The sequence below is a fragment of the Streptomyces sp. EDA2-14 genome, assembly GCF_054963755.1.
Genome location: NZ_JBUEGE010000001.1, coordinates 1,080,118 through 1,136,001, shown reverse-complemented (window position 1 = coordinate 1,136,001; position 55,884 = coordinate 1,080,118). Strand labels below are relative to the sequence as shown.

53 protein-coding genes and 1 tRNA gene (2 of these 54 cut by a window edge) are annotated in these 55,884 nt (G+C 71.1%); 22 read left to right on the top strand and 32 right to left on the bottom strand.

Going from position 1 to position 55,884, the window contains the following annotated elements:
• Positions 1-852, bottom strand: the start of a protein-coding gene (locus tag ACY34M_RS05070; protein WP_462718708.1) for a Xaa-Pro dipeptidyl-peptidase. 1,077 nt of this gene lie to the left of the window's left edge; only the first 852 of its 1,929 coding nucleotides appear in the window; the start codon lies at positions 850-852; its stop codon lies beyond the left edge, outside the window.
• Positions 853-1,009: 157 nt separating this feature from the next.
• Between ACY34M_RS05070 and ACY34M_RS05065 the strand changes: the two genes are divergently transcribed.
• From ACY34M_RS05065 to ACY34M_RS05040, 6 genes are all read left to right on the top strand, one after another.
• A complete protein-coding gene (locus ACY34M_RS05065; RefSeq protein WP_462718707.1) occupies positions 1,010-1,621 on the top strand; it encodes a hypothetical protein in 612 nt (203 codons plus the stop codon).
• A 345-nt stretch (positions 1,622-1,966) separates the two neighbouring features.
• Entirely contained in the window at positions 1,967-3,205 is a 1,239-nt protein-coding gene (locus ACY34M_RS05060) for a branched-chain amino acid ABC transporter substrate-binding protein (RefSeq protein WP_462718706.1), read from the top strand.
• 116 nt (positions 3,206-3,321) lie between these two features.
• Positions 3,322-4,251 carry a branched-chain amino acid ABC transporter permease gene (locus ACY34M_RS05055; protein WP_462718705.1) on the top strand — a complete coding sequence of 310 codons (930 nt, stop codon included), beginning with the start codon at positions 3,322-3,324 and terminating at the stop codon, positions 4,249-4,251.
• A 5-nt stretch (positions 4,252-4,256) separates the two neighbouring features.
• The gene (locus ACY34M_RS05050; RefSeq protein WP_462718704.1) at positions 4,257-6,041 is read left to right on the top strand and encodes a branched-chain amino acid ABC transporter permease; all 1,785 of its coding nucleotides are present in this window, start codon (positions 4,257-4,259) and stop codon (positions 6,039-6,041) included.
• 5 nt (positions 6,042-6,046) lie between these two features.
• The gene (locus tag ACY34M_RS05045; protein WP_462718703.1) at positions 6,047-6,895 is read left to right on the top strand and encodes an ABC transporter ATP-binding protein; all 849 of its coding nucleotides are present in this window, start codon (positions 6,047-6,049) and stop codon (positions 6,893-6,895) included.
• Positions 6,892-7,608, top strand: coding sequence for an ABC transporter ATP-binding protein (locus tag ACY34M_RS05040; protein WP_462718702.1), 717 nt, complete (start codon positions 6,892-6,894; stop codon positions 7,606-7,608). The genes ACY34M_RS05045 and ACY34M_RS05040 overlap by 4 nt, the downstream gene beginning before the upstream one ends.
• A 72-nt stretch (positions 7,609-7,680) precedes the next feature.
• Here the strand turns inward: ACY34M_RS05040 and ACY34M_RS05035 are convergent, their stop codons facing one another.
• Positions 7,681-8,337: an ANTAR domain-containing response regulator gene (locus tag ACY34M_RS05035; protein WP_462718701.1), complete on the bottom strand. Its 657-nt coding sequence runs from the start codon at positions 8,335-8,337 to the stop codon at positions 7,681-7,683.
• 98 nt (positions 8,338-8,435) lie between these two features.
• Here ACY34M_RS05035 and ACY34M_RS05030 point away from each other — a divergent pair.
• Together ACY34M_RS05030 and ACY34M_RS05025 are read left to right on the top strand one after the other, a co-directional pair.
• Positions 8,436-8,518, top strand: a tRNA-Leu gene (locus ACY34M_RS05030).
• Positions 8,519-8,601: 83 nt separating this feature from the next.
• Positions 8,602-9,390 (top strand): RNA polymerase sigma factor sigma-70 region 4 domain-containing protein, encoded by a 789-nt coding sequence (locus tag ACY34M_RS05025; RefSeq protein WP_462718700.1) that lies wholly within the window; start codon positions 8,602-8,604, stop codon positions 9,388-9,390.
• 1 nt (position 9,391) lies between these two features.
• Here ACY34M_RS05025 and pyk read toward each other — a convergent pair whose 3' ends face one another.
• Both pyk and ACY34M_RS05015 read right to left on the bottom strand, forming a co-directional pair.
• On the bottom strand, positions 9,392-10,828 hold the full coding sequence (pyk, locus tag ACY34M_RS05020) for a pyruvate kinase (protein WP_462718699.1): 1,437 nt from the start codon (positions 10,826-10,828) through the stop codon (positions 9,392-9,394).
• 156 nt (positions 10,829-10,984) lie between these two features.
• On the bottom strand, positions 10,985-11,683 hold the full coding sequence (locus tag ACY34M_RS05015) for an SIMPL domain-containing protein (RefSeq protein ID WP_462718698.1): 699 nt from the start codon (positions 11,681-11,683) through the stop codon (positions 10,985-10,987).
• A gap of 113 nt (positions 11,684-11,796) precedes the next feature.
• On the opposite strand from ACY34M_RS05015, the gene ACY34M_RS05010 reads away from it, so the two are divergent.
• The gene (locus ACY34M_RS05010) at positions 11,797-13,602 is read left to right on the top strand and encodes a bifunctional metallophosphatase/5'-nucleotidase (RefSeq protein WP_462718697.1); all 1,806 of its coding nucleotides are present in this window, start codon (positions 11,797-11,799) and stop codon (positions 13,600-13,602) included.
• 19 nt (positions 13,603-13,621) lie between these two features.
• On the opposite strand, the gene ACY34M_RS05005 is transcribed toward ACY34M_RS05010, so the two are convergent.
• The 4 genes from ACY34M_RS05005 to ACY34M_RS04990 form a co-directional block, all read right to left on the bottom strand.
• Positions 13,622-15,067, bottom strand: a complete 1,446-nt coding sequence (locus tag ACY34M_RS05005; RefSeq protein WP_462718696.1) for a lysine N(6)-hydroxylase/L-ornithine N(5)-oxygenase family protein — start codon at positions 15,065-15,067, stop codon at positions 13,622-13,624.
• Complete coding sequence (locus tag ACY34M_RS05000; RefSeq protein WP_462718695.1) at positions 15,064-16,464, bottom strand: pyridoxal phosphate-dependent decarboxylase family protein; 1,401 nt, start codon at positions 16,462-16,464, stop codon at positions 15,064-15,066. The genes ACY34M_RS05005 and ACY34M_RS05000 overlap by 4 nt, the downstream gene beginning before the upstream one ends.
• 205 nt (positions 16,465-16,669) lie before the next feature.
• Positions 16,670-19,186, bottom strand: a complete 2,517-nt coding sequence (gene pepN, locus ACY34M_RS04995) for an aminopeptidase N (protein WP_462718694.1) — start codon at positions 19,184-19,186, stop codon at positions 16,670-16,672.
• Between the two features lie 122 nt (positions 19,187-19,308).
• Entirely contained in the window at positions 19,309-19,647 is a 339-nt protein-coding gene (locus ACY34M_RS04990; protein ID WP_462718693.1) for a chorismate mutase, read from the bottom strand.
• Between the two features lie 132 nt (positions 19,648-19,779).
• Here ACY34M_RS04990 and ACY34M_RS04985 point away from each other — a divergent pair, with 132 nt between their 5' ends.
• Positions 19,780-20,691, top strand: a complete 912-nt coding sequence (locus tag ACY34M_RS04985; RefSeq protein WP_462718692.1) for a hypothetical protein — start codon at positions 19,780-19,782, stop codon at positions 20,689-20,691.
• 24 nt (positions 20,692-20,715) lie between these two features.
• On the opposite strand, the gene ACY34M_RS04980 is transcribed toward ACY34M_RS04985, so the two are convergent.
• Both ACY34M_RS04980 and ACY34M_RS04975 read right to left on the bottom strand, forming a co-directional pair.
• Complete coding sequence (locus tag ACY34M_RS04980; protein ID WP_462718691.1) at positions 20,716-21,660, bottom strand: SDR family oxidoreductase; 945 nt, start codon at positions 21,658-21,660, stop codon at positions 20,716-20,718.
• A gap of 1 nt (position 21,661) precedes the next feature.
• Positions 21,662-22,402 (bottom strand): SDR family oxidoreductase, encoded by a 741-nt coding sequence (locus ACY34M_RS04975; protein ID WP_462718690.1) that lies wholly within the window; start codon positions 22,400-22,402, stop codon positions 21,662-21,664.
• Between the two features lie 131 nt (positions 22,403-22,533).
• Between ACY34M_RS04975 and ACY34M_RS04970 the strand changes: the two genes are divergently transcribed.
• The 5 genes from ACY34M_RS04970 to ACY34M_RS04950 are packed head-to-tail and all read left to right on the top strand — an operon-like array spanning position 22,534 to position 26,972.
• Positions 22,534-23,304, top strand: coding sequence for an enoyl-CoA hydratase family protein (locus tag ACY34M_RS04970; RefSeq protein WP_462718689.1), 771 nt, complete (start codon positions 22,534-22,536; stop codon positions 23,302-23,304).
• Positions 23,301-24,155: a CoA transferase subunit A gene (locus tag ACY34M_RS04965; RefSeq protein ID WP_462718688.1), complete on the top strand. Its 855-nt coding sequence runs from the start codon at positions 23,301-23,303 to the stop codon at positions 24,153-24,155. The genes ACY34M_RS04970 and ACY34M_RS04965 overlap by 4 nt, the downstream gene beginning before the upstream one ends.
• Entirely contained in the window at positions 24,152-24,907 is a 756-nt protein-coding gene (locus tag ACY34M_RS04960) for a CoA-transferase subunit beta (RefSeq protein WP_462718687.1), read from the top strand. Before ACY34M_RS04965 ends, ACY34M_RS04960 begins: the two co-directional genes overlap by 4 nt.
• Before the next feature lie 41 nt (positions 24,908-24,948).
• Positions 24,949-25,998: an NAD(P)H-dependent flavin oxidoreductase gene (locus tag ACY34M_RS04955; protein ID WP_462718923.1), complete on the top strand. Its 1,050-nt coding sequence runs from the start codon at positions 24,949-24,951 to the stop codon at positions 25,996-25,998.
• A 41-nt stretch (positions 25,999-26,039) separates the two neighbouring features.
• Positions 26,040-26,972 carry a tyrosine-protein phosphatase gene (locus ACY34M_RS04950; RefSeq protein ID WP_462718686.1) on the top strand — a complete coding sequence of 311 codons (933 nt, stop codon included), beginning with the start codon at positions 26,040-26,042 and terminating at the stop codon, positions 26,970-26,972.
• A 289-nt stretch (positions 26,973-27,261) separates the two neighbouring features.
• On the opposite strand, the gene ACY34M_RS04945 is transcribed toward ACY34M_RS04950, so the two are convergent.
• From ACY34M_RS04945 to hsaA, 7 genes are all read right to left on the bottom strand, one after another.
• The gene (locus tag ACY34M_RS04945; protein ID WP_462718685.1) at positions 27,262-28,866 is read right to left on the bottom strand and encodes a DEAD/DEAH box helicase; all 1,605 of its coding nucleotides are present in this window, start codon (positions 28,864-28,866) and stop codon (positions 27,262-27,264) included.
• Positions 28,867-28,998: 132 nt separating this feature from the next.
• On the bottom strand, positions 28,999-29,202 hold the full coding sequence (locus tag ACY34M_RS04940) for a cold-shock protein (protein WP_462718684.1): 204 nt from the start codon (positions 29,200-29,202) through the stop codon (positions 28,999-29,001).
• 173 nt (positions 29,203-29,375) lie between these two features.
• Entirely contained in the window at positions 29,376-29,927 is a 552-nt protein-coding gene (locus tag ACY34M_RS04935) for a TetR/AcrR family transcriptional regulator (RefSeq protein ID WP_462718922.1), read from the bottom strand.
• A gap of 118 nt (positions 29,928-30,045) precedes the next feature.
• The gene (locus ACY34M_RS04930; protein ID WP_462718683.1) at positions 30,046-30,612 is read right to left on the bottom strand and encodes a flavin reductase family protein; all 567 of its coding nucleotides are present in this window, start codon (positions 30,610-30,612) and stop codon (positions 30,046-30,048) included.
• A complete protein-coding gene (locus tag ACY34M_RS04925; protein WP_462718682.1) occupies positions 30,600-31,517 on the bottom strand; it encodes a VOC family protein in 918 nt (305 codons plus the stop codon). The genes ACY34M_RS04930 and ACY34M_RS04925 overlap by 13 nt, the downstream gene beginning before the upstream one ends.
• Before the next feature lie 23 nt (positions 31,518-31,540).
• Entirely contained in the window at positions 31,541-32,410 is an 870-nt protein-coding gene (gene hsaD / locus ACY34M_RS04920) for a 4,5:9,10-diseco-3-hydroxy-5,9,17-trioxoandrosta-1(10),2-diene-4-oate hydrolase (protein ID WP_462718681.1), read from the bottom strand.
• A complete protein-coding gene (hsaA, locus tag ACY34M_RS04915; RefSeq protein ID WP_462718680.1) occupies positions 32,407-33,600 on the bottom strand; it encodes a 3-hydroxy-9,10-secoandrosta-1,3,5(10)-triene-9,17-dione monooxygenase oxygenase subunit in 1,194 nt (397 codons plus the stop codon). Before hsaA ends, hsaD begins: the two co-directional genes overlap by 4 nt.
• Before the next feature lie 211 nt (positions 33,601-33,811).
• On the opposite strand from hsaA, the gene ACY34M_RS04910 reads away from it, so the two are divergent.
• Positions 33,812-34,702, top strand: coding sequence for an IclR family transcriptional regulator (locus ACY34M_RS04910; protein WP_462718679.1), 891 nt, complete (start codon positions 33,812-33,814; stop codon positions 34,700-34,702).
• Between the two features lie 14 nt (positions 34,703-34,716).
• Here ACY34M_RS04910 and ACY34M_RS04905 read toward each other — a convergent pair whose 3' ends face one another.
• The 7 genes from ACY34M_RS04905 to ACY34M_RS04875 all read right to left on the bottom strand — a co-directional run bounded on the left by ACY34M_RS04905 (position 34,717) and on the right by ACY34M_RS04875 (position 40,784).
• A complete protein-coding gene (locus tag ACY34M_RS04905; RefSeq protein WP_462718678.1) occupies positions 34,717-35,529 on the bottom strand; it encodes an SDR family oxidoreductase in 813 nt (270 codons plus the stop codon).
• A gap of 118 nt (positions 35,530-35,647) precedes the next feature.
• Positions 35,648-36,655 (bottom strand): 2Fe-2S iron-sulfur cluster-binding protein, encoded by a 1,008-nt coding sequence (locus ACY34M_RS04900; RefSeq protein WP_462718677.1) that lies wholly within the window; start codon positions 36,653-36,655, stop codon positions 35,648-35,650.
• On the bottom strand, positions 36,642-36,854 hold the full coding sequence (locus ACY34M_RS04895; protein ID WP_462718676.1) for a hypothetical protein: 213 nt from the start codon (positions 36,852-36,854) through the stop codon (positions 36,642-36,644). The genes ACY34M_RS04900 and ACY34M_RS04895 overlap by 14 nt, the downstream gene beginning before the upstream one ends.
• Entirely contained in the window at positions 36,851-38,017 is a 1,167-nt protein-coding gene (locus ACY34M_RS04890; RefSeq protein ID WP_462718675.1) for a Rieske 2Fe-2S domain-containing protein, read from the bottom strand. The genes ACY34M_RS04895 and ACY34M_RS04890 overlap by 4 nt, the downstream gene beginning before the upstream one ends.
• A 6-nt stretch (positions 38,018-38,023) precedes the next feature.
• Complete coding sequence (gene dmpG, locus ACY34M_RS04885; RefSeq protein WP_462718674.1) at positions 38,024-39,067, bottom strand: 4-hydroxy-2-oxovalerate aldolase; 1,044 nt, start codon at positions 39,065-39,067, stop codon at positions 38,024-38,026.
• Positions 39,064-39,990 carry an acetaldehyde dehydrogenase (acetylating) gene (locus ACY34M_RS04880; protein WP_462718673.1) on the bottom strand — a complete coding sequence of 309 codons (927 nt, stop codon included), beginning with the start codon at positions 39,988-39,990 and terminating at the stop codon, positions 39,064-39,066. Before ACY34M_RS04880 ends, dmpG begins: the two co-directional genes overlap by 4 nt.
• An 8-nt stretch (positions 39,991-39,998) precedes the next feature.
• Positions 39,999-40,784: a 2-keto-4-pentenoate hydratase gene (locus ACY34M_RS04875; protein ID WP_462718672.1), complete on the bottom strand. Its 786-nt coding sequence runs from the start codon at positions 40,782-40,784 to the stop codon at positions 39,999-40,001.
• A gap of 170 nt (positions 40,785-40,954) precedes the next feature.
• Here ACY34M_RS04875 and ACY34M_RS04870 point away from each other — a divergent pair, with 170 nt between their 5' ends.
• Positions 40,955-42,499, top strand: a complete 1,545-nt coding sequence (locus ACY34M_RS04870; RefSeq protein ID WP_462718921.1) for a FadD3 family acyl-CoA ligase — start codon at positions 40,955-40,957, stop codon at positions 42,497-42,499.
• 87 nt (positions 42,500-42,586) lie between these two features.
• Positions 42,587-44,197, top strand: coding sequence for a flavin-containing monooxygenase (locus ACY34M_RS04865; protein ID WP_462718671.1), 1,611 nt, complete (start codon positions 42,587-42,589; stop codon positions 44,195-44,197).
• On the opposite strand, the gene ACY34M_RS04860 is transcribed toward ACY34M_RS04865, so the two are convergent.
• From ACY34M_RS04860 to ACY34M_RS04830, 7 genes are all read right to left on the bottom strand, one after another.
• The gene (locus ACY34M_RS04860) at positions 44,187-45,101 is read right to left on the bottom strand and encodes an alpha/beta hydrolase (RefSeq protein ID WP_462718670.1); all 915 of its coding nucleotides are present in this window, start codon (positions 45,099-45,101) and stop codon (positions 44,187-44,189) included. The genes ACY34M_RS04865 and ACY34M_RS04860 overlap by 11 nt on opposite strands.
• On the bottom strand, positions 45,098-45,883 hold the full coding sequence (locus ACY34M_RS04855) for a glucose 1-dehydrogenase (protein ID WP_462718669.1): 786 nt from the start codon (positions 45,881-45,883) through the stop codon (positions 45,098-45,100). The genes ACY34M_RS04860 and ACY34M_RS04855 overlap by 4 nt, the downstream gene beginning before the upstream one ends.
• Positions 45,884-46,210: 327 nt before the next feature.
• A complete protein-coding gene (locus tag ACY34M_RS04850) occupies positions 46,211-47,782 on the bottom strand; it encodes an FAD-dependent oxidoreductase (protein WP_462718668.1) in 1,572 nt (523 codons plus the stop codon).
• The gene (locus ACY34M_RS04845) at positions 47,779-48,222 is read right to left on the bottom strand and encodes a nuclear transport factor 2 family protein (protein WP_462718667.1); all 444 of its coding nucleotides are present in this window, start codon (positions 48,220-48,222) and stop codon (positions 47,779-47,781) included. Before ACY34M_RS04845 ends, ACY34M_RS04850 begins: the two co-directional genes overlap by 4 nt.
• Before the next feature lie 126 nt (positions 48,223-48,348).
• Complete coding sequence (locus tag ACY34M_RS04840) at positions 48,349-49,506, bottom strand: acetyl-CoA C-acetyltransferase (protein WP_462718666.1); 1,158 nt, start codon at positions 49,504-49,506, stop codon at positions 48,349-48,351.
• A 13-nt stretch (positions 49,507-49,519) separates the two neighbouring features.
• Positions 49,520-50,116: a TetR/AcrR family transcriptional regulator gene (locus ACY34M_RS04835; protein ID WP_462718665.1), complete on the bottom strand. Its 597-nt coding sequence runs from the start codon at positions 50,114-50,116 to the stop codon at positions 49,520-49,522.
• The gene (locus ACY34M_RS04830; protein WP_462718664.1) at positions 50,113-50,901 is read right to left on the bottom strand and encodes an SDR family oxidoreductase; all 789 of its coding nucleotides are present in this window, start codon (positions 50,899-50,901) and stop codon (positions 50,113-50,115) included. Before ACY34M_RS04830 ends, ACY34M_RS04835 begins: the two co-directional genes overlap by 4 nt.
• Positions 50,902-51,040: 139 nt before the next feature.
• Between ACY34M_RS04830 and ACY34M_RS04825 the strand changes: the two genes are divergently transcribed.
• The 4 genes from ACY34M_RS04825 to ACY34M_RS04810 all read left to right on the top strand — a co-directional run bounded on the left by ACY34M_RS04825 (position 51,041) and on the right by ACY34M_RS04810 (position 55,023).
• On the top strand, positions 51,041-51,913 hold the full coding sequence (locus ACY34M_RS04825) for an enoyl-CoA hydratase (RefSeq protein WP_462718663.1): 873 nt from the start codon (positions 51,041-51,043) through the stop codon (positions 51,911-51,913).
• Entirely contained in the window at positions 51,910-53,049 is a 1,140-nt protein-coding gene (locus tag ACY34M_RS04820; protein ID WP_462718662.1) for an acyl-CoA dehydrogenase family protein, read from the top strand. Before ACY34M_RS04825 ends, ACY34M_RS04820 begins: the two co-directional genes overlap by 4 nt.
• Positions 53,049-54,032: an acyl-CoA dehydrogenase family protein gene (locus ACY34M_RS04815; protein ID WP_462718661.1), complete on the top strand. Its 984-nt coding sequence runs from the start codon at positions 53,049-53,051 to the stop codon at positions 54,030-54,032. Before ACY34M_RS04820 ends, ACY34M_RS04815 begins: the two co-directional genes overlap by 1 nt.
• A gap of 85 nt (positions 54,033-54,117) precedes the next feature.
• On the top strand, positions 54,118-55,023 hold the full coding sequence (locus tag ACY34M_RS04810) for a chitosanase (RefSeq protein WP_462718660.1): 906 nt from the start codon (positions 54,118-54,120) through the stop codon (positions 55,021-55,023).
• A 101-nt stretch (positions 55,024-55,124) separates the two neighbouring features.
• Here ACY34M_RS04810 and ACY34M_RS04805 read toward each other — a convergent pair whose 3' ends face one another.
• Positions 55,125-55,884 carry the 3' portion of a glutamate synthase subunit beta gene (locus ACY34M_RS04805; protein WP_462718659.1) on the bottom strand. The gene runs 704 nt beyond the window's last position, so only the last 760 of its 1,464 coding nucleotides appear in the window; its start codon lies off the right edge, out of view — the gene reads right to left on this strand; it ends in the stop codon at positions 55,125-55,127.

Sequence of the window (55,884 nt, the reverse complement as noted above, 5' to 3'; positions counted from 1 at the left end):
GTCGGCCCGCGAGTACACGTACCTGGCGAGCACGTCGGTGTCCTCGCCCTGGAAGGTGCCGGGCGCGACCACACCGCCGTTCGCCCGGTAGTAGTCGTACCAGGACGAGATCCCGGAGATCGGCACGATCGCCTTCAGGCCCTCGACTCCCGTACTGGCGACGGCGGTCGGCAGGGTGCCGTTGTAGGAGATGCCCATCATGGCGGCGTCACCGGTCGACCAGCCCGCACGGACCGGACGCCCCTCGGCGTCCCAGCCCTTGGCCCGGCCGTTGAGCCAGTCGATCGCGGCCTTGGCACCCAGCGTCTCGTTGCGACCGCCCGAGGTGGGACAGCCGGTGGAGCCGCCGGTACCGAGACTGTCGACCTCGGCCACGGCATAGCCGCGCGGCAGGAAGTAGTTGTCGTAGTAGCCGCCGTACGCCACGGCCGGACCCGTCAACCCGGCCTGCCCCGGCTCCTGTTGGAACTTCTTGCCCGCCTCCGGAAGGCCGTCCTCGTCGAGGTCGACGACATGGTTGGGGACATCGTTGCCACCCGCCCAGTACGGGCTCGCCTCGACGATCGTCGCGACCTTCAGACCCGCCGACTCCGTCTCCTTCGGCCGCAGGATCCGCATACGGACCGTGTCGCGCTTCCCGTCGCCGTCGCTGTCGACCTCCGTCTGGACGTCGACCTTCTGCAGCACGGCGTCCGCGCGCGAGAAGACGGGCTGCGTCGCACGATCCGTGATCTTCAACTCCGCCTGCGCGGGCGAGGGTTGGACGGCGTACGCGGACGGGGCGGCCACCGCCGCCACCAGCGCACACACCAGGGTCAGGCCGTAACGTCTCTTACCGGTGGATCTCGCCATCGTGCCTCCAAGGGCGCGTTCAGGGAGTTCACTCGCGGGACGGGAGGTGACGCGAGACATTCCATCGCGCCGCGCCCCGCCCGGCCAGAGGGCATCCCCAACTCGACCGGACCGCACCCCCATTGGCGGATCCGCACCCTCCGCCCTACCGTCGAGCATGACCGGCACCGGGCCCGTCGAGCCGTACGAACCGGCCGACCCGCACCCCACCGCACCCCACCCGGCCGACGTCGTCGAGGCCGACTCCCCCCGGACGTCCGAGCGTTGGGCCGCGCTGCCCCCGCACACACGCAAGCTGCTCCTCGCCGTCCTCCTCGCCGCAGTCACCGTCGTGGGCACCCTCCTCTTCCCGCACCCCGAACAGCCCGCCCCTGAGCCGCCCGACCCGTGGCCGACCCGGGTCACCCACCTCAGCTACGAAGGGGCACGCGGCGGGGGCTTTCGGTTCCTGGCACAGGTCGACCACGGAGGGCCCGTGACGATCAGTCACCTCCAGGCCGGAGACCCCAGGTTGACCGTCACCACCAGCCCACGGCCACCCATCGACGCGACCCCCGGCTCCCCGCGCACCCTCACCGTACGGATCGACGCGCACGACTGCTCCACCCTGCCCCGCGCCCTCGACATGTCCTATCTGGATCTCACGCTCACCAACCGGCGCGCCACGGAACAGCACAGCTTCATCTTCGTCGACCGCTATCCGCACGACCTGCTCGCACTCCTGCGCTCGCGCTGCGCACACCCCAACGCCGAACTCACACAGCGGTAACACTCGGTTACCTCTGCCGCAACGAAGCAATGAGAACGTCGCACCGCGCGGCCCTGTCCGCGCGCGCGGGGAGCGCGCAACCAAGTCGATCTTGAGAACACCCCCCTCCACTACGGGACTTGAGGTGATCTTGGTAATTCCCACCCAAGCGGAACGCCCCGTCATAACAAGAACGTCACAGCCTCTTCCGCACCCGCGCTCCACGCCGTCACCTGCGCTTATAGTCACGGCCAGTCACCGCGCCGCCGGGCGCTCCACTTGCACGGCCCCTGTACCACTCCGTACGGCCCGGCGAGACACACGGCCCCCTGGACCAAGGGGACCGCGCCAGGGAGAGGAATGATCGTGCGACACCGTTCTTTGCTCATACTCACCGCCGTGCTCACGACCGGAGCACTCACACTCACCGCCTGCGGATCGCGCGACGAAGACAACAAGTCCGAGGGCGGCAAGAACACCACCGTGGTCATCGGCGTCGACGCCCCGCTCAGCGGCGACCTCTCGGCCATCGGCATCGGTATCAAGAACTCCGTCGACCTGGCCACGAAGATCGCCAACAAGAACAAGGAAGTCAACGGCGTCACCTTCAAGACCCAGCCGCTCGACGACGTCGCCAACCCCTCCACCGGCGGCCAGAACGCCACCAAACTCGTCGGCAACGACCAGGTCCTCGGCGTCGTCGGCCCCCTGAACTCCAGCGTCGCCCAGTCGATGCAGAAGACCTTCGCCTCCGCCAACCTCGTCCAGGTCTCGCCGGCGAACACCGCCCCCGAACTCACCCAGGGCGCGAAGTACGCGACGTCGAAGAAGCGGCAGTTCAACACCTACTTCCGCACCGCCACCACCGACGCGCTCCAGGGCCCCTACGCCGCCCAATATGCTTACAACACGCTCAAGCTGAAGACCGTCTACTCCGTCGACGACAAGAAGACCTACGGCGCGGGCCTCGCCCGCACATTCCGGCAGGAATTCACCAAGCTCGGCGGCAAGGTCGTCGCCACCGACCACATCAACCCCGACGACCGCGACTTCGGCGCCATCGCCACGAAGATCAAGAACTCCAAGGCCGACTTCGTCTACTACGGCGGCGAATACCCGGCCGGCGCCCCCCTGTCCAAGCAGATCAAGGACGCCGGAGCCAAGATCCCCGTCGTCGGCGGCGACGCCCTGCAGAGCGCCGACTACGTCAAGCTCGCCGGCGCCGCCTCCGCGGGCGACTTCGCCACCTCCGTCGGCGCTCCGCCCGAGCAGCTGGACACCGCCAAGAAGTTCATCGACGACTACAAGGCGGGCGGCTACAAGGAGCCCTACGAGACCTACGGCGCCCTCTCCTACGACGCCGCCTGGGTCGTCATCCAGGCCGTCAAGCAGGTCATGGCCGACAACGACGGCAAGCTTCCCAGCGACCCCAAGGAAGCCCGTAAGAAGATCACCGAGGCCACCCAGAAGGTCTCCTTCAACGGCGTCACCGGTCAGGTCTCCTTCGACAAGTACGGCGACACCACCAACCGCACCCTGACCGTCTACCAGGTCAAGGGCGGCAAGCACACCCCGGTCAAGACCGGCGAGCTGGAAGCGCAGTAACCCGCAGGGAGCGCCCGGCACCCCGGACACTCCCCCGGTACAGCACCGAGCGCGGGGGGCCCACCAACAGCCCCCCGCGCACCCGTACTTGACACCACACCCACGGAGGCCCAGCGGTGCACGATCTGCCGCAACAGCTGGTCAACGGCCTGATCCTCGGAGCCCTGTACGGCCTCATAGCCGTCGGCTACACCATGGTCTACGGCATCATCCAGCTCATCAACTTCGCCCACGGCGAGATCTACATGATCGGCGGCTTCGGCGCCCTCACCATGTGGCTCTGGCTCCCCGGCGGAACATCCCTCGCCCTCGCCCTGCCCCTCATGCTCCTGATGGGCATCACCTGCTCCGTCCTCATCGCCGTCGGCGCGGAACGTTTCGCCTACCGCCCCCTCAGAAACGCCCCACGCCTCGCACCCCTCATCACCGCCATCGGCCTCTCCATCGCCCTCCAGCAGGCAGTCTGGGCCTTCTACCCCGACGCCAAGGCCGACCGCACCTTCCCCCAGTTCGAAGGCGGCCCGATCGACGTCGGCGCCTTCACCCTCCAACGGGGCGACATCTTCCTCATCATCGCCGCCCCCATCTGCATGGCGGCCCTCGCCTTCTTCGTCGCCAAGACCCGCACGGGCCGCGCCATGCAGGCCACCTCGCAAGACCCCGACACCGCCAAGCTCATGGGCATCAACACCGACCGCATCGTCGTCACCGCCTTCGCCATCGGCGGCGCCTTCGCGGCGGTCGCCGCCATGGCCTTCGGCCTCAAGTACGGCCAAATCGGGTTCAAGATGGGCTTCATCGCCGGCCTCAAAGCCTTCACCGCAGCCGTCCTCGGCGGCATCGGCAACATCTACGGCGCCATGATCGGCGGCCTCGCCCTCGGCCTCGCCGAAGCCCTCGCCACCGCCTACATCCAGGACATCCCCGGCATGGAACTCCTCGGCGGCGGCGCCTGGAAAGACGTCTGGGCCTTCGTCCTCCTCATCCTCGTCCTCCTGCTGCGGCCCCAGGGCCTGCTCGGCGAGCGCGTCGCGGACAGGGCGTGATCACCATGACCACAGAGACCACCAGGACAGCCACCCTCCCGCTGCCCGAACAGGCCGCCCGCTACGGCACCGCCGCCGGCGCCCTCCTCACCCTCGCCAGCACCTTCCTCGCCTGGACGTGGACCGCCGAATTCCCCGGCGACCTCACCGTCACCGGCTACCCCGGCGGACTCCAAGTCCTCACCCTCACCGGCGCACTGCTCACCCTGCTCCTGGCCCTCTCAGGACTCGGCACCCGCGGACTGCGCTGGCTCACCCCCGGCGGCACCACCGCCCCCACCCTCCTCCTCGCCCTCGGCACCCTCGGCACCACCGGCTACACCATGGGCGCCATCTCCGCGAAACTCGGCGGCACCGCCAACCTCGAACCCGGAGGCTGGATCGCCGGGATCGCCGCCCTCGCCACCACCGTGCTCGCCCTGGGCCTCCCCGTCGACACCCCCGACCCCGAGGCCAAGAGCGCCTGGGCCCGCTTCCGCGCCAGCCTCAAGGCCCCGCCCCCGCGCCCCAGCAGCATCACCCTGCCCAACTGGGCCGAAATCCTCCTCATCGCCGTCTCCTTCGGCCTCGCCCTCTACGTCTTCACGTACGGCATCGACACCGAATACGGCGAACTCTTCGTCGGCTACCTCATCCTCGTCGGCTTCGGCGCGGCCGCCCTCTCCAAGGCCGGACTCCTCGCCCGCATCACCGGCCTCACCAACAAACACCGCAACATCAGCCTCACCGCCGCCTTCGTAGCCGCAGCGGCCTTCCCCTTCACCCAGACCAACGACACCTACACCAACGTCGCCGCCAACATCCTGGTCTTCGCCACCGTCGCCCTCGGCCTCAACGTCGTCGTCGGCCTCGCGGGCCTCCTCGACCTCGGCTACGTCGCCTTCCTCGGCGTCGGCGCCTACGCCGCAGCCCTCGTCTCCGGCAGCCCCGACTCCACCATCGGCGTCCACTTCCCCTTCTGGGCCGCCGTACTGACGGGCGCCGCGGCATCACTGGTCTTCGGCGTCGCCATCGGCGCACCCACCCTGCGCCTGAGGGGCGACTACCTCGCCATCGTCACCCTCGGCTTCGGCGAGATCTTCCGCATCACCATGAACAACCTGGACGGGGACTCGGGACCCGACATCACCAACGGCCCCAACGGCATCCCCAACATCCCCGACCTCAAAATCTTCGGCTTCGACCTCGGCGAAACCCACACCGTCCTCGGCGTCGACCTCGGCCGCTTCGCCAACTACTACCTGTTGATGCTCTTCTTCACGATCATCGTCGTGACCGTCTTCCGCCGCGCCGGCGCCAGCCGCATCGGCCGCGCCTGGGTCGCCATCCGCGAAGACGAAACCGCCGCCCGCGCCATGGGCATCAACGCCTTCCGCCTCAAACTCCTCGCCTTCGCACTGGGAGCGGCCCTCGCCGGCATGGCCGGCTCCGTCCAGGCCCACGTCCAGTACTCGGTCACCCCCGACCAGTACAAATTCGTCGAGAACGCCCCGCCGAACTCCGCGTTCCTCCTCGCCGCCGTCATCCTCGGCGGCATGGGAACCGTGAGCGGTCCGCTGATCGGCGCGGCACTGCTGTATCTGATCCCGGCGAAACTCCAGTTCATCGGCGACTACCAACTCCTCCTCTTCGGCGTCGCGTTGATCCTCCTCATGCGCTTCCGCCCCGAGGGCCTCATCGCCGACCGGCGCAAGAAGCTCGAATTCCACGACACCGGCCAACTCGACATCCCCGAACAGACGAGCCTGCCCGGCACCGCCACCACGGCAACGACCAAGGCAGGAGCGTAACCACGATGACCAACACGGCCACAGTGCTCCAGGCAAGCGGCGTCACCATGCGCTTCGGCGGCCTCACCGCCGTACGGGGCGTCGACCTGCACGTCGACCAAGGCGAGATCGTCGGCCTCATCGGCCCCAACGGCGCCGGAAAAACCACCTTCTTCAACTGCCTCACCGGCCTCTACGTCCCCACCGAAGGCAAAGTCTCCTTCCAGGGCGACGTCCTGCCGCCCCAACCCCACCTCGTCACCAAGGCAGGCGTCGCCCGCACCTTCCAGAACATCCGCCTGTTCGCCAACATGACAGTGCTGGAAAACGTCCTGGTCGGCCGCCACACCCGCACAAAGGAAGGCCTGTGGTCGGCCCTCCTGCGAGGACCCGGCTTCCGCAAGGCCGAACGCGGCTCCGAAGAACGCGCCATGGAACTCCTCGACTTCATCGGCCTCGCCCACAAACGCGACCACCTCGCCCGCAACCTCCCCTACGGAGAACAGCGCAAGCTGGAAATCGCGCGAGCGCTGGCGAGCGAACCGGGCCTGCTCCTGCTGGACGAACCCACAGCGGGAATGAACCCCCAGGAAACCCGCGCCACCGAAGAACTCGTCATCGCCATCCGCGACATGGGCATCGCCGTCCTCGTCATCGAGCACGACATGCGCTTCATCTTCAACCTCTGCGACCGCGTCGCCGTCCTCGTCCAGGGCGAAAAGCTGGTGGAGGGCACCAGCGAGGTCGTCCAGGGCGACGAACGCGTCATCGCCGCCTACCTCGGCACCCCCTTCGAAGGCGCCCCCGAGGACACCGCCATCGAAGAAGTCCAGGCCGCCGAGGACCAGGCCACCGCGGAAGGGGACACCAAGTGACCGCCCTGCTCGAGGTCGAAGACCTCAAGGTCGCCTACGGCAAGATCGAAGCCGTCAAAGGAATCTCCTTCAGCGTCGAAGAAGGCCAGGTCGTCACCCTCATCGGCACCAACGGCGCCGGCAAGACGACCACCCTGCGCACCCTCTCAGGACTGCTGAAACCTTCGGGCGGCAAGATCACCTTCGCCGGGCAGCCGCTGGCCTCCGTACCCGCGCACAAGATCGTCGCGATGGGCCTCGCCCACTCCCCCGAAGGCCGCCGCATCTTCCCGCGCCTGACCATCGCGGAAAACCTGCAACTCGGCGCCTTCCTCCGCCGCGACCAGGCTGCCGTCGAAAAGGACATGCAGCGCGCCTACGACCTGTTCCCCATCCTCGGCGAACGCAGAAAGCAGGCCGCGGGAACGCTCTCGGGCGGCGAGCAGCAAATGCTCGCCATGGGACGGGCGTTGATGTCCCAGCCCAAGCTGCTCATGCTCGACGAACCCTCGATGGGCCTCTCCCCGATCATGATGCAGAAGATCATGGCGACGATCTCGGAACTCAAGGCCCAGGGCACGACCATCCTGCTCGTCGAACAGAACGCCCAGGCGGCGCTCTCCCTCGCCGACCAGGGCCACGTCATGGAAGTCGGCTCCATCGTCCTGTCCGGCAGCGGCGACGATCTGATGCACGACGAATCCGTGCGCAAGGCGTACCTCGGCGAGGACTGAGGCCGTACGCGAAGACGACTGAGGCCCGCCCCCACCATTACGGGGAGCGGGCCTCGGCCATGTCCGGGGCAATCAGCCCTTCGACGCCTTCTTCTCCTCGGCGTCCTGAATGACCGCCTCGGCGACCTGCTGCATCGAAAGACGACGGTCCATCGACGTCTTCTGAATCCACCGGAACGCCGCCGGCTCCGTCAGCCCGTACTCCGTCTGCAGAACCGACTTCGCGCGGTCCACCAGCTTCCGCGTCTCGAGACGCTGCGTCAGGTCCGCGACCTCGTCCTCCAGCGTCTTCAGCTCCGTGAAGCGGGACACGGCCATCTCGATCGCCGGAACGACATCGCTCTTGCTGAACGGCTTCACGAGATACGCCATCGCACCGGCGTCCCTCGCCCGCTCCACGAGATCGCGCTGCGAGAACGCGGTCAGCATCAGAACCGGGGCGATGGACTCACCGGCGATCTTCTCCGCCGCGCTGATGCCGTCCATCTTCGGCATCTTCACGTCGAGGATCACCAGGTCGGGCTTGTGCTCACGGGCCAGCTCGACGGCCTGCTCGCCGTCGCCGGCCTCGCCCACGACGGAGTAGCCCTCTTCCTCGAGCATCTCTTTGAGGTCGAGGCGGATGAGGGCCTCGTCCTCGGCGATGACGACGCGGGTCGTCAGCGGCGGGACGTGCGACTTGTCGTCGTCGACTGCGTCTACGGGCTCGGGCGTCTCGGGGGCGGTCACGGGGGCGCTCCTTGTTCGGGCAGGCGGTGTGCTGCTGCCCTAAAGCCTACCTAGCTGCGGCTGTCGTTCATGAACCGGTACACTCAGCGCAGTGCCGAGCCGGGTTGGTGGAACGGTATACACGGAGGTCTCAAACACCTCTGCCTGAGAGGGCTTGCGGGTTCGAATCCCGCACCCGGCACAGACCGGAAAGCGGATGTTCACATTCTCGTGAACATCCGCTTTTTTGCATCGCACCGCCGCATACCCATGCAGGATCAATGCATGACGATGCATTCACTTGAAACCCGTCAGCGCGCCATCGCGCTCCTTCAAGGCGGCGCCAAGAACGCGGACGTCGCGCGCAGCCTCGACGTCCCGGTAGGGACAGTGTCGTACTGGCTCCATATGGACCGAGCGAAACGGGGCGAGTGCCCCGGCTCGCACGACCCGACCTGCCCGCGCTGCGACGGCCGCCCGCTGGACGCGGCCGCGTACTCGTACCTGCTCGGCCAGTACCTGGGCGACGGCCACATCAGCCACTACTCGGGGCACCGCGTCCCCAACCTGATGATCACCTGCGCCGACGCCTGGCCGGGCATCGCCGACGAGACCGCGCAGGCCATGCAAGCGGTGTTCCCCGACAACAGCGTCTGCCGGGTCCGGCGCACGGGGTGTCACAACGTGAAGGTCTACTCGAAGCACCTGGCCTGCCTCTTCCCCCAGCACGGCCCCGGCAAGAAGCACGAGCGCAAGATCACGCTCGAAGCCTGGCAGCAGGAGATCATCGACGCCCACCCGTGGGAGTTCGTCCGGGGGCTCGTCCACTCCGACGGGTGTCGGATCACGAACTGGACGAGTCGGGTCGTCGGTGGTGAGCGCAAGCGCTACGAGTACCCGCGGTACTTCTTCACCAACAAGTCCGACTGCATCCGGCAGCTCTACACCGACACCCTCGACAAGCTCGGCATCACGTGGACGCACTGCACCCGCCACGGCAACCCGTACAACATCTCGGTCGCCCGGAAACAGGACGTGGCCCTGCTCGACGCCCACATCGGCCCCAAGTACTGACCTACTTGGGGCTGTCGTCCTCGCCGATGTGGTGGATGCGGACCAGGTTCGTCGAGCCGGGGACTCCGGGCGGGGAGCCGGCCGTGATGACGACGACGTCGCCCTTCTTGCAGCGGCCGATCTTCAGGAGCTCCTCGTCGACCTGGGCGACCATCGCGTCGGTGGAGTCGACGTGCGGCCCGAGGAACGTCTCGACGCCCCACGTGAGGTTGAGCTGCGAGCGCGTCGCCGCCTCCGGGGTGAAGGCCAGGAGCGGAATCGGCGAGCGGTAGCGGGAGAGGCGGCGGACGGTGTCGCCGGACTGCGTGAAGGCGACGAGGAACTTGGCGCCGAGGAAGTCGCCCATTTCGGCCGCGGCGCGGGCGACGGCGCCGCCCTGGGTGCGCGGCTTGCTGCGTTCGGTCAGCGGCGGGAGGCCCTTGGCGAGGATGTCTTCCTCTGCCGCTTCGACGATGCGGCCCATGACCTTGACCGTGTCGATGGCGTATTTCCCGACGCTGGTTTCACCGGAAAGCATGACGGCGTCGGTACCGTCGATGACGGCATTGGCGACGTCGCTCGCTTCGGCGCGCGTGGGCCGAGAGTTGTCGATCATCGAGTCGAGCATTTGGGTCGCGACGATGACGGGCTTGGCATTGCGCTTGGCGAGTTTGATGGCGCGCTTTTGGACGATCGGGACCTGTTCGAGCGGCATTTCGACGCCGAGGTCGCCGCGGGCGACCATGATGCCGTCGAATGCGGCGACGATGTCCTCGATGTTGTCGACGGCCTGAGGCTTTTCGACCTTGGCGATGACGGGGAGGTGCCGGCCTTCTTCGCGCATGATGCGGTGGACGTCTTCGATGTCGCGTCCGCTGCGGACGAAGGAGAGGGCGATGACGTCGGCGCCGGTGCGCAGGGCCCAGCGGAGGTCGGCCTCGTCCTTGTCGCTGAGTGCGGGGACGGAGACGGCGACTCCGGGGAGGTTGAGACCCTTGTGGTCGGAGACCATGCCGCCTTCGACGACGCGGGTGTGGACGCGGGGTCCGTCGACGCCGATGACTTCGAGGGTGACCTTGCCGTCGTCGACGAGGATGAGTTCGCCGGTGGTGACGTCTTCGGCGAGTCCGTCGTAGGTGGTGCCGCAGGTCTGGCGGTCGCCTTGGACGCCGCTTTCGACGGTGATGGTGAACTCGTCGCCGCGTTCGAGTAGTACGGGTCCTTCGCTGAATCGGCCGAGCCGGATCTTCGGGCCTTGAAGGTCGGCGAGGATTCCGACGCTGCGGCCGGTCTCGTCGGAGGCCTTTCGCACGCGCTGGTAGCGCTCCTCGTGTTCGGCGTAGGTGCCGTGGCTGAGGTTGAAGCGGGCCACGTCCATTCCGGCTTCTACGAGTGCCTTGATCTGCTCGTACGAGTCGGTGGCGGGGCCCAGGGTGCAGACGATCTTTGCTCGGCGCATGGTTTCGAGCCTAGACCTTACCGGCGGGTAGAGAATTGGTCGGTCATGACTACTCAACAACCTTTGCGTGAAGGGCTATTGACAAGGCTTGAATTTGGGCGACACTGCGCTCTGATGAGCGCACGCCGTGGGTGACCGGCGGGTTTCCTGGAGTGTTCAGAGGGTCGGCGGGTGCATCGTAAAGCGGGCGTTGACCTGGGCCCGTACGCGCTGGCGTTGGGGTTCGAGGTCGAGCGCGGGGGCGGGTTCCGTGTCGCCGCCGGCGAAGGCGGCCATGCGGGCGGCGGGGCGTGGCATGGCGCGGTCGGTCATGGTGGGGTCGTCGGCGCCGATGTCGGCGATTTCGATGAGTGCGGCGAGGGTGGTGCCGAGGGCTTCGGCGTATTCGCGGGCGCGTTGGACGGCTTCGCGGACGGCTTGCTGCCGGGCCCGGGCGTGGACGGGCGAGGTGGGGCGCAGGGACCACCAGGGGCCGTCGACGCTGGTGAGGTCGAGGTCGGCGAGGCGGGTGGTGAGTTCGCCGAGTGCGGTGAAGTCGGTGAGGTCGGCGGTGATGTGGACGCGGCCGTGGTAGGTGCGGATGCGTTCGCCGCGGCCGCGTTTGGTGAGTTCGGGGGTGATGGAGAGGGCGCCGGTCGCTGTTTTGTCGATGGCTTCTCCGTAGCCCTTGATGAGGTCGAGTACGTGGGTGTTGCGGCGGGTGAGGTCTTCGAGGGCGGTGCGGCGGTCGGTGCCGCGGGCGGCGACGGTGATGCCGATGCGGGCGATTTCGGGTTCGGCTTCGATGTGGGCTTCGCCGCGGACGGCGATGCGGGGTGCTTCGGGGGTGCCGGTGTGGTGGTGGTCGTTGGTCATGCGCCCACCTTGTCATCATCGAAACGAAACCTTGTGAGGCTGTTGCGAGTTGGGGTTGGTGAGCAAGAATCTACGCGCGTTGCGATGCCGTTCTCGTAGACGAGGAGACCTCGATGTCGTTGGACCGTAGATCCTTTATTGCCACGTCGGCCGCCACTGGCGCGGGGGTCGCGCTGTCCGGTGCGGTGGCCGCGCCCGCCGCCGCGAAGCCGGGCAAGCCCGGCAAGCCGAAGAAGCGGTACGCGTTCACCGTGATGGGCACGACGGACCTGCATGGTCACGTCTTCAACTGGGACTACTTCAAGAACGCGGACTACTCGGACGCGGCGGGCAACGCGCAGGGTCTGGCGCGGATTTCGACGCTGGTGGATCAGGTGCGGGCGGAGCAGGGCCGGGGGAACACGCTGCTCATCGATGCCGGGGACACGATTCAGGGCACTCCGCTGACGTACTACTACGCGAAGGTCGATCCGATCACGGCGGACGGCGGTCCGGTGCATCCGATGGCGCGGGCGATGAACGCGATCGGGTACGACGCGGTGGCGCTGGGCAATCACGAGTTCAACTACGGGATCGAGACGCTGCGGAAGTTCGAGTCGCAGTGCGCGTTCCCGTTGTTGGGCGCGAACGCGGTGGACGCGAAGACGGAGAAGCCGGCGTTTCCTCCGTACGTCATGAAGCGGCTGCGTACTCCGCACGGCAAGGACGTGAAGGTCGCGGTTCTGGGGCTGACGAATCCGGGGATCGCGATCTGGGACAAGGCGTATGTGCAGGGCGTGTTGAAGTTCCCGGGGCTTGAGGAGCAGGCCGCGAAGTGGGTGCCGAAGCTGCGGTCGATGGGCGCGGACGTGGTGATCGTGTCGGCGCATTCGGGGACGTCGGGGCAGTCGTCGTACGGGGATCAGGTGCCGTACGTGGAGAACGCGGCGGCGAACGTGGCGAAGCAGGTGCCGGGGATCGACGCGATTCTGGTGGGTCACGCGCATGTCGAGATCGAGCAGCAGCTGGTGACGAACGAGGAGACGGGCAGGACCGTCGTGCTGTCGGAACCGCTGTGCTATGCCGAGCGGTTGACGCTGTTCGACTTCGACCTCGTCTGGGACAAGGGTCGGTGGACCGTCGAGTCGGTGAAGGCGTCGCTGCGGAACACGAATGCAGTGGCGGACGATCCGGAGATCTCGAAGCTGCTCTGGGAGCAGCACGAGGCGGTGGTGGAGTACGTCAATCAGGTCGTGGGGACGGCGAAGCAGACGCTGACGACGGTGGATGCCCGCTACAAGGACGCGCCGATCATCGATTTGATCAACAAGGTGCAGGCGGATGTGGTGACGAAGGCGCTGGCGTCGACGGAGTACGCGACGCTGCCGGTGCTGTCGCAGGCCTCGCCGTTCTCGCGTACGTCGGAGATTCCGGCGGGCGATGTGACGATCCGTGATCTGTCGAGCTTGTACGTGTACGACAACACGTTGGTGGCGAAGGAGATGACGGGTGCGCAGGTGCGGGCGTACCTGGAGTACTCGGCGGAGTATTTCGTGCGGACGGCGGCGGGTGGCGACGTCGATGTGGACAAGCTGACGAACGCGGGCAACCGGCCGGACTACAACTACGACTACGTGTCGGGGCTGACGTACGACATCGACATCGCTCAGGCGGCGGGTTCGCGGATCAAGAACCTGAGGTTCGAGGGCGCGGAGCTGGACGACGCGGCGCGGTTCGTGTTCGCGGTGAACAACTATCGGGCGAACGGCGGTGGCGCGTTCCCGCATGTGGCGGGGGCGAAGGAGCTGTGGTCGGAGTCGACGGAGATCCGGACGCGGATCGCGGAGTGGGTGACGGCGAAGGGCGTCCTCGACCCGGCCGATTTCGCTTCGGTGGACTGGCGGTTGACGCGGGACGGGACGCCGGTGTTCAGCTCGTGAGCCGATAGGACTCGGTGGCTCAGTCCTGGAGTTTGACCATGGTGCCGCGCTCTCCTGTCTGCTGTCCGGGCAGGTGGGCGCGGTGGTCGTGGCCGGTGAGGCCGAAGGTGGTGAAGGCGGTGCGCCGCGGCTGGGGGTAGGGGTCCTTGCCGGTGAGGGAGTTGAGGATGGTGGCGCTGCGCCAGGCGGCGAGTCCGAGGTCGGGAGCGCCGACGCCGTGGGTGTGGCGTTCGGCGTTCTGTACGTAGACGGAGCCCTGGACGCGTTCGTCGAGGACGAGGCGGAAGCGGTCGTCGATGCGGGGGCGTTCGGAGCGGTCGCGGCGCAGGTAGGGGTCGAGTCCGGCGAGCATGCCGCTGAGCTGGCGTTCCTTGTAGCCGGTGGCGAGGACGACGGCGTCGGTGGTGAGGCGGGAGCGGGTGCCCTGCTGGCGGTGTTCGAGGTGGAGTTCGACCTTGGTGGTGGCGACGCGGCCGGCGGTGCGGATGCTGACGCCGGGGGTGAGGGTGGCGTCGGGCCAGCCGCCGCCGAGGGTGCGCTGGTAGAGCTCTTCGTGGATGGCGGCGATGGTGTCGGCGTCGATGCCCTTGTGGAGCTGCCACTGGGCGGGGACGAGGCGGTCGCGCTCGTCCTCGGGGAGTTGGTGGAAGTAGCGGCTGTAGTCGGGCGTGAAGTGTTCGAGGCCGAGCTTGCTGTACTCCATGGGGGCGAAGGCTTCGCTGCGGGCGAGCCAGTGGATCTTTTCGCGGCCTGCGGGGCGGGACCTGAGGAGGTCGAGGAAGATCTCGGCGCCGGACTGTCCGCTGCCGACGACGGTGATGTGCTCGGCGGCGAGCAGTCGCTCGCGGTGGGCGAGGTAGTCGGCGGAGTGGATGACGGGGACGGTGGGGGCTTCGGCGAGGGGCTTGAGGGGGTCGGGGATGTGGGGTGCGGTGCCGACGCCGATGGCGACGTTCTTGGTGTAGGTGCGGCCGAGGGCCTCGGCTTCGCCTTCGGCGTCGAGTTGGGTGAAGTCGACTTCGAAGAGGGCGCGTTCGGTGTTCCAGCGGACGGCGTCGACCTGGTGGGAGAAGTGGAGTCCTGGAAGGTTCTCGCTGACCCAGCGGCAGTAGGCGTCGTATTCGGCGCGCTGGATGTGGAAGCGCTCGGCGAAGTAGAAGGGGAAGAGGCGCTCGCGGGTCTTGAGGTACTGGAGGAAGCTCCAGTTGCTGGTGGGGTCGGCGAGGGTCACCAGGTCGGCGAGGAAGGGGACTTGGAGGGTGGCGCCTTCGATGAGCAGGCCGGGGTGCCAGTGGAAGGCGGGGCGCTGTTCGTAGAAGGCGGTGTCGAGTTCGGTGAGGGGGTGGGCGAGCGCGGCGAGGGAGAGGTTGAAGGGGCCGATGCCGATGCCGACGAGGTCGCGGGGTTCTTCGGTGGGCGGTGTTGCGGGCTTGTCGGGGGTGGGCCCGGCGGGGGCGGCTGTCATCGGGGGGTGTGTCCTTCCACCAGTGCCAGGAGGGCGGTGAGGTCTTCGGGGGTGGCGTGCGGGTTGAGCAGGGTGGCTTTGAGGTAGAGCTGTCCGTCCATGCGGGCGCGGCCGAGGACGGCGCGTCCTTCGGCGAGGAGGGTGCGGCGGATCTCGGCGATGGTCTCGTCGTCGGCGCCGGTGGGCCGGAAGAGGACGGTGGTGAGGGTGGGGGTGTCGTACAGCTCGAAGTGCGGGTGGGCGTCGACGAGTCGCGCCAGGTGGTGGGCGAGCGCGGTGACGTCGTCGACGAGGGCGGCGAGGCCGGTGCGGCCGAGGGCCTTGAAGGTGACGGCGGTCTTGAGGACGTCGGGGCGGCGGGTGGTGCGCAGGGAGCGTCCGAGGAGGTCGGGGAGTCCGGCCTCGGTGTCGTCGTCGGCGTTGAGGTATTCGGCCTGGTGGGCGAGGGCGGTGGTGTCGGCGGTGTCGCGTACGGCGAGGATTCCGGCGGCGACGGGCTGCCAGCCCAGTTTGTGCAGGTCGAGGGCGACGGTGTGGGCGCGGGCGAGGCCTTGCAGTTTGGGGGCTTCGCGGGGGCTGAAGAGGGCGCCCGCGCCGTAGGCGGCGTCGATGTGGAGGCGGGCGCCGTGCCGCTCGCAGAGCTCGGCGATCTCGGGGAGCGGGTCGATGAGTCCGGCGTCGGTGGTGCCTGCGGTGGCGGCGACGAGTTTGGGTCCGGGCAGTGCGGTGAGTGCTTCGTCGAGGGCGGCGGGGTCGAGGGTGCCGGCGGGGGCGGGGACGACGACCGGTTCGGGCAGGCCGAGGAGCCAGGCGGCGCGGGCGACGGTGTGGTGGGCGTTGGCCCCGACGAGGAGCTGGACCGCTTCGCCGGCGGTCTCGCGGGCGGTTTCGCGGGCGAGGAGGACGGCGAGCTGGTTGGCTTCGGTGCCGCCGGTGGTGACGAGGGCGTCGGGAGCGGGGCCCCGGGGGTTCGCTCCGTAGACCTCGCGGGCGAGGGTGGTGGTGACGAGGGCTTCGAGGGCGGAGGCGGCGGGGGCCTGGTCCCAGGAGTCCATGGAGGGGTTGAGGGCGCTCGCGGCGAGGTCGGCGGCGGTGGCGACGGCGAGCGGCGGGCAGTGCAGGTGGGCGGCGCACAGCGGGTCGGCGGGGTCGGCGGCGCCTTCGGCGAGGGCGGTGACGAGGCTGCGCAGCGCGTCCTCGGGGCCTGTGCCGTGGGTGGGCAGCAACTCTCCTACGTGGTGGTGGAGTTGCGCCGCGACGGCCTCGGGTCCGCCGGCCGGGAGCGGACCGCCCCGGTGGGTGGCGCCCTTGTGCAGGGCGTCGAGGACGGTGGCGAGCAACGGCCGCAGGGCGTCGGGGCCTTGGGTACCTCCGGCGAGGGGCGGCGTGCTGCGCATACGGGTCCTTTGCGTGGTAGGCGTACGTGATCCCTCAGCTTGCCTTTTGCCTGCTGATGCGTACGCCGTACCGATGAAGCTGACCCGAAAGTGGTATGGGTGGGCGTGGGGCCGGGGGTGGGTGTGCTAGGTCCTGCGGGCTGCGCACCCGGTCCCCGGTCGCCCTGAGGGCTTGTCCCTCAGGGCGCGTCCTCGGGACTGGTTCTCAATCGCCGGACGGGCTTGAATCGCGCACCCGCAGCGCGCGGCGCAGGTCGTCGAGCTGGTCGGTCAGTTTGCGGCGCAGGGACGGGATGAGCGTCGGGTCCGGGTCCGCGAGGTGGGTTTCGCCGAGGCGCAGTGTGTCGCTGTCGATGGCGTACACGGGGAACGCGTGGCGGCCGGCGGCCTCGGCGATCGCGGGGCCGCGGCGTGCGGCGAGCGCGGTGGCGTCGGTGAAATAGCGGGGGACGTAGCCGCGCAGCAGGTCGGTCTGTTCGGGCTGCCAGAAGCCTTGCGCTGTGGCGATGAACAGGTAGTTGGACAGGTCGTCGTCGGGGTCGGTGGTGAACATCGCGGACCAGGCCTGTGCCTTGGTCTGCGGGTCGGGCAGTGCGGCGCGGCAGCGGGCGGCGCCTTCCTGTCCGGTGGCGCTGGGGTCGTGGACGAGTTCGGCCTCGATGACGGCTTCGTCGACGGCGCCGAGGACGCTGAGCCGGCCGAGGATGCGCCAGCGCAGTTCGGGGTCGAGTTCGGGTCCGCCGGGGACCGCCCCGGAGTCGTACCAGTCGCGGATGACGTCGGCGTGCCGGGCGGCGTCGACGAGGTGGCGTACGGCGGTGAGGCGGAGTCCGGGGTGGCTGCCGTCCTCGGTGCGGCGGACGAGGTCCTCGCACAGGGAGGTGATGAGGTCGAGGGCGGCGGGGCGCTCGGCGGGGTCGGTGCAGCGGTCGGCGACCTGGGTGTGGGCGAAGGCGAGGACGCCCTGGACGAGGGCGAGGTCTCTCTCCTCGGGGAGGTGGGCGGCGACGGTCTCCAGGTAGGCGGCGGGGGCGAGTTCGCCGTCGCGGACCATGTCGCGCAGCGTGTTCCACACGACGGTGCGGCTGAGGGCGTCGGGGATGCCGGAGAGGCCTTGCAGGGCGGTTTCCCGGGATGTGGCGTCGAGGCGGATCTTGGCGTAGGTGAGGTCCTGGTCGTTGGGGACGATCAGGGCGGGGCGCGGGCCGCGGAACGTGGGCGGGGTCGCGTCGCCGGGTACTTCGACGTCGAGGCGTTCGCGCAGGACGAGTCCGCGGGTGGTGGCGGGGTCGCGGTCGTAGAGGCCGACGGCGATGCGGTGGGGCCTGCTGCCCTCTCGGTCGACGCCGAGGTTCCAGGAGCCGTCGGTCCCGGTCACGGTGGTGGTGAGGGTGTCGACGCCGGTGGTGCGCAGCCAGGCGTCGGCCCAGGCGTGCACGTCGCGCGAGGTGTTCGCGGCGAGGGACTCGATGAAGTCGGCGAGGGTGGCGTTGGCGAACTTGTGGCGCTTGAAGTGGGTGTTGATGCCGGCGAGGAAGTCCTTCTCGCCGAGCCAGGTGACGAGCTGGCGCAGTGCGGAGGCTCCCTTGGCGTAGGAGATTCCGTCGAAGTTGAGGAGTGCGGAGGCCGTGTCGGGCACGGATTCGGGGGCGACGGGGTGGGTGGAGGGGCGCTGGTCTGCGTCGTAGCCCCAGGTCTTGCGGGCGACGCCGAAGTCGATCCATGTGTCGGTGTAGCGGGTGGCTTCGGTGAGGGTCTGGTAGCCCATGTATTCGGCGAACGACTCGTTCAGCCAGATGTCGTCCCACCACTTGAGGGTGACGAGGTCGCCGAACCACATGTGGGCCATTTCGTGGGCGATGACCATGGCGCGGGTCTGGCGCTCGGTGTCGGTGACGGCGGAGCGGTAGACGAATTCGTCGCGGAAGGTGACGAGGCCGGGGTTCTCCATGGCGCCGGCGTTGAATTCGGGGACGAACGCCTGGTCGTAGGAGTCGAAGGGGTAGGGCTCGTCGAACTTCTCGTGGTAGCGGTCGAAGCACGCGCGCGTGGCGTCGAGGAGTTCGTCGGCGTCGGCGTCGAGGTGGGGCGCGAGGGAGCGGCGGCAGTGCAGGCCGAAGGGGAGGCCGCGGTGTTCGGTGCGGATGGAGTGCCAGGGGCCGGCGGCCACGGCGATCAGGTACGTGGACAGGAGCGGGGTGGTGGCGGCCTGCCAGCGGCCGTCCCCCAGGTGTTCGGTGACGCCGTTGGCGAGGACGGTCCAGCCTTCGGGGGCGGTGACGGTGAGGTCGAAGGTCGCCTTGAGGTCGGGCTGGTCGAAGGCGGCGAAGACGCGCTGCACGTCCTCCATGAACAGCTGCGTGTACGCGTACGTCTCGCCGTCGGTGGGGTCGGTGAAGCGGTGCATGCCCTCGCCGGTGTGCGAGTAGCGCATGGCGGTGTCGATGCGCAGCTCGTGGGCGCCTTCGGTGAGGCCGGTGAGCGGGAGCCGGTTGTCGTCGAGGGCGGCGGGGTCGAGGGGCTGCCCGTCGAGCGTGACGGAGCGGAGTGCGGCGGGCTTGAGCTCGACGAATGTGTCGCCCGTGGTGAGCGCGGTGAACCGGATCACGGTGCGGGAGTCGAAGGTCTCGTCCCCGGCGGTGAGGTCGAGGTCGACGGTGTATCGCTCGACGTCGATGAGCCGGGCTCGGGTCTGCGCTTCGCTGCGCGTCAGTACGGGCATGCGGTAATGCTGCCGTACGCCTCCGGCGGGGAACAGGGGGGATCATTTCGCCCAACCGAGGGTGCGCTCTCGGGGCGCTGCCCCGGACCCCGCTCCTCAATCGCCGGAGGGGCTTGATTCGGTCAGCGTTTGGTGTCCTCCGCGATTTGTTCGTGGTGGCGGATGACCTCGGAAATAATGAAGTTCAGGAACTTCTCGGCGAAGGCCGGGTCCAGTTTCGCGTTCTCCGCGAGTTGACGCAGGCGCTCGATCTGGCGGGATTCGCGGGCCGGGTCCGCCGGGGGCAGGTCGTGTTCGGCCTTGAGGTGGCCCACCTGCTGCGTGCACTTGAAGCGCTCGGCGAGCATGTGGACGACGGCGGCGTCGATGTTGTCGATGCTGTCGCGCAGCCGGCCGAGCTCGGCGCGCACGGCCGGGTCCGTCTGCTGGGCCGGCTTGTCCTGGGGCGTGCTGGTGGTCATGACGGATCAGCCTACGTCGCGCCCGTACGGGTCCGTGGGGCGCCTCTGGCGTGGTGTTCCGCAAGGGGGCCGGGCCGTACTCTGAAGACGCCGGGTCCGGGTGCGGGTCCGGGGGCCCCGGGGGGTGCGCGCGTGGTGAACGGCGGACCGGTGGTGCACGGCTATCCGCATCTGGAGACGGTGCGGACGGCGATCACCGCGCTCTACAGGCGGCTCTCGTACGACTCGGTGCACTCGTTCTCGGCGAGTGTCGCCCCGGCCGACGTGGCGTTCAGCGATGTCGACGACCTGTATCTGGGTGCGCAGCGGGTGGCGCGCGAGCTGGTGCGGCACTATCGGCTCCCGGACGCGCGGATGATCGTGAGTTTCCGGGAGATGCGGCATGCGGCGAGTGTCGAGCTGGCGGCGGGTCCTGAGTACTTCATCGAGTTGAACGACCGGTTCCGTACGCACCGCAGGGACATCGGTGCGGCGCTCGCGCACGAGATCATGCATGTGTATCTGCACCGTCTGGACCTGTCGCTGCCGGGGACGCGGGACAACGAGATCCTGACGGACACGGCGGCTACGTATTTGGGGGCGGGCTGGCTGCTGCTCGACGCGTATCGGGAGGATGCGGCGTCTTCGCAGAAGCTGGGCTATCTGACGCCCGAGGAGTTCGGGTACGTGCTCGCGAAGAGGTCCCTCACCTTCGGTGAGGGACCGGAGACGTGGTTCACGAGTCCGCAGGCGTACTCGGCCTATACGAAGGGTCTGGCGCAGGCGCGGCTCGACGAGCGGCAGCCGCCGTTGACGGCGGCGGGGTGGGCGGGGCGGCGGCGGTATGCGAAGGACCGCCGGTATGCGCAGGACCACGGTCCGCGGGGCCCGGCCCCTGCGGGCCCGTACGCGTTCTCCGCGGCGGACGGGGCGCAGGGGCGGGGCGGCGGGCTGCGGGTGGCGTTTCCCTGTCCGACGTGTCATCAGCGGATCCGGGTGCCGGTGCGGGGCCGGGTGCGGGCGCGGTGCGGGTTGTGCCGGACGGTCCTGGAGTGCGACACGTAGGCCGTGCCGTCACTCCTCGGTCCGTCACGCCGCCCCGTACACGCCTCCCGGTACGGCCGCGCGTGCCAGCAGTTCACGGGCCGTCTCGCCCGAGGCCGCCGGTGTCCACCGCTCCTCCTTGTCGACGGTCGGGCCGGGCCGCCAGCCCTCCATGACGGTGATGCGGCCCGCCTCCACCTCGAAGACCCGCCCGGTCACTCCGTCCGCCGCGGGCCCCGAGCCGAGCCATACGACGAGCGGCGACACGTTCTCCGGCGCCATCGCGTCGAAGGCGTCCGCCCCCGGCGCCGCCATGGTCTCGGCGAACGTGGCCTCGGTCATCCGGGTGCGGGCGGCCGGCGCTATCGCGTTGACCTGTACGCCGTAGCGTCCCATTTCGGCGGCCGCCACCAGGGTCAGGCCGAGGATCCCGGCCTTCGCCGCGCTGTAGTTGCCCTGCCCGACGGAGCCCAGCAGGCCGGCTCCTGAGGAGGTGTTGACGACGCGGGCGGTGGGTGTGCGGCCCGCCTTCGACTCCGCCCGCCAGTACGCGGCGGCGTGCTTGAGCGGCAGGAAGTGGCCCTTGAGGTGGACGCGCATCACGGCGTCCCAGTCGTCCTCGTCGAGGTTGACCAGCATGCGGTCGCGCAGGAACCCCGCGTTGTTCACCAGGGTGTCCAGCCGTCCGAAGGTGTCGACGGCCGCCGCGACGAGCGAGGCGGCGCCTTCGGAGGTCGCGATGTCGCCGCCGTGCGCCACCGCCTCGCCGCCCGCCGCGCGTATCTCCTCGACCACTTGGGCCGCCGGACTGTCCGGGGCGGGGGCGCCGTCCAGGCCCACCCCCAGATCGTTCACCACGACCTTCGCGCCCTCGGCCGCGTACGCCAGCGCGTGCGCGCGGCCCAGTCCGCGCCCGGCCCCGGTGACGGCGACCACCCGCCCCGCGCACAGGCCGCCGCTCTCGCCGTCGATCGCCTTCTCGTCCGCCATCTCACGCCTCCTTGTTGACAGTTGCCGCGTCCAGGAACGCGGGAAGCTCGCCGCCGCCGTGCATCAGCAGGCTCGCTCCGGTGATGTACGAGGCGGCGTCCGACGCCAGGAACACCGCCGCGTCGCCGACCTCGCGCGGCTCGGCCAGGCGCCCCATGGGCACCGTCGCCCCCACGGCGGCGATGCCCTCCTCGTCCCCGTAGTGCAGTGCGCTCAGTTCGGTACGGACCATGCCGAGTACCAGTGTGTTCACCCGGATCTCCGGGGCCCACTCCACCGCCATGGACCGCGCGAGGTGCTCCAGGCCCGCCTTCGCCGCCCCGTACACGGCGCTGCCCGGTGAGGGGCGGCTGCCGCTGACGCTGCCGATCATCACGATCGAGCCGCGCGCGGCGGCGAGCTTCTCGCGGGCGGCCAGGGACGCGGTGAGCGCCGACGTCAGGTTCAGCTCCAGCACGCGCGCGTGCCGGGCCGCGTCCGCCTCCGCGAGCGGCCGGTAGGGCGTGCCCCCCGCGTTGTTGACCAGCACGTCCACCCGGTCGAGGCCCGCGAAGAGCTCCTCCACGGCCGCCGCGTCCCGCAGGTCGACCGGTATGAACTCGCATCCCTCGACCGGCACTTCGGGCGGTCTGCGGGCGCAGGTGATCACCCGCGCCCCGGCCCGTGCGAAGGCGCCCGCGATCCCGGCGCCCACTCCCCTCGTGCCGCCCGTGACGACGGCGACCCGACCGCTCAGATCCATCCCGGACCCCTTCCCGACCCTTTCGGGTCCTCTTGCGCCGAGCGCTGCCCGACCCATTCCGCTGCCCCTCGCCGCCTGCTAACGTCGTCGGCGTACCAAACAAACGTTAGGTGGAAAGGTAGCTGAACGCCATGGGTGTCTCCACCTCCTCACCCGAAAAGGGCATCGCCGTCGTCACGGTCGACTTCCCTCCCGTCAACGCGCTGCCGGTGCAGGGCTGGTACGACCTGGCGGACGCCGTGCGCGCGGCGGGCCGCGATCCCGATGTGCGCTGCGTCGTACTGACCGCGGCGGAGGACTCCCGTGGGTTCAACGCCGGGGTGGACATCAAGGAGATGCAGCGCGAGACGGCCGCGGCGGGCGGCGGCCACAGCGCCCTGATCGGCGCCAACCGCGGCTGCTACGAGGCGTTCTCGGCGGTGTACCAGTGCGAGGTCCCGGTGGTCGCGGCCGTCGGCGGCTTCTGCCTGGGCGGCGGCATCGGTCTCGTGGGGAACGCGGACGCGATCGTGGCGAGCGACGACGCCACGTTCGGCCTGCCCGAGCTCGACCGGGGCGCGCTCGGCGCGGCCACGCACCTGGCCCGTCTCGTCCCGCAGCATCTGATGCGCGCGCTGTTCTACACGTCGCGGACGGCCACGGCAGCCGAGCTGCACGCCCACGGATCGGTGTGGCAGGTCGTCCCGCGGGAGCGACTGCGCGAGACGGTCCTCGAGCTGGCCCGCGACATCGCCCGCAAGGACGGCTATCTGATCCGCCTCGCCAAGTCCGCGCTCAACGGGATCGACCCGGTGGACGTGCACCGCAGCTACCGATTCGAGCAGGGCTTCACCTTCGAGGCGAACCTGAGCGGGGTCGCCGACCGGGTCCGCGACACCTTCGGACAGGAGACCGACCGATGAGCACTCCCGACAAGACCATGACGCCCGACGACGTGGTCGGGCGGCTGCGCAGCGGCATGACGATCGGCATCGGCGGCTGGGGCTCGCGCCGCAAACCCATGGCGCTGGTGCGGGCGCTGCTGCGCAGTGACGTCACGGACCTCACCGTCGTCTCGTACGGGGGTCCGGACGTCGGGCTGCTCGCGGCGGCCGGGAAGATCCGCAAGCTGGTCGCGGCGTTCGCGACGCTCGACTCCATCCCGCTCGAACCGAACTTCAGGGCGGCGCGCCAGAAGGGCGCGTTCGAGCTGATGGAGGTCGACGAGGCGATGTTCATGTGGGGGCTGCACGCGGCGGCGAACCGTCTGCCGTTCCTGCCCGTGCGGGCGGGCATCGGCTCGGACGTGATGCGCGTCAACCCGGGCCTGCGGACGGTGACTTCGCCGTACGAGGACGGGGAGACGTTCGTCGCGATGCCGGCGCTGCGCCTCGACGCGGCGCTGGTGCACGTCAACCGCGCGGACCGCGCGGGCAACGGACAGTACCTGGGCCCCGACCCGTACTTCGACGACCTGTTCTGCGAGGCGGCGGACAGCGCGTACGTGTCGTGCGAGCAGTTGGTCGACGGCTTCGGGCCCGAGACGGTGCCGCAGACGCTGCTGGTCAAGCGGCATGCGGTGACGGGCGTCGTGGAGACGCCGCACGGCGCGCACTTCACGTCGTGCGTGCCCGACTACGACCGCGACGAGGCGTTCCAGAAGCTGTACGCGAGCACGCCCTGGACCGAGTTCGCCGAGCGGTTCCTGCCGCCCGGCGGTGACGAGAAGCAGTACCAGTCCGCCGTTCAGGCCTGGCACGAGGAGCAGAAGTGAGCGTCACGACGACAGAGGTGTCCCGCGCCGAGTACTGCGTGATCGCGTGCGCCGAGGCCTGGCGGGACAACGGGGAGGTGCTGGCCAGCCCGATGGGCCTGATCCCGGCCGTCGGGGCGCGCCTCGCCAAGCGGACCTTCTCCCCCGGCCTGCTGCTCACCGACGGCGAGGCGATGGTGGTCGGGCTCGACGGCGCGGCGGAGGGCTGGCTCCCGTACCGGCAGCATCTGACGATGGTCACCGGCGGGAAGCGGCACGTGATGATGGGGGCGAGCCAGCTCGACCGGTTCGGGAATCAGAACATCTCGTGCATCGGCGACTGGGAGCGGCCCGACCGCCAGCTCCTCGGGGTGCGCGGCGCTCCCGTGAACACGCTGAACAATCCGGTGAGTTACTGGGTGCCCAAGCACAGCCGCCGGGTCTTCGTCGAGAAGGTCGACATGATCAGCGGGGTGGGCTACGACAGCGCGGCCGCGGCGGGCCCGTCGGCGACGCGGTTCCATCGCATCCCGCGCGTGGTCACGAACCTGGCCGTCCTGGACTTCGACACCGAGGACCACGCGATGCGGCTGGTCTCCGTACATCCGGGCGTCACGGTGGAGGAGGTCCAGGAGGCGACGGGGTTCGCGCTGGTGCTCCCGGAGGGCGGCGAGGTGCCGTGCACGCGTGAGCCCACGGCGGAGGAGCTGCGGCTGATCCGGGAGGTCGTCGACCCCGACGCCAAGCGGGATCTGGAGGTCAAGCCGGTATGACGCCGTCTTCCGAACCGGCGCCGGACTCCGCGGCGTTCACGATCCCGACGCCCCTGACCCGGCTCACCGGCGTGCGGCACCCCATCGTGCAGACGGGGATGGGGTGGGTCGCGGGGCCGCGCCTGGTGTCGGCGGCGGCGAACGCGGGGGCGCTCGGCATCCTGGCGTCCGCCACCATGACGCTCGACCAGCTCCGGTCGGCCGTACGGGAGGTGAAGTCGCGTACGGACCAGCCGTTCGGGGTGAACCTGCGGGCCGACGCGGGGGACGCGCGCGAGCGGGTCAAGGTGATCGTCGAGGAGGGCGTGAAGGTCGCCTCGTTCGCCCTGGCGCCCTCGCGCGAGCTGATCGCCGAGCTGAAGGACGCGGGCGCCGTCGTGATCCCGTCGATCGGGGCGCGCCGGCACGCCGAGAAGGTCGCGGCGTGGGGCGCGGACGCGGTCATCGTGCAGGGCGGTGAGGGCGGCGGGCACACCGGTGAGGTGGCGACGTCGGTCCTGCTGCCGCAGGTGGTGGACGCCGTCGACATCCCGGTCGTCGGGGCGGGCGGTTTCCGCGACGGCCGGGGGCTGGTCGCCGCGCTCGCCTACGGGGCGGCCGGGGTCGCCATGGGGACGCGATTCCTGCTGACGTCGGACTCGACGGTGCCGGACGCGGTGAAGGCGAAGTACCTCGCGGCGAGCGTCAAGGACGTCACGGTGACGACGGCGGTGGACGGCCTGCCCCACCGGATGCTCCGCACGGAGCTGGTCGAATCGCTGGAGAACGTGGGCCGTACGCGCGCGTTGCTGCACGCCGTGCGCCGTGCCACGGGCTTCAAGAAGCTGTCCGGCCTGAGCTGGCCGCAGATGGTGCGGGACGGCCTCGCCATGAAGCACGGCAAGGACCTCACCTGGAGCCAGGTGCTGCTGGCCGCGAACACCCCGATGCTCCTGAAGGCTTCCATGGTCGAGGGCCGCACCGACCTGGGCGTCATGGCCTCCGGCCAGGTCGCGGGGCTCATAGAAGACCTGCCCAGCTGCGCGGAGCTCGTCGACCGCGTGATGACCGAAGCACGCAAGACGCTGGAATCACTTCCCACTCCACCCTGACGGGGCAGCACGACTGCCCTCCTCCGCAGAGGAGTTCATGTATGCCGCACACGTACAGAACAGGGCACGTGCACAGAGCGGCGCTCACACGGCGCCGTGCGCTCGGCGCCACGCTCGGCACGGTGGCGGCGCTCGCCGTGGGGCCCGCCGCCACGGCGGCGCCGGGGAGGCCCGCCACCGAGGGCATCCGGCGGATTCCCCTCAAAGGGGCGGTCAACTTCCGGGACATCGGGGGCTACCGCGCGCGGGGCCGCGGCCGGGTCCGGTACGGGCTCGTCTACCGGGCCGACGCGCTGTGCGACCTGACCGACGCGGACGTGGAGCGGGTCGCCGGGCTGCGGCTCGCCGAAGTGGTCGACTTCCGGGTGTCGTTCGAAGTGCGCACGGACGGCGCCGACCGGCTGCCCGCGGGGCTCTCCGTGACCGCGCGGTCCGTCTCCGACGGCGGGCAGTACGAGCAGCTGATGGCCGCGATCGGTTCGAAGGACCCGGCGGTGCAGCAGCAGGCGCTCGGGGACGGCAGGGCGGCCGCCGGGATGCGGGCCACGTACCGGATGTTCGTGAACGACGCCGCGAACCGGGCCCGGTTCGGGCAGACGCTTCGGGACGCGGCGGAGGGCGGGCGGGGTGCGCTGCTGTACCACTGCACGTCCGGGAAGGACCGTACGGGCTGGTTGACGTACGTCCTGCTGCGCCTGCTCGGTGTGGAGGAACGGGTGGCGGTGGACGACTACTTGGCGTCGAACGTCTTCCGCGCCGCGCATGACGCGGAGGTTCGTGAGGGGTTGCGGCAGGCGGGGCTGATGCGGGATCCGGACCTGCTGATACCTGTCCAGGAGGTGCGGATGGAGTACCTGGGCACTGCGCTTGGGCAGGTGCGTCGGGAGTTCGGCGGTCTGCAGCGGTATGTGGTCGAGGGGCTTGGGGTGGATCGGTGTGTGGTGGGGGCGCTCAGGGGGCGGCTGCTGGGGTGAGGGCCGTCGTTGTGTTGCGCCGCAACGGGGCGGAGGTCGCGGGGCTCTGCCCCGGACCCCGCGCCTCAATCGCCGGCGGGGCTTGAATTACCGGGCCCGGCCGACCAGTGCGCCGCCACGGGGCGGAGGTCGCGGGGCTCTGCCCCGGACCCCGCGCCTCAATCGCCGGCGGGGCTTGAATTACCGGGCCCGGCCGCCCATGCACCCGAGCGGGGCTTGATTTACCGGACCCGGCTTGAATTACCGGGCCCGGCCGCTCCTGCGCCCCGGGCGGGGCTTGTGCCCGGTCCTACGCTGCCTGGCGGGGGTTGCGGGGGCCGCGGCCGCGGCGGTTGGCGGAGGAGGGCTGGCCGGCGTTGCCCGATGCCGAGCGGCGGCGGCCGCCGTTGCCCGAGCCCGAGCGCTGGCCCTCGGCGCCTGCCGCGCGGGCGCCGTTGCCGTTGCCGGAGCCGCCGCGCGAGCGGCGGGGACGGCGGGGCTTGGACGCGGTGGTGGGAGCCGTGGGCTCCGGTACGGCGATGGTGACCGCGACGCCGGACGGCTCGCGGGCGCCGGTGATCTGCGTCAGTTCCTCGTCCGTGGAGCGGACCTGCGTCGTGCGCGGCTTGATCTTCGCGTCGCGCATCAGGCGCTGCACGTCGCGCTTCTGCTCGGGCAGGACCAGGGTGACGACGCTGCCGGACTCGCCGGCGCGGGCCGTGCGGCCGCCGCGGTGCAGGTAGTCCTTGTGCTCGGTGGGCGGGTCGACGTTGACGACGAGGTCGAGGTCGTCGACGTGGATGCCGCGCGCGGCGACGTTCGTGGCGACGAGCGCGGTGACCCGGCCGTCCTTGAACTGCTCGAGCGTGCGGTTGCGCTGCGGCTGGCTGCGGCCGCCGTGCAGCGGCGCCGCGTACACGCCGGTGGCGAGGAGCCGCTTGGCGAGCCGGTCGGCGGAGCGCTTGGTGTCGACGAAGAGGATGACGCGGCCGTCGCGGGCGGCGATGCGCGCGGTGACGGCCTTCTTGTCGGTCTCGTCCAGGACGTGCAGGACGTGGTGCTCCATCGTCGTCACCGCGCCCGCGGACGGGTCGACGGAGTGCACGACGGGGTCGTTGAGGAACTGCTTGACGAGCCGGTCGACGTTCTTGTCGAGCGTCGCGGAGAACAGCATCGTCTGGCCGCCCGCCTCGACCTGCTTGAGGAGCGCGGTGACCTGCGGCATGAAGCCCATGTCGGCCATCTGGTCGGCCTCGTCGAGCACCGTCGTGCGCACCGAGCCGAGCACGCAGTCGCCGCGCTCGATGAGGTCCTTGAGGCGTCCCGGAGTGGCGACGACGACCTCGGCGCCGCGGCGCAGCGCGCCCGCCTGCCGGGAGATCGACATGCCGCCGACGACGGTCGCGAGGCGCAGCTTCAGCGCGGCGGCGTACGGGGTGAGGGCGTCGGTGACCTGCTGGGCCAGCTCACGGGTGGGCACGAGGACGAGCGCGAGAGGGGACTTCGGCTCGGCCTTGGCGCCGGTGGTGTGGGTGAGCAGCGGCAGGCCGAAGGCGAGGGTCTTGCCGGAGCCGGTGCGGCCGCGGCCGAGGAGGTCCCGTCCGGCGAGCGAGTTGGGGAGCGTCGCGGCCTGGATGGGGAACGGGTCGGTGACGCCCTGCTCGCCCAGCGTCTTCAGGAGGGCTTCGGGCATGTCGAGCTCGGCGAAGCTGTCCACGGCGGGCAGCGCGGGAGTGGTGTTCTCCGGCATGGTGAACTCGCTCGGCGGCGCCGGCTGTTGCTTGCGGCGCTGCTCGGGTGCGCGGCGCTGCCCGGCAACGGGACGGGGGCCGCGACGGCGGGAGGCCTGTGGCTGCGACGCGGAGCGTCCCGTCGAGGCGCGGCGGTCGGGCGACGGGCGGGGAGAACTGGCCATGCGGCGATGCCTTCCGGGACGGGACAGCAGGAACCGGGGCCCGCACCTTCGCGGTGCGGGCCCCGGCCCGGTGATGCTCGATCCGACGTCCGCCGGGTCAGCCCGGCGGAGTCGAGTGATCTACGAGCGAGATCAGGCGGGGACGATGTTCTCCGCCTGCGGGCCCTTCTGGCCCTGCGTGACGTCGAACGTCACCTTCTGGCCCTCCTGGAGCTCACGGAAGCCGGAGGCGTTGATGTTCGAGTAGTGGGCGAAGACGTCGGCGCCGCCGCCGTCCTGCTCGATGAAGCCGAAGCCCTTTTCCGAGTTGAACCACTTAACGATACCGGTGGCCATGTCGTTCTCCTTAAGAACAGGTAGCAGCCCCCATTCCCAGAACGCCCAGGTGAACGCCGGAACCGGGAATAATCCCGGGAAAAACAATAATGCGCCTGAGGAACATTCCCGTCAGGCGCACATAAAGTCTATGGGTACCAAAACTGCAACACGGTAGACCTTAGCACGCGGGGTCACCGCACCGCGATCCCGTCCAGCACCATCGACAGATATTGACGGGCGATCTCCTCGGGGCTGTGCCGGCCGCCGGGCCGGTACCAGGAGGCGGCGACCCACACGGTGTCGCGCACGAACCGGTAGGTGAGCCGGATGTCGAGATCGGCGCGGAAGACCTGCTCGTCGACGCCGCGCTCCAGGGTGGTCAGCCAGGTCTTCTCGAACCTGCGCTGCGACTCGGCGAGGAACGCGAAGCGTTCCTGGGTGACGAGCTGCTGGGACTCCCGCTGGTAGATCGCGACGGCGGCGCGGTGCCGGTCGATCTCCCGGAAGGACTCGGTGACCAGTGCCTCCAGGGTCTGCCTGGGGCCGAGGGCGTCGTCGAGCACGGTGTCGTAGCCCTCCCACAGCTCGTCGAGGAAGGTCCGCAGGATCTCCTCCAGCATCGATTCCTTGGAGTCGAAGTGGTAGTAGAGGCTGCCCGCGAGCATGCCCGCGTGATCGGCGATCTTGCGGACGGTCGTGGCGTTGTAGCCCTGCTCGGCGAAGACCTCGGCCGCGGTGTGCAGGAGTTCGCCGCGCCGCTCCTGCGCGCCGGCGTTCGTCGACTGGGGCTTGCTCTTGGCCGGCTTCGTTGACTGCGCGGGCTTCGTTGACTTCGTAGGCACCCGCCCATTGTCTCGGGCGTCACAGCCACTGGGCGAAGAGGTCCACCGTTTCCTGTCCCGCGGCGAAGCGGCCGGTGCCGAAGGCGGAGCGGAAGAAGAGGAGGGGGCGGCCGTCGGCGCGCGGGGTGGTGAGCGCGGTGACGCGGCCGATGACGATCTCGTGGTCGCCGCCGTCGACGGTGCGTTCGAGTGCGCATTCCAGGTGGGCGAGGGCGCCGTCGACCAGGACGCTGCGGTGGTCGCGTCCGGTGTGCCAATCGAGGTCGGCGAACTTGTCGGGGCGGCGGGAGCCGAGGGTGCGGCACTGGGCGCGCTGGTCCTCGGCGAGCACGGAGATTCCGAAGCGTCCGGCGGGGGCGATACGGGCCCAGCTGGTCGACGTACGGGCGACGCAGACGAGGACGAGCGGCGGGTCGAGGGAGAGGGAGGTGAAGGACTGGCAGGCGAGGCCCGCCGGGGCGCCGGCCTCGTCGAGGCCGGCGACGACGGTGACGCCGGAGGCGAACCGGGACAGGGCGTCCCGGAACTCCCCCGGCCCGACGCGCTCCCCCGGCCCTACGGCGTCCAGGGTGCTCAGCCGTTCCACTCGTGGCCCCACAGGGAGTCGGCGGTGATCTCCTTGGTCACCCAGGTGTCCGGGTCGACGACCAGTCCGTCCCAGCCGTACTCGACCTGGAAGCCGCCGGGCGCCTGGGCGTAGAAGGACACCATGTGGTCGTTGGAGTGCCGCCCGAGGGAGGAGGCGATGGGATGACCGGCCTTCTTCATGCGGTCGAGCCCGTAGCCGACGTCGTCAAGGTGCTCCAGCTCGACCATGAAGTGGACGATGCCGGGCGGCAGGGCGCCCGGGTAGAGGCCGAGGCTGTGGTGGCGGCGGTTCGGGGAGAGGAAGTACATGCGGTACGTGTCCTGGCCCGGCTTGCCGGTGGGGACGGCGGAGGGCGGGAGCTGCATGGAGTCGCGGAGCTGGAAGCCGAGGAGGGTCTCGTAGAAGTCGACGGCCTCGTCGATCTCGACGGCCGGGAGGACGACGTGGCCGAGGCCGAGGTCGCCCGCGCCCGCCTTGGTGTCGGTGCCGGTGACGAAGCGGTTGCCGTAGGGCGCGGCGAGCGGGGTGTGGTCCTGGGCCTGGCCCCAGTAGATCTCCAGGGGGTTGCCGGCGGGGTCGTCGACGTGGATCAGGCCCTGGACGCGGCGGTCGGCGAGGGTGGCGGCGTCGGCCTCCTTCACGGCGTGCCCGGCCGACGTCAGCTCGCTCGCCGCGAGGGCGAGTGCGCGGGCGTCGGCGACCTCGAAGCCCGCCGCGAGCAGCCGGTCCTGTGTTCCGGCCACGAACTGGAAGCGGTGGATGCGGTCGTCGATGCGGACGTTGAGCCGGGCGTCCGTGCTGCCCTGCGCCTCGGTCATGCCGAGGACGTCGAGGGCGTAGGTGCGCCAGGCGGCGAGATCGGCCGTCTCGATGCGCAGATAGCCGAGTGCGCGGATGTCCATCCGTAACTCCCCTGATGAATAAGTCAGTTGGTGAAGAAGTCGATTGCGAGGCGGTTGAACTCGTCGGCCTTCTCGGTCTGCGCCCAGTGGCCGCACTTCGGGAAGACGTGCAGCCGGGCGTTGGGCATCGTCTTGAGGGCGACGAACGCGCCGTCGATCGGGTTGACACGGTCCTCGCGCCCCCAGGTCAGCAGCGTCTCGTGCGGGATCTTCGCGGCGTCGCGCCAGATCTGGGTGCGCTCGGCCCACTCGGGGTTGGCGAAGGAGGCGCCCATGCGGGCGGTGCCGAGGCGGACGTCGGGGTCGACGGCGCGCAGGTAGCGCTCCTCGACGAAGGCGTCCGTGACGATCGACTTGTCGTACGCGAGGGTGGTGAGGAAGGCCCGCATCTGGTCGCGGGTCGGCTCGGCGGCGGTGTTGAACTCGAAGAGCTGCCGGATGCCTTCGGTGGGGTCGGCGTGGAAGAGGTTCAGGAAGATGCCGCCGGGGCCCATGAGGAGGAGCTTGCGGGCGCGGTCGGGGAAGTCGAGGGCGAGCCGGGCCACGGTGCCGCCGCCGAGGGAGTTGCCGACGAAGTCGGCCTGCCGGATGCCGAGTTCGTCCATGAGGGCGACGGTGCAGCGGGCGGAGGCCGTCCAGTAGTCGGCGTCGAGCTCGGGTTTGTCGCTGGCGCCGAAGCAGACCTGGTCGAGGAGGATCGTGCGGAATCCGGCCTCGGCGAAGACCGGCAGGTTGGCGCCGAAGTTGGACCAGCCGCTCGCGCCGGGTCCGCCGCCGTGCAGGAAGATCACGGCGGGCCCGTCGGCAGGACCGGCCTCGTGGTACGCGAGCCGGATGCCGCCCGCCTTCACGAAGCGGCGGGTGTGCTCGGACGTGTACGCGGCGGTGGTCACAGCATCACGTCCTGGATCTCCAGGCCGAGGGCGTCCTGGCCGTAGATGAGCAGGGCCCGCTCCGGGTCGTTGGCCGCGTGGCCGCGCCCGGTGTGGATGTCGCGCCAGGCGCGCTGGATGCCCGCGGGGCCCGCGCCGGTGCGCATCGCGTTGCCGCCCGCGTTCTCCATCAGCAGGTCGACGGCGGCCGCGGCGCGCTCGGTGGCGAGCACCTGGTCGCGGCGGGCACGGGCCCGCAGTTCGACCGTCAACGGGTCGCCCGCGCAGGCGAGTGCGTACATCTCGGCGATGTTGCCGCGCAGTTGGCGCCAGGCCGCGTCGATGTCGCTGGCGGCGCGGGCGAGCCGGATCTGCGCGAACGGGTCCTCGGCGACCTTCTGCCCGTACGACACGCGGATGCGCTCGCGGGTCGCGGCGACGAATCCGTCCCAGGCGCCCTGCGCGATGCCGACGATCGGCGTGGAGATCGTGGTGGTGAAGACGCTCGCGTACGGGAGCCGGTAGAGCGGGTCGGGGTTGACCTCGGCGCCGGGCGGGGTGAGGGCGGTGACCGGGCCGAAGGAGAGGGCGCGGTGCTCGGGGACGAGGACGTCGTCGACGACGATGTCGTTGGAGCCGGTGCCGCGCAGGCCGACGGTGTCCCACACGTCCTTGATCTCGTAGTCGGCGCGCGGCAGCAGGAACGAGCGCATGTCGACGAGGTTGCCGTCGGCGTCGGGCACGAGCGCGCCGAGGATCACCCACTGCGCGTGGTCGCAGCCGGAGGAGAAGTGCCAGCGGCCGGAGAGCCGGAAGCCGCCGTCGACGGGGGTGACCTTGCCGGTGGGGGCGTACGAGGAGGAGATGCGGGTGTCGGCGCGCTCGCCGTGCTCGCCCCACACCTCGTCCTGGGCCCGCTGCTCGTAGAGGCCGACGTGCCAGGGGTGGACGCCGAGGACGGAGGCGACCCAGCCGGTGGAGCCGCAGGCCCGGGCGATCTCCTTGACGCCGTCGTAGAAGACGGTGGGGTCGGCGGCGAATCCGCCGTAGCGCTTGGGCTGCAGGAGGCGGAAGAAGCCGGTCGCGGTGAGTTCCTTGACGGTGGACTCGGGGACCTTGCGCAGTTCCTCCGCCTCGGCGGCACGTTCCGCGACGGCGGGCAGGAGGGCGCGGACCGAGGCGAGCACGTCCGCGGTGGTGTGGTCGGTCATGTCGACGACGCTAAGTGGCTCCGCCCGGGGGCGGACAGATGAGGTTCCCGGTGAGTGGGAAGGGGTCGTCCTCCTACGTCGCGGGGCTCTGCCCCGGACCCCGCGCCTCAATCGCCGGCGGGGCTTATTGTGCCCGGTCTCTTCCCACGTCAACGCGGTCGTGGCAAGGTCCATTCAACACTGCTGGTGCCCATTTCTACGGGGGTGTGCTGTGCTCGAAACGGCCCTGGAGGCAGACGCACCGCTGTCTCTCCTGGAGAAGGCGGAGAAGGTCCTCGCGGCCTTCGACGGCGGACGCGGTCGGCTGTCGCTGACCGAGATCATCCACCGTTCGGGCCTGTCGCGGTCGTCCGCGCACCGCATCCTCGACCAGTTGGTGAAGCTGCGCTGGCTGGACCGGGAGGGCCGGGACTACCGGCTCGGCCTGCGGATGCTGGAGCACGGCGGTCTCGCCGCGCACCACAACCGGCTGATCCGCGCTGCGATCCCGCATCTGGACGCGCTGCACGAGGCCACGGGCAAGCTCGTGCAGCTGTACGTCCTGGACGGGGTGACGGACGTGGTGTGCCTGGAGCGGGCCGGTTCGCTGCCGCAGTCGGTGGGCGACGCGACGGACCGGGCGTACCCGGTGCGGATCGGGGCGCGGCTGCCCGCGCACGCGACGGCGGCGGGCAAGGCGATCCTGGCGTTCGGCGACAAGGACGACATCGAGCGGGTCGTCGCGGCGGGCCTGCGGCCGCGTACGCACCGCACGGTGACGCGGCCCGACGTGTTCTGCTCGGAGCTGTCGCGGGTGCGCACGGCGGGGATCGCGTACGACCGCGGGGAGACGTTCTCCGGGCTCGTGTGCTCGGCGGTGCCGTTGCGCGGTGCGGGCCGGGCGGTGGCCGCCGTGTCGCTCGGCTCGCTGGGCGGGCTGCGGCCGTTGGAGCTGGCGGCGCCGCTGCTGCACGGGGCGGCGCGGGCGATCTGGCGGGATCTGAACGGTCCGGGGCGGGCGGCGCGGCACGCACCCGCCCCTGACGTGACGCCGCGGGACGCGGCGACGGACCGCACCATCCCCAATCTGCTGGGGTGGGTGCGGTCCGACTCCTGGATGTGAGCTGCTGCGCCAGGTCAGCCGGCCTGCGGGTGCCACACCTTCGGCCAGTCCGTGGCGCGCAGTTGCGCGTCGAGGCCGCCGTCCGCGTAGAAGACGGAGCCGACGCAGTACGCGGACTTCGGCGACAGCAGGAACTCGACGAGTTCGGCGATCTCCTCCGGCTTGCCCGCCCGGCCCGCCGGGATGGCGGCGAGGAACTGCCTGATGCCCTCGGCGGTCGCCGGGTCCTCGGCGGCGGCGCGGGTCATCGGGGTGTCGATGTAGCCGGGCGCGACCGCGTTGAGGCGGATGCCGTCGGCCTGGTGGTCGGCGGCGCGGCTGCGGGCGTACCAGGCGAGGGCGGCCTTGGTGGCCGGGTAGGCGCCGACGCCGCCGTCGCGGGCGCCCGCCTCGTCGGCGATGCGGCGGGCCTCGGTCTCGTCGCCCGCGAGGCAGGCCGCGGCGACCTGTTCCGGCCAGTCGGGCTGGGTGGTCGTCGAGTTGGAGGAGGCGAGGACGACGGACGAGGTCCCGGCGGCGGCGAGCGCCGGGCGCAGCCCCTCCAGCAGGTGGATCGCACCGAAGTAGTTGACGGACACGAGCAGGCTGGACGAGCGGCCCGCGCCGCCCGCGAGCCCGGCGAACGGCAGGAACCCGTCGAGTCTGCCGCCGCTGATCCGGGTGATCTCGGCGACGGCGTGCGCGCGTCCCTCGGGGCTGCCCAGGTCGGCGGTGACGTCGGCGTTCTTGAGGTCGACACCGATGACGGTGTGCCCCTGGGCGCGTAGCCGTTCGGCGAGCATGGCGCCCATGCCGGAACCGGCTCCGGTGACGGCGATCGTGGACATGTGGTCCTCCGGCTCTGCGGTGAGAAGGATGATCTGTCTACTCCAGCATGCGGCCCTTCGGCACGGCTGTGACCGGGACTTTCGTCACTTTCGGCAGCAATCGCACCGTACTCGGTCCTCAGTATTCGACCCGCACCCGGTCCGTCGTCGGCAGGGCCTGGCAGGCGAGGGTGTAGCCCTCGGCGAGGTCCTCGGCGTCGAGGACCTCGTTGTGCCGCAGGGTCACCGCGCCCTCCACGACCCGGCATGTGCAGGCCGCGCAGGCGCCCTCGCGGCAGGAGTACGGGGCGGGGACGCCCGCGGCGAGGAGGGCGTCGAGGAGCGGGGTGTGCTCGTCGCCGGCCGCCTCGTGGGTCTGCCCGTACAGCTCGGCGGTGACCGTGACGGTCGAGCCCACGGGGGCCGGTGCGGTGAACACGTCGCCGGTCAGGGAGAAGTACCGCTCGCGGTGCACGGCGGCGGCGCCCGTCCCGCGCAGCACGTCCTCGGCCCCGTCCATCAGGGGCTGCGGCCCGCACAGATAGGCGGTGCGGCCGGGTGCGAGCGGGGTGAGGAGGGCGCCGAGCGCGCCGCGGGTGGGCAGGCCCTGGAGGGTTTCCAGCCAGTGGACGACGGCGAACCGGCCGGGGTGCTCCTCCGCGAGGCCCCACAGCGCGTCCCGGAAGATCACCGAGTCCTGGTCGCGGTTGGCGTAGACGAGGGTGACCGTGCCGGTGCCCGCGGCGAGCACGGAGCGGGCGATGGACAGGCACGGGGTGATGCCGCTGCCGCCCGCGACGAGCAGCACGTCCTCGTCGAGGGATGCGGGCGTGAACGTCCCGGCGGGCGGCAGGCACTCCAGTACGTCACCGGCCCTGATCTCCTCGCACACCCACCCGGAGCCCGCCCCGCCCGGCACCTTCTTCACGGTGACGCGGGGCGGTTCCCCGGTGTGCGGGGACGAGGCGAGGGAGTAGCAGCGGGCGCCGCCGCCGGGGATCCGCAGGGTGAGGAACTGGCCGGGCAGGTACGGCAGTTCGGGGGCGTCGAGGACGAGGGAGACGGCGTCGGCGGTCTCGCGTACGACCTCGGCCACCCGCAGCGTGAGCGTCCCCGTACGCGGCTCGGCGAGGTCAGCGCTGGTCACGCCGGGTCACCTCCAACCGGCCCTCGTCGACGGCGCGGTCGATGGACGCGCGCAGCTCCGGGCAGCCCTGCGCGGCGAGGCTCCGGCAGCCGGCCCGCGCGGCGTGCGTCCACTGGATCTGGAGGTGGTACGGGCTGTACTTCTCGCAGAGCACCTGGCCGCCGCAGGCGCCGCAGCCGACGGCGGTCATCGGGGTCATGCCCCGCCCCCGGTGACGTACGAGGTGACGCCGCCCGCCTGGAGGTTCCGCTCGGCCTCGGCGCGCCAGTTGTCGCCTGCGTGCCGGGTGTCCAGCTCGAACTCGAAGCGGTCCGTCATCTCGTCCTTGACGTCGGCGGCGTCGACGTAGAACTGCTCGTACCAGCGGCGGAGTTGGTAGACCGGGCCGTCCTCCTCGGTGAGGAGCGGGTTGTCGATGCGGGTCTTGTTCTTCCAGATCTCGACGTCCTGCTCGAAGCCGACGGCGAGGCCCTCGCTGGTGACGCGGGCGGCCTCGGCGGCCTCTTCGTCGCTCATGCCGGGCAGCTTCTTGACCATGGCGCCGTACATGAGGACGAACCGGTCGGGGCCCACCGGGTAGTGGCAGTTGATGAGGACGGTCTCCATCTCGGCGCCCGGCGCGACCTCCGCGTACAGCCAGTCGATCATGTACGAGGGGCCGAAGTAGGAGGCCTCGGAGCGCAGTCCGCCGGAGGCGGAGAGGGTGCCGAGGTCGACGTCGGGGCGCGGCTCGGACCTCATGTACTGGGTGGCGACGTGCCCCTCGAAGACGTTCTTGAAGAACACCGGGAACGAGTAGTGCACGTAGTAGAAGTGCGCCATGTCGACGACGTTGTCGACGATCTCGCGGCAGTTGGTGTCGATGGTGACGGCGTTCCACTGCCAGTCGGACCACAGCTCCCGCTCCTCCTGCGGGCCGTGGATTCCGGCGAGTTCGGGGATGTCCTGGCCGGGCGGGGGCGGGTTGCCCTCGGGGTCGTGCCAGACGAAGAGCTGCTTGTTGCGCTCCAGGGCGTGCCAGGTGCGGGTCTTGGCGCGGGGCGGGACGCGGCGGGCGTAGGGGATTTCGCGGCAGCGGCCGTTGCCGCCCCAGCGCCAGTCGTGGAAGGGGCAGGCGAGGGTGTCGCCCTTGACGGTGCCGTGGGCGAGGTTGCCGCCCATGTGGGGGCAGAAGGCGTTGAGGACGTGGAGTTCGTGGTCCTCGGCGCCTTCGAAGACGACGAGGGTGGTGCCGAACGCCTCGACCTCGTGCGGCTTTCCGTCCCGGAAGTCGGCGGCGAGGCCGATGCAGTGCCAGCCGCGGGCGAAGCGCGCGGGGGCGGCCCCGGCGTCGATGACACGTACGTCATGGGTGGTCGTCATGGCGCATCAGGCTTTCTGTGAAGGAGCCGAGAGAGCGACGGCGATGTCGATGAGCTGGTCCTCCTGGCCGCCGACGAGCCTGCGGCGGCCGGCCTCCAGGAGGATGTCGGTGGCGCTGACCTCGTAGCGGGCGGCCTGCCGTTCGGCGTGCTTGAGGAACGAGGAGTACAGGCCCGCGTAGCCGATGAGCAGCGAGTTCCGGTCGAGCAGGCACTCGTCGGCCATGATCGGGCGGATCTCGTCCTCGGCCGCGTCGATGATCTTCAGTACGTCGATGCCGGTGCGCCAGCCGGACCGCTCGGCGACCGCCGCCCACGCCTCGGTCGGGGTGTTGCCCGCACCGGCGCCGAAGCGGCGGGTGGAGGCGTCGATCTGGCGGGCGCCCGCGCGGACCGCGGCGACGGAGTTGCCCACGCCGAGGCCGAGGTTCTCGTGGCCGTGGAAGCCGACCTGCGCGTCGTCGCCCAGCTCGGCGACGAGCGCGGAGACCCGGTCGGTGACGCCGTCCATGAGGAGCGCCCCGGCCGAGTCGACGACGTAGACGCACTGGCAGCCCGCGTCGGCCATGACGCGGGCCTGCTTCGCCAGGTTCTCCGGGGTGGTGGAGTGGGCCATCATCAGGAAGCCGACGGTCTCCAGGCCCATGTCGCGGGCGAGCCGGAAGTGCTGCTCGGAGACGTCGGCCTCGGTGCAGTGGGTGGCGACGCGGCAGATCTGCGCGCCGTTCCCGTGGGCCTCGCGGATGTCGTCCTTGGTGCCGAGGCCGGGCAGCATCAGGAAGGCGATCTTCGCGTGTGTCGCCGTCTCGACCGCCGTCCTGATGAGCTCCTGCTCGAGGGTGTGCGAGAAGCCGTAGTTGAAGGAGGAGCCGCCGAGTCCGTCGCCGTGGGTGACCTCGACGACGGGGACGCCTGCCGCGTCGAGCGCGCCGACGACGGTGCGTACCTGCTCGGTGGTGAACCGGTGGCGGTGGGCGTGGGAGCCGTCGCGGCAGAAGGAGTCGGTGACGCGGATGTCCAGGTCGGCCGAGTAGGGGCGTTCGATGGTCACGTGGTGGTCCCCTTCGGCTGCTGCTTCGCGAACTCCTCGCCGACCTTGGTGGCGGCGGCGGTCATGATGTCGAGGTTTCCTGCGTACGGCGGCAGGAAGTCGCCGGCGCCCTCGACCTCCAGGAACAGGGCGACGCGGGCCATGCCGCCGTTCTCGGGGCGCGCCTCGTCGAACTGCGGCTCCGCGCGCAGCCGGTAGCCGGGCACGTACGCGGCGACCTGCGCGGCCACTTCGTGGACGCTGCGCGTGATGGCCTCGCGGTCGGCGTCCTCGGGGATGGCGCAGAAGACGGTGTCGCGCATGATGACGGGCGGCTCGGCCGGGTTGAGGATGATGATCGCCTTGCCCTTCCGGGCGCCGCCGATCTCCTCGATGCCGCGGGAGGTGGTGCGGGTGAACTCGTCGATGTTCTGGCGGGTGCCGGGCCCGGCGGAGACGGAGGCGACGGACGCCACGATCTCCGCGTACGGCACCGGGACGATCCGGGACACCGCGTACACCATCGGGATGGTGGCCTGGCCGCCGCAGGTGACCATGTTGACGTTGTCGGCGGCGAGATGGGCGGTCAGGTTCGCGGGCGGTACGACGCCGGGCCCGACGGCGGCCGGGGTGAGGTCGATCGCCCTGATGCCCGCCTCCTTGTAGCGGGGGGCGTTCTCCCGGTGCACGTACGCGCTGGTCGCCTCGAAGACGAGGTCCGGGAGCTCGTCCTGCGCGAGCAGCCGGTCGACGCCCTCGTGGTGGGCGTCGAGCCCTGCGGCGCGCGCCTTGGCGAGGCCCTCGCTCGCCGGGTCGACGCCGATCATCCAGCGCGGCTCGATGTGCTCGGAGCGCAGGAGTTTGTAGAGGAGGTCGGTTCCGATGTTGCCGGAGCCGACGATGGCGGCGGTCGCCTTCTTCGGCACGCCTGTCATGGCAGTCATGGCACGTCCTAGGTGAAGGAGAGGGACACCGGGCCGAGCCCGGTGAAGTCGGCGGTGTACGTGCGGCCCGGCGCGACGTCGACGGCCCGCGTGCACGAGCCGGGCAGGATCAGATGCCCGGCCTCCAGGCGCACCCCGAACCGGTCGACCGTGCGGGCGAGCCAGGCGACGGACTCGGCGGGGTCGCCGAGCACGGCGTCCCCGCGCCCGGACGCGAGCGCCGCGCCGGTGTCGTCGCTGAGATGTGCCTCCACGTCCCTCAGGTCGAGGTCGCCGATCGGGCGGCCCGCTCCGGTCACGTAACCGGCCGACGAGGCATTGTCGGCGATGGTGTCGGCGATCGCGATGCGCCAGTCCGCGATCCGGGAGTCGATCAACTCCAGTGCGGGCACGACACGTTCGGTGGCGGCGCGGACGTCGGCGGCGGTGCAGTCGGCGCCGGGCAGCGGCGCGCCGAGCACGAAGCCGATCTCGACCTCGACGCGCGGCGCGCAGTACCGGCCTGCGGGCACGGGCGTGTCCTCGGTCAGCTCCATCGTGGACAGGAGGTGGCCGTAGTCGGGTTCGTCGACGCCCATCATCCGCTGCATCACGGGCGACGACAGGCCGACCTTGTGGCCGCGGACGGTCTCCCCCGCGGCCAGCCGTTCGCGGATGCCGATGAGCTGGATCTCGTATGCGTCGACGGCGGTGATGCCGTCGAAGGTCTCGGTCAACGGTCGGATCGGCGAGCGCGCGGCCTCCGCCGCGGCCAGCGTCTCGGCGGCCTTGCGCCGCTCGGCTTCCGTGAGCATCGGGCCCGCTCCTCGCTGCTGGGTTTGCTCGGGTGCGGTGAACGTAGGCGGCGCGCGAAGGGGGCGGCGACGGCGTCTTCCCGGTGAGCGGGAAGCCGTGGCTGACCGGGCGGCACGGCGCTGCGAACCTCACCGGCACAGCCACGACAGCCAAGGAAGGGGCGCGCCGGATGGACGGTCCGCTGACGATCGCAGGCCTCGCGGACTGGGCGGCCGACGCCTGGGGCGGGGACGAGGCCCTCGTGCACGGGGGCGGGAGCCTGACCTTCGAGGAGCTGCGCGACGCGGTCGACGAGAGCGCGCGGGCGCTGATGGCGCACGGACTCGCGGCGGGCGACCGGGTCGGCGTGTGGGCGGTGAACAGCGGGCGCTGGGCGATCGCCGCGCTCGGGGCGCTGGCGGCGGGCGGTGTGCTCGTGCCGGTGAACACGCGCTACCGGGGCCGGGAGGCGGCGGACATCCTGCGCCGGGCGCGCTGCCGGTTCCTCTTCACCGAGCACGACTTCCTCGGCACGGACTACCGGCGGATGCTCGCCGGGGCCGGGGAGCCGCTGCCGGACCTGGAGACGGTCGTGGCGCTGCACGACGACGCGGAGTGGGCCGCCTTCACGGGGCGGGCCGGGCGGATCACGCCCGGGGCCCGCCGCGCGCGGACCGCTGCCGTACGTCCCGGCGACGACGCCGACATCCTCTTCACGTCCGGAACGACCGGGCACCCCAAGGGAGTCGTCACGACGCACGGGCAGACGGCGCGGCTGTACGCGCAGTGGGCGCGGGAGGTGACGCTGACGCGCGGGGACCGGTATCTGCTGGTCAACCCGTTCTTCCACACGTTCGGCTACAAGGCGGGCATCGTGGCCTGCCTGCTGGTGGGCGCGGCGATGCTGCCGGAGGCGGTGTTCGAGGCGGGCCGCACGCTGCGGCGGATCGCCGAGGACCGGGTGAGCGTCGTGACGGGCGCGCCGACGGTGTTCATGTCGCTGCTGCGCCACCCCGACCGCGCGGCCCACGACCTGTCGTCGCTGCGGATGACCGGCACGGGCGCCTCGAACATCCCCACCGAACTCATCGAGGAGATCAGGGAACAGCTCGGCGTCGCCCTCGTCTACACGGCGTACGGGCTGACCGAGTCCGACGGCACGGTGACGATCTGCCCGCCCAGCGAGTCCGCGCACGTCCTCGCCCGCACCGCGGGGCGTGCCCTGCCCGGCACCGAGGTGCGGATCGACGCGGCGACCGGCGAGATCCTCACCCGCGGCTACCACGTGATGCGCGGCTACCTCGACGACCCGGCGGCCACGGCGGCGGCGGTCGACGCGGACGGCTGGCTGCACACGGGGGACGTGGGCGTGCTCGACGAGCGCGGGTTCCTGACCGTCACGGACCGGCTGAAGGACATGTTCGTGGTCGGCGGCTTCAACGCGTACCCGGCCGAGATCGAGCAGGTGCTGCGCGGCCATCCGGGGATCGCGGACGTGTCGGTGGTGGGCGCGCCGGACGGGCGGCTCGGTGAGGTGGGGGTGGCGTTCTGCGTCCCCGCAGCTCCCGGACTCGCCCTGGAAGGAGCGGAGTTGAGTACGTGGTCGCGGGAGCGGCTCGCGAACTTCAAGGTGCCGCGCCGCTTCGTACCGGTGCCGGAACTGCCGCACAACGCGGCGGGGAAGGTCGACAAGACGGCACTGCGGGCGCGCGCCGCCGCGGTGGAGCACGCCTGACTCCCGCCTGGTCCTCGCCAGGCCCCTCGTCCGGCTCTCGCCCGACCACCAACAACCGCCCGACCAACCACAACCCTAAGGACCGCCATGCCCGAACAGGTGGATGTCGTCATCGTCGGCGCCGGATTCTCCGGCCTCTACGCCGCGTACCGGATGCGTGAACTCGGCCTGGACGTGGCCGGGTTCGAGCGGGGCGGGGACGTCGGCGGGGTCTGGTACTGGAACCGGTACCCGGGCGCCCGCTGCGACGTGGAGTCCGTCGACTACTCGTACTCCTTCGACCCGGAACTGGAGCAGGAGTGGGACTGGTCGGAGAAGTACGCGACCCAGCCGGAGATCCTGCGCTACGTGGAGCACGTGGCCGGGCGGCACGATCTGCGGCGGCACTTCACCTTCGGCACGTCCGTGGTCTCCGCCGAACTGGACGAGGAGCGGCTGCGCTGGACGGTGCGCACGGACGGCGGGCACACGGTCGAGGCGCGGTACGTGCTGTTCGGCGTCGGCTGCCTGTCCTCCACCCACCTTCCCGGGATCGAGGGCATCGCCGACTTCGCCGGGGCCTCGTACCACACCGGTGAATGGCCGCACGAGGGCGTGGACTTCACCGGGCTCCGGGTCGGCGTCATCGGCACGGGCTCGTCCGGTATCCAGTCGATCCCGGAGATCGCGCGGCAGGCGGCCCGCCTCACGGTGTTCCAGCGCAGCGCCAACTACTCGATCCCGGCGGGCAACAAGCCGCTGAGCGACGCGGACCGCACGGCCCAGAAGGCGGACTACGCCGAACGGCGCCGCCTCGCCCGCCTCTCCGGAGGCGGCTCCCCGCACACGGCGCACCCGCTGAAGACACTGGATGTCTCGCCCGAAGAGCGCCGAGCGGCGTTCGAGGAGAGGTGGGAGCTGGGCGGGGTCCTGTACTCGAAGACGTTCCCCGACCAGCTCACCGACCGTGCGGCGAACGACGAGGCGCGCCGGTTCTGGGAGGAGAAGGTGCGCGCGGAGATCGCCGATCCGGCCGTCGCCGAACAGCTCGTCCCCGCCGACCATCCCATCGGCACGAAGCGGATCGTCACGGACGACGGCTACTTCGCGACGTACAACCGCGCGAACGTGGACCTGGTGAACCTGCGTGCCACCCCGATCGAGCGGGTCGAGGCGGACGGCATCCGCCTCGCGGACGGCACGCTCGTCGAACTCGACGTCATCGTGTACGCGACCGGGTTCGACGCGATGACCGGCTCCCTGGACCGGATCTCCGTCACCGGCCGGGCCGGCCGCACCCTGAAGGAGGCGTGGGCGGCGGGCCCCCGCACCTACCTCGGGCTCGGCGTGGACGGCTTCCCGAACCTCTTCAACCTCGCCGGCCCCGGTTCCCCGTCCGTCCTCGCCAACATGATCCTCTGCGGCGAACAGCACACCGACTGGATCGCCGCGCTTCTCACCCATGTACGGGAGGGCGGTTACGCGGGTGTGGAGGCGCGCGCGGACGCCGTGGACGGGTGGGTGGCCGAGTGCCGGGAACGCGCGGCCGGGACGCTGATGCCGCAGGCGAACTCCTGGTACCTCGGCGCCAACATCCCCGGGAAGCCGCGGGTGTTCATGCCGTTCGTGGGGGGCTTCGGGGTGTACGGCGACATCATCGAGAAGGTCGCGGCGTCCGGATACCAGGGGTTCGAGCTGCTTCGGCCGCTCAGCGGGTGAGGCTCGCGAGGTGGGCGAAGGCCGCGGCGCGGGCGGCCTTCGCCTCGGGGAGGGCGGCGTCCCCGCCCATCGTCATGAAGCCGTGGAACGCCTCGTCGTAGCAGTGGTGCTGGGCGCTCACTCCGGCGGCCGCGAGGAGTTCCGCGTACCGCCTTCCCTCGTCGCGCAGCGGATCCAGCCCGGCGGTGACGACGAACGCGGGCGGCAGACCGTCGAGGCGCGTCGCGGCAAGGGGCGTGGCGCGGGGGTCGCGGGCGTCCTCGGGGCGGGGCAGGTACTGCTCCCAGTACCAGCGCAGATGGTCGGCGGTGACGAAGTACCCCTGCGCGTTCTCCTCGTACGAGGCCGAGGCGCGCGCCGGGTCCAGCATCGGGTAGTACAGGTGCTGGGCGGCGACGGCGGGCCCGCCGCGCTCGCGGGCGAGCAGCGCGGTGACGGCGGCGAGATTGCCCCCGGCGCTGTCCCCCGCGACGACGAGGGGCCGGTCCGGGTGCTTGGCGGCGGTCCACAGGAGGGCGGTGTACGCGTCCTCGGGGGCGGCGGGGAACGGGTCCTCGGGGGCGAGCCGGTAGCCGACGGACACGACCAGCGCGCCGGTCGCGGCGGCGAGTTCACGGCAGAAGCCGTCGTGCGAGTCGAGCGAACAGAGGACCATGCCGCCGCCGTGGAAGAAGAGAACGACGGGCGTGTCCTTGTCGGCGGACTCGTAGACCCGAACGGGGACCCCGTCGGCGTCGAGATCGGTCACTTGGCGCACGGCGGGGAGCCGGGACGGTGGTGGGGCGGGGCGCGCGGCGAAGTACGCCCGCACGTCCCCGATGTCGGTGAACTCGGTGCCGAGGGCCGGGAAGTTGGCGGTGCAGGCGTCGATGAGGGCCCGGACCTCCGGGCGGGGACCGGTCATCCGTCGGCTCCCCGGTTGCCCCGGCCGCGCGGGGTGAGCCCTGGCATCCGGCCGGCCGAGGCGCCGCCGTCCGCGGCGACCTCGGCTCCGGTGAGGTAGGAGGCGTCGTCGGAGGCGAGGAACGCGACGAGGCGGGCCACCTCGTCGGGCCGCCCGATGCGGCCGAGCGCGGCGGCCGGGTGGTCGGTGGTGCCGAGGTGGGCGGTCATGGCCGTGTCGATGGCGCCGGGGAAGACGGCGTTGACGCGGATGCCGTCGCCGCCGAGTTCGAGGGCGGCGGTCCGGCTCAGTCCGCGCAGCCCCCACTTCGCGGCGCCGTACGAGCCGTGGCCCCAGATGCCCTGGAGCCCGGCCTGCGAGGAGATGTTGACGATCGAACCGCCCCGCTCCCCCGCGCGCATGGCGGGGACGACGGCCTGGATGCCCAGGAACGGCCCGACGAGATCGACCTTGAGGATCCGCTCGAGCTGCGCGGGATCCTCGTCGACCACGGGCGAAGTGGTGTATATGGCTGCGTTGTTGACGAGAACGTCGAGCCGACCGTACGTGTCGACGGCGACCTCGACGGCGTGCGCCCAGGACGTGGCGTCGGTGACGTCGAGCCGCACGAACCGCGCCGCGTCACCGAGCCCGGCGGCGACCTTCTCCCCTTCGTCGACGAGTACGTCACCCAGCACGACCCGCGCCCCACGCGCCACGCACTCCCGGGCGACGGCCTCTCCCATCCCCCGAGCGGCCCCGGTCACCAGCGCAACCGCCCCGGCCAACTGTCCCTCACTCATCCGCACACGCCTCCAACTCGCTGCTGCCTACACCTGCGCAGAGCCTTCCCCGACGAGGACCGGGAGACGACGCCCAATTCCCGCTGACCGGGAGGAACCGGGGCCCGACACCCACCGGGACGGTCGACCCCACCCGCCTTCGGCAATCCGCCGCAGGAGCGGCCCCCACCCCGCCCACGACGGCGGGCCACCACCGCCCTGGGCAATCTGCCGCCTTGGGCGGCAGGGTGGGCAAGGCGGCACCCCGGTGCCGCCTTGCCCAGAGCCACAGGCGCCGGCCCCGGCACAGCGCCAGAACCCCGGCGCCGCGTCACCCGCCCCGCCCGGTCACAATCCCGCGGCCATCCGCCCCGCCGCCCGGTACCCGAACACCATGCCCGTGCCGATCGGTGCTCCCGGGCCCGGGTACACCGCCCCGGTCACGTTGGCCGCCGTGTTGCCCACCGCGTAGAGGCCCTCGATCACGGAGCCGTCCTCCCGCAGCACCCGGGCATCGACGTCCGTACGGACGCCGCCCTTCGTGCCCAGGTCCCCGAGCACGATCCGTACGGCGTGGAACGACCCGGACGACAGCGGCAGCAGGCACGGGTTGGGGGCGCCTGCCTCCCCGTCACCGGCGAAGAACCGGTCGTACGGGTCGTCGCCGCGGGCGAAGTCGGCGTCGTGGCCCTTCTGCGCGTACTCGTTGAACGTCGCGACCGTCTCCGCGAGGCCTTCCGCCGGTACCCCGATCGCCTCGGCCAGCTCCTCCACCGAGTCGGCGCTGCGCCACACCCCGGCCGCCTCGAACGACTCCCGGTCGACGGGGACGAGGACGATGCCGGGCGGCTCCTCGCCGTGCCGCGCATCCCACACCCACCACACGGGACGGTCCGCCGCGTCCCCGGCCCCCGCCGCGATCATGGCCCGGCCCATCCGGTCGTAGGACAGGCACTCGTTGGCGAACCGGCGGCCCTCGGCGTCGACGAAGATCCCGCCGCGGAACCCGAGCGCGAACGCCGCCCCGCCGTCCGGGAACAGCACGGACGGGCACCACCAGCTCTCGCCGAGCAGCGATGTCGCCGCGCCGATCCCCTGCGCGGCCCGCAGCGCGTCCCCCGTGCCGCCGCCGGCCGGGCCCATCGTCCAGTCGGCCCCCGGCCCGTTGCCCCACGCACGGCGCAGTTCGGCATCGCGCTCGTACCCTCCGGCGCCGAGGAGCACGCCCCGCCGCGCGCGGATGCGCACCGTGCGCCCCTGCGCGTCCCGCACCTCCGCGCCGACGACCCGCCCGTCCTCGTCCTGGACGAGCCCGGTGAACGGGGTCCGCGACCGCACCCGTCCGCCCGACGCGTCCAGCGCGAGCAGCAGCCGCCCGATCAGCGCCCGCCCGTCCGCCAACGCCCCCTCGGGCGCGGGCACTCCGAGCCGTTCGCTCCACGCGGGCGGTCGCACCGCGTCGAGCAGCGGCTGCTCGCCCGCGGGCCGCTCCAGCGGGACCGGGAAGACGCCGCGCCCGGCGTCGAAGCGGCCGGGCCCCGGGTAGTAGTCGGGGAACGGCCGGTACTCGAACCGGAGCCGCTCGTCGCGCTCCAGGAACTCGACCGTGGGACCGGCCCCGTCGAGGTACGCGTCCTGCGTCTCGTGCGGCGTCGAGTCGCCGACCAGCGACCGGAAGTACGCGCGCGCCAGGTCCGCGCTGTCCTCGACCCCGGCGCGGGCCTGCGCCTGGTTGCCGGGCAGCCACAGGCAGGCCCCGGCGTACGCGGTGGTCCCGCCGAAGTACTCGGTCTTCTCGACGACGAGGGTGTCGAGGCCGCGCGCGGCGGCGCAGTAGGCACCGGTGAGGGCGGCGCCGCCGGAGCCGACGACCAGCACGTCGACCGTCTCGTCCCACTCCACAACAGACGTGCTGCTCACAGCGTTTCGCTCCTCTCGTACCACTGGGGAAGGACGGCGCGGGCGGCGATCCGCCAGCCGTCCCCGGTGCGCCGGTACTCGTCCTCGTAGCGGACGAGGCAGCGCAGATCGCCCCCGTCGGCGCCGAGGTGATGGGCGACGCTGTAGGTGACGGCCCTGGCGGTGTCGGGGCCGGTCATTTCGGCGACGTGATTCCCCACGTGGTGGAAGGTGCGCGGGTAGGCGGCGAGTTCGTCGAGGAATGTGTGCCGCTCGGCGGGGCCGCAGCGCTCCCAGAGCACCGTGCCGTCGGTCTCGTGGGCGACGATCCTGCCGTCGTCGGTGAACTGGGCGTCGAGGAGGGCGGGTTCCCGTCCGTCGACGGCGAGCGCGTAGCTCTCGGCGAGGCGTCTCAGCGCGAGCGCGTCGCCGGGCTCGGGAGGAACAGGAGTACGGGTCATGCCCTCACCCTGTCCGTGCCTCACCCGGCGCTCCATCGCCCGTTCCCGCTCAGCGGGATGCGGATTGCCCGACGGCCTCCCCGACGGTTTCCGCGGCGGCTTCCGCGGCGGCCCCCGCCACCGGGCTCACAGGCGCTCGATGATCGTGACGTTGGCCTGGCCGCCTCCCTCGCACATGGTCTGGAGCCCGAACCGGCCGCCGGTGCGCTCCAGTTCGTGCAGGAGCGTCGTCATCAGCTTGCTGCCGGTGGCGCCCAGGGGGTGGCCGAGGGCGATCGCGCCGCCGTTGACGTTGACCTTCTCCGGGTCGGTGCCGGTCTCCTTGAGCCAGGCGAGGACGACCGGGGCGAACGCCTCGTTGATCTCGACGAGGTCGATGTCGTCCATGGTCAGGCCGGTCTTCTTGAGCGCGTACGCGGTCGCCGGGATGGGCGCGGAGAGCATCCGGATGGGGTCCTCGCCGCGTACGGAGAGGTGGTGGATGCGGGCGCGGGGCGTCAGCCCGTGCTCCCGTACGGCCTGTTCGGAGGCGATGAGCATGGCCGCCGCACCGTCCGACACCTGCGAGGAGCAGGCGGCGGTGATGGTGCCGCCCTCGACGACCGGGTTGAGCCCCGCCATCTTCTCCAGCGTCGTGTCGCGGCGCGGCCCCTCGTCGACGGTGACGTCCCCGTAGGCGACGGTCTCCTTGGTGAAGCGGCCCTCGTCGATCGCGCGCAGCGCCCGCTGGTGGGAGCGGAGCGCCCACTCCTCCTGGTCCTGCCGCGTGATGCCCCACTTCTGGGCGATGAGTTCGGCGCCGTGGAACTGGTTGACGGGCGCGTCGCCGTAGCGGGCGCGCCAGCCCTCGCTGCCGAGGTAGGGGCCCTCGGTGAGGCCGAGCGGTTCGGCGGCCTGCCGGGAGGCGAAGGCGATCGGGATCATCGTCATGTTCTGTGTGCCGCCCGCGACGACGAGGTCCTGCGTCCCGGAGAGGACGCCCTGCGCGGCGAAGTGGATGGCCTGCTGGGAGGACCCGCACTGCCGGTCGACGGTGACGCCCGGCACCTCCTCGGGCAGCCCGGCGGCGAGCCAGCAGGTGCGGGCGATGTCGCCGGCCTGCGGTCCGACGGTGTCGAGGCAGCCGAAGACGACGTCCTCGACGGCGGCCGGGTCGACCCCGGTCCGCGCGACGATCTCCTTGAGGACATGGGCGCCCAGGTCGGCGGGGTGGACGGCGCCGAGCCCGCCCTTGCGGCGCCCGACGGGCGTGCGGACCGCATCGACGATGTAGGCCTCGGCCATGACGCATCAACTCCTAGCACTCACTGGTTGGTTGGGCTATTCCGTCGAGCACCATCGCCAGGTACTCGCGGGCGATCTCTTCGGGGCTGTGCCGGCCGCCCGGCCGGTACCAGGACGCGGCGACCCACACGGTGTCGCGCACGAAGCGGTAGGTGAGCCGGATGTCGAGGTCGGCGCGGAACGCCCCGGCGGCCACCCCTTCTTGCAGGGTGGTCAGCCAGGTCTGCTCGAACTTGCGCTGTGAGGCGGCGAGGAACGCGAACCGCTCCCTGGCCGCGAGCGCCTTCGACTCCTTCTGGTAGATGGCGACGGCGGGCCCGTGCCGGTCGATCTCCCGGAACGACTCGGTGACCAGGGCCCGCATCGTCTCCCGCGGCCCGTGCCCGGCGGCGAGCACGGTGTCGTAGCGGCCCCACAGTTCGTCGAGGAAGCCGCGCAGGATCTCCTCGACGATCGAGTCCTTGGAGTCGAAGTGGTAGTAGAGGCTGCCCGCGAGCATGCCCGCCGCGTCGGCGATCCGGCGCACGGTGGTGGCGTCGTAGCCCTGCGCCGCGAACACCTCGGCCGCCGTGGCGAGGAGTTCGCGACGCCGCTCGGGCGAGGGGCTCATGCGCGCTGGCTGCTGACGGAGACGACTTCACCGGTCATGTACGAGGAGTAGCCGGAGGCGAGGAAGACCATCACGTTGGCCACCTCCCAGGGCTCCGCGTACCGGCCGAAGGCCTCCTTCTCGGTCAGTTCGGCGAGCAGTTCCTCCGAGGTGACCTTCACCAGGTGGGGGTGCATGGCGAGACTGGGCGCCACCGCGTTGACCCGCACCCCGTACTCGGCGGCCTCCATCGCCGCGGTCCTGGTCAGGGCCATCACTCCGGCCTTGGCCGCGGCGTAGTGCGCCTGCCCCGCCTGGGCGCGCCAGCCGATGACGGACGCGTTGTTGACGATCACGCCGCCGCGGCCGGTGTCGCGGAAGGCGCGCAGGGCGGCCCGGACGCACCGGAAGGTCCCGTTCAGCGTGACGTCCAGGACCTTCGTCCACTGCTCGTCGGTCATGTCGACGAGCGCCGAAGTGCCGCCAAGGCCCGCGTTGTTGACGACGATGTCGAGCCCGCCGTGCCGCTCGGTGGTGTGCGCGAAGAGTGCCTGCACCTGCTCCTCGTCGGTCACGTCGCAGGCGAGCGCGGAGACCCGCTCGGCGCCGAACTCGGCGGCGAGGGCCTCTTCGCTCTCCTTGAGTCGGCGCGCGTGCGCGTCGCTGATGACGACGCGGGCGCCCTCCTCCAGGAAGCGGCGCGCGGTGGCGCCGCCGATCCCGGCGCCCGCGGCGGCGGTGATGACGGCGGTGCGCCCGGCGAGCAGCTGGTTCCCGGGCACGTAATCGGGAGCGACGGAACTCATACCCGCACCTCTTTCGGCAGGCCGAGCGGCCGCTCGGCGACGGTCGGGCGCCCGGCGAACTCCTCGTGCTCGAAGTCCTCGACGCTGTCCATGCTCATAAGCTAACCTACCAAACACTTGTTAGGGAAGGACGTTTCCGATGTCAGCAGCGCACTCCGCAGAGACCGGCGGCCCCGACACCCCCGTCCAGTACGAGGTCAGGGGCCGGGTCGCGCACGTGACGATGAACCGGCCGAAGTACCGCAACGCGCAGAACTCCGCGATGACGTACGCCCTCGACTCCGCCTTCTACCGGGCCGCCGAGGACGAGGCCGTGAAGGTGGTCGTGCTCGCGGGCGCGGGCGAGCACTTCTCGGCGGGGCACGACATCGGGACGCCGGAGCGGGACGCGCACCTGCCGTTCGAGCGGCGGGCCGGGCTGTGGTGGGACCACTCCGACAAGCGGGGCGCCGAGTCGCGGTTCGCGCGCGAGTCGGAGGTGTACCTGGGGATGTGCCGGCGCTGGCGCGAACTGCCGAAGCCGGTGATCGCCTCGGTGCAGGGGGCCTGCGTGGCGGGCGGGTTGATGCTGGCGTGGGTGTGCGACCTGATCGTGGCGAGCGAGGACGCGTTCTTCGCCGACCCCGTGGTGCGGATGGGGATACCGGGCGTCGAGTACTTCGCGCACCCGTGGGTGATGCCGCCGCGGATCGCCAAGGAGTTCCTGTTCACGGGTGAGCGGATGAGCGCGCGCAGGGCGTACGAGGTGGGGATGGTGAACCGCGTGGTGCCGCGGGACGAACTGACCGCCGCGACGAACGATCTGGCGGACCGGGTGGGCGAGATGCCGCGGCTCGGCCTCGCCCTGACCAAGCGCGCGGTGAACCAGGCGGAGGACCTCCAGGGAATGCACACGGGCATGGACTCGGTGTTCGGCCTGCACCACCTGGCGCACGCGCACAACGCGGAGACGGCACAGGACTCGCTCGGCGGCATGGACGTGCACGCCATGAAGGAGGCGGGCGCGCGATGAACCTGGAGTTCACTGCGGATCAGGAAGCCTTCCGTGAGGAGGCGCGGGCCTGGCTCGCCGCGCACGTACCGGCCGAGCCGCTGCCCTCGCTGGAGACCGAGGAGGGCTTCGCCGCGCACCGCGCGTGGGAGGCCGAGCTGTCCGCGGACCGCTGGTCGGTCGTCTCGTGGCCCGAGGAGTTCGGGGGCCGTGGCGTCGACATCTTCAAGTGGCTGATCTTCGAGGAGGAGTACTACGCGGCGGGGGCACCGGGCCGCGTCTCGCAGAACGGCATCAACCTCCTGGCCCCCACGCTCTTCGACCACGCCACGGACGAGCAGCGGGCGCGCGTGCTGCCGTCGATGGCGAGCGGCGGGACGATCTGGGCGCAGGCCTGGTCGGAGCCGGAGGCGGGCTCGGACCTGGCGTCGCTGCGCTCGCGGGCGGTGCGCACGGACGGCGGCTGGCTGTTGCGCGGGCAGAAGACGTGGTCGTCGCGGGCGGCCTTCGCGGACCGGGCGTTCGGCATCTTCCGTACGGACCCGGAGGCCGCGAAGCCCCATCACGGGCTCACGTACCTGATGTTCGACCTGCGCGCGCCGGGCGTCACGGTCCGGCCGATCGGCCGCATCGACGGGAAGCCGGCCTTCGCCGAGCTGTTCCTGGACGACGTGTTCGTGCCGGACGAGGACGTGATCGGCGAGGTCGGCAACGGCTGGCGGATCGCGATGTCGACGACGGGGAACGAGCGGGGGCTCATGCTCCGCTCCCCCGGCCGCTTCCTCGCCTCGGCGGAGCGGCTGCTCGGGCTGTGGCGGGAGCGCGGCGCGGATCCGGCGCTGCGGGACCGGGTGGCGGACGCGGTGGTCGGGGCGCGCGCGTACCAGCTGTTCACGTACGGCAACGCGTCGCGGTTCGCGGCGGGCGAGCAGATCGGGGCGGAGTCGAGCCTGAACAAGGTGTTCTGGTCGGAGTACGACATCGCGCTGCACGAGACGGCGCTCGAACTGCTGGGACCGGACGGTGAACTGGCGGACGGCGAGTGGGCCGAGGGCTACACGTTCTCGCTCGCGGGACCGATCTACGCGGGGACGAACGAGATCCAGCGCGACATCATCGCCGAGCGTCTGCTCGGCCTGCCGAAGGGACGCCGCTGATGAGGTTCCTCCTGGACGCGGAGCAGGCCGAGTTCGGCCGCACGCTCGACCGGATGCTGGGCGCGGCGGACACCCCGTCGGTGATCCGCGCGTGGTCGGGCGGCGACACCGGACCGGGGCGGGCGCTGTGGGGGCGGCTCGCGGAGGCCGGGGTGTTCGCGCTCGCGGTGCCGGAGACGTACGAGGGGATGGGCCCGCTCCCGGTCGAGCTGGCGCTCTCTTACGTGGAGTTGGGCCGCCATGGGGTGCCGGGCCCGGTGGTGGAGACGGCCGCGGTGGCGACGCTGCTGGACGGTTCGGAGGCCGCGAAGGAGTGGCTGCCGCGGATCGCGGCGGGGGACGTGATGGTCACGCTGTCCTCGGGCCCGTATGCGCTGGACGCCGATTCGGCGGACGCGGTGTTCGTGGCGGACGACGACGGTACGGTGCGGCTGGCCGCCGGACACGGTCCGCTGCGGGAGTCGGCGGATCCGGCGCGGCGCCTGTTCGTGCCCGAGGGCGGGGAGGTCGTGGCGCGCGGGGCGAACGTGCGCGCGGCGGCGGACACGGCGGCGTTCCTGACGGCGGCGCAGTCGCTCGGCGTGGGCCTGGAACTGCTGCGGCGCACGGTCGAGTACGTGAAGCAGCGCGAACAGTTCGGGGTGCCGGTCGGCTCGTTCCAGGCGGTGAAACACCGTCTCGCGGACGCGCTGGTGGGCTTGGAGTTCGCGCGCCCGCTGCTGTTCGGCGCGGCCCTGTCGATGACGTCCGCGGACATCGCGGCGGCGAAGCTCGCGGCCGGGGACGCGGCCTACGCGGCCGCCCGCGCCGCCCTCCAACTCCACGGCGCGGTGGGCTACACGGAAGAGCTGGACCTGTCCCTGTGGCTCCGCAAGGCCCGACCGCTGCGGGACGCATGGGGGACGCCGGCGGCGTGCCGGGAGCGGGTGACCGCAGAAGGCCCCAACGGCGGGCGGGCACAATCAAGCCCCGCCGGGGATTGAGGCGCGGGGTCCGGGGCGGAGCCCCGCGGGCGCAACCACGGCACCGGTCGCAGAGTCGCACAGACACTCGCTTACCCTGTGCCGCATGAAACGCGCGGGCTGTCTGGTCCTCTCCTTCGTCGCCGTGGCCCCACTCGCCACGGCCGCCGTCTACTTCCTGTCGCCGGACGACAAGCAGGACGGGGCGGCCCCACGCCTCACCGTCTCCGCCCCGGCCCTCCCCGGCAACCAGTCGGAAGCGGAGCGCAGGGCCGACGACAAGGCGATCGCGAGCCTGCCGCCCGGCCTGGCCGCCCCGGAGAAGAAGGACCTGGCGCAGCGGATCGTCGCCAGCGCCGAGAACTCGACGCTCAACTGGCGCGGCCAGTACGGCTACATCGAGGACATCGACGACGGCCAGGGCTACACGGCGGGCATCATCGGCTTCTGCACCGGCACCCACGACCTGCTGACCCTGGTCGAGCGCTACACCAAGGCCCACCCGGACAACGGCCTGGCCCGCTACCTCCCCGCCCTGCGCAAGGTCGACGGCACGGACTCCCACAAGGGGCTCGACCCCGGCTTCACCGCGGCATGGAAGCAGGAGGCCACGCACAAGGCCTTCCGGGACGCCCAGGAGAAGGAGCGCGACCGCGGCTACTTCGACCCGGCGGTCCGCCTCGCCAAGCTCGACGGCCTGGGCACGCTCGGCCAGTTCATCTACTACGACGCGATGGTCCTGCACGGCCCCGGCACCGGCCCGAACGGCTTCTACGGACTGCGCGAGGCCACCCTCGACGAGGCCGACACCCCGTCCCTGGGCGGCAGCGAGAAGGCGTACCTCGACATCTTCCTGGACCTGCGCCGCAAGGCCATGAAGTCCAAGAACCCCGACCGCGACACGACCCGCATCGACACGGCGCAGCGCCAGTTCCTCTACGACGGCAACCTGTCGCTGAAGACGCCGCTGACGTGGAAGGTGTACGGCGAGACGTTCCACATCCCGGGCTGAACGCACCGCGACGCCCGCCCAGCGTCCGGTCGGGGACTTGATAGGGCGAGCGTCGCGCTCTGTTCCGTACGCCGTTGTACGGGACGTCTATTGAGGGAGCGTCAGACCGCCAGCGCGCGGTCCGTCGGGCGGATCGGGGCGTGCAGGTCCGAGGCCCCGGTCAGGAAGCGGTCCACGCCGCGGGCGGCCGAGCGGCCCTCCGCGATGGCCCACACGATGAGGGACTGGCCGCGGCCCGCGTCACCGGCGACGAAGACGCCGGGGACGTTGGTCTGGAACTCGGCGTCGCGGTCGATGTTGCCGCGCGCGTCCAGCTCCAGGCCGAACTGCGAGACCAGACCGTTCTCCTGGTCCGTGCCCGTGAAGCCCATCGCGAGGGTGACCAGCTGCGCCGGGATCTTGCGCTCGGTGCCGGGCTTGTTGACGAGCTTGCCGTCGACGAACTCGACCTCGGCGAGGTGCAGCCACTGGACGTTGCCGTCCTCGTCGCCCTCGAAGTGGGTGGTGCCCGCCGAGTAGATGCGCTCGCCGCCCTCCTCGTGCGCGGAGGTGACCTTGTAGAGCATCGGGAACGTCGGCCACGGCTGGCTGGTCGTGTTCCGCTCGTCGTTCGGGCGCGGCATGATCTCCAGCTGCGTCACCGAGGCGGCGCCCTGGCGGTGGGCGGTGCCCACGCAGTCGGCGCCGGTGTCACCGCCGCCGATCACGACGACGTGCTTGCCCTCGGCGGTGATGGGCGGCTGGACGTAGTCGCCCTCCTGCACCTTGTTGGACAGGGGCAGGTACTCCATCGCGTAGTGGATGCCGTTCAGCTCACGGCCGGGGACCGGGAGGTCACGGGAGACCGTGGCACCCGCGGCG

Excerpts from the sequence above, each read along its gene's own strand:
- ACY34M_RS05065 (WP_462718707.1), top strand. The coding sequence starts at position 1,010 with ATGACCGGCACCGGGCCCGTCGAGCCGTACGAACCGGCCGACCCGCAC.
- ACY34M_RS05050 (WP_462718704.1), top strand. The coding sequence starts at position 4,257 with ATGACCACAGAGACCACCAGGACAGCCACCCTCCCGCTGCCCGAACAG.
- ACY34M_RS05045 (WP_462718703.1), top strand. The coding sequence starts at position 6,047 with ATGACCAACACGGCCACAGTGCTCCAGGCAAGCGGCGTCACCATGCGC.
- ACY34M_RS05025 (WP_462718700.1), top strand. The coding sequence starts at position 8,602 with ATGACGATGCATTCACTTGAAACCCGTCAGCGCGCCATCGCGCTCCTT.
- pyk (WP_462718699.1), bottom strand. The coding sequence starts at position 10,828 with ATGCGCCGAGCAAAGATCGTCTGCACCCTGGGCCCCGCCACCGACTCG.
- ACY34M_RS05015 (WP_462718698.1), bottom strand. The coding sequence starts at position 11,683 with ATGACCAACGACCACCACCACACCGGCACCCCCGAAGCACCCCGCATC.
- ACY34M_RS05010 (WP_462718697.1), top strand. The coding sequence starts at position 11,797 with ATGTCGTTGGACCGTAGATCCTTTATTGCCACGTCGGCCGCCACTGGC.
- ACY34M_RS05005 (WP_462718696.1), bottom strand. The coding sequence starts at position 15,067 with ATGACAGCCGCCCCCGCCGGGCCCACCCCCGACAAGCCCGCAACACCG.
- ACY34M_RS05000 (WP_462718695.1), bottom strand. The coding sequence starts at position 16,464 with ATGCGCAGCACGCCGCCCCTCGCCGGAGGTACCCAAGGCCCCGACGCC.
- pepN (WP_462718694.1), bottom strand. The coding sequence starts at position 19,186 with ATGCCCGTACTGACGCGCAGCGAAGCGCAGACCCGAGCCCGGCTCATC.
- ACY34M_RS04990 (WP_462718693.1), bottom strand. The coding sequence starts at position 19,647 with ATGACCACCAGCACGCCCCAGGACAAGCCGGCCCAGCAGACGGACCCG.
- ACY34M_RS04980 (WP_462718691.1), bottom strand. The coding sequence starts at position 21,660 with ATGGCGGACGAGAAGGCGATCGACGGCGAGAGCGGCGGCCTGTGCGCG.
- ACY34M_RS04975 (WP_462718690.1), bottom strand. The coding sequence starts at position 22,402 with ATGGATCTGAGCGGTCGGGTCGCCGTCGTCACGGGCGGCACGAGGGGA.
- ACY34M_RS04970 (WP_462718689.1), top strand. The coding sequence starts at position 22,534 with ATGGGTGTCTCCACCTCCTCACCCGAAAAGGGCATCGCCGTCGTCACG.
- ACY34M_RS04965 (WP_462718688.1), top strand. The coding sequence starts at position 23,301 with ATGAGCACTCCCGACAAGACCATGACGCCCGACGACGTGGTCGGGCGG.
- ACY34M_RS04950 (WP_462718686.1), top strand. The coding sequence starts at position 26,040 with ATGCCGCACACGTACAGAACAGGGCACGTGCACAGAGCGGCGCTCACA.
- ACY34M_RS04945 (WP_462718685.1), bottom strand. The coding sequence starts at position 28,866 with ATGGCCAGTTCTCCCCGCCCGTCGCCCGACCGCCGCGCCTCGACGGGA.
- ACY34M_RS04940 (WP_462718684.1), bottom strand. The coding sequence starts at position 29,202 with ATGGCCACCGGTATCGTTAAGTGGTTCAACTCGGAAAAGGGCTTCGGC.
- ACY34M_RS04925 (WP_462718682.1), bottom strand. The coding sequence starts at position 31,517 with ATGGACATCCGCGCACTCGGCTATCTGCGCATCGAGACGGCCGATCTC.
- hsaA (WP_462718680.1), bottom strand. The coding sequence starts at position 33,600 with ATGACCGACCACACCACCGCGGACGTGCTCGCCTCGGTCCGCGCCCTC.
- ACY34M_RS04905 (WP_462718678.1), bottom strand. The coding sequence starts at position 35,529 with ATGTCCACGATCGCCGTCACCGGAGCCGGTTCCGGCATGGGCGCCATG.
- ACY34M_RS04895 (WP_462718676.1), bottom strand. The coding sequence starts at position 36,854 with ATGACCCCGATGACCGCCGTCGGCTGCGGCGCCTGCGGCGGCCAGGTG.
- ACY34M_RS04890 (WP_462718675.1), bottom strand. The coding sequence starts at position 38,017 with ATGACGACCACCCATGACGTACGTGTCATCGACGCCGGGGCCGCCCCC.
- ACY34M_RS04880 (WP_462718673.1), bottom strand. The coding sequence starts at position 39,990 with ATGACTGCCATGACAGGCGTGCCGAAGAAGGCGACCGCCGCCATCGTC.
- ACY34M_RS04875 (WP_462718672.1), bottom strand. The coding sequence starts at position 40,784 with ATGCTCACGGAAGCCGAGCGGCGCAAGGCCGCCGAGACGCTGGCCGCG.
- ACY34M_RS04870 (WP_462718921.1), top strand. The coding sequence starts at position 40,955 with ATGGACGGTCCGCTGACGATCGCAGGCCTCGCGGACTGGGCGGCCGAC.
- ACY34M_RS04865 (WP_462718671.1), top strand. The coding sequence starts at position 42,587 with ATGCCCGAACAGGTGGATGTCGTCATCGTCGGCGCCGGATTCTCCGGC.
- ACY34M_RS04860 (WP_462718670.1), bottom strand. The coding sequence starts at position 45,101 with ATGACCGGTCCCCGCCCGGAGGTCCGGGCCCTCATCGACGCCTGCACC.
- ACY34M_RS04855 (WP_462718669.1), bottom strand. The coding sequence starts at position 45,883 with ATGAGTGAGGGACAGTTGGCCGGGGCGGTTGCGCTGGTGACCGGGGCC.
- ACY34M_RS04845 (WP_462718667.1), bottom strand. The coding sequence starts at position 48,222 with ATGACCCGTACTCCTGTTCCTCCCGAGCCCGGCGACGCGCTCGCGCTG.
- ACY34M_RS04840 (WP_462718666.1), bottom strand. The coding sequence starts at position 49,506 with ATGGCCGAGGCCTACATCGTCGATGCGGTCCGCACGCCCGTCGGGCGC.
- ACY34M_RS04835 (WP_462718665.1), bottom strand. The coding sequence starts at position 50,116 with ATGAGCCCCTCGCCCGAGCGGCGTCGCGAACTCCTCGCCACGGCGGCC.
- ACY34M_RS04830 (WP_462718664.1), bottom strand. The coding sequence starts at position 50,901 with ATGAGTTCCGTCGCTCCCGATTACGTGCCCGGGAACCAGCTGCTCGCC.
- ACY34M_RS04825 (WP_462718663.1), top strand. The coding sequence starts at position 51,041 with ATGTCAGCAGCGCACTCCGCAGAGACCGGCGGCCCCGACACCCCCGTC.
- ACY34M_RS04820 (WP_462718662.1), top strand. The coding sequence starts at position 51,910 with ATGAACCTGGAGTTCACTGCGGATCAGGAAGCCTTCCGTGAGGAGGCG.
- ACY34M_RS04815 (WP_462718661.1), top strand. The coding sequence starts at position 53,049 with ATGAGGTTCCTCCTGGACGCGGAGCAGGCCGAGTTCGGCCGCACGCTC.
- ACY34M_RS04810 (WP_462718660.1), top strand. The coding sequence starts at position 54,118 with ATGAAACGCGCGGGCTGTCTGGTCCTCTCCTTCGTCGCCGTGGCCCCA.